This is a genomic window from Alicycliphilus denitrificans, assembly GCF_044792555.1.
GTDB classification, from domain to species: Bacteria; Pseudomonadota; Gammaproteobacteria; order Burkholderiales; family Burkholderiaceae_C; genus Alicycliphilus; species Alicycliphilus denitrificans_A.
The window spans coordinates 2,415,106-2,472,776 of the sequence record NZ_CP126238.1; the positions used below are offsets into that span (position 1 = coordinate 2,415,106).

47 protein-coding genes, 1 tRNA gene and 2 pseudogenes (2 of these 50 only partly in view) are annotated in these 57,671 nt (G+C 67.0%); 23 read left to right on the forward strand and 27 right to left on the reverse strand.

Annotated features, from left to right (window positions below; genetic code table 11):
- Together P7644_RS11485 and P7644_RS11490 are read right to left on the reverse strand one after the other, a co-directional pair.
- A protein-coding gene (locus tag P7644_RS11485) for a 3-oxoacid CoA-transferase subunit B (protein ID WP_404299225.1) crosses the window boundary here: on the reverse strand, positions 1–571 show its 5' portion. It extends 68 nt beyond the left edge of the window; 571 of the gene's 639 nt are visible here — the first part of the coding sequence; its start codon is at positions 569–571; its stop codon lies beyond the left edge, outside the window.
- A 4-nt stretch (positions 572–575) separates the two neighbouring features.
- Positions 576–1,286 carry a CoA transferase subunit A gene (locus P7644_RS11490; RefSeq protein WP_404299227.1) on the reverse strand — a complete coding sequence of 237 codons (711 nt, stop codon included), beginning with the start codon at positions 1,284–1,286 and terminating at the stop codon, positions 576–578.
- A gap of 68 nt (positions 1,287–1,354) precedes the next feature.
- Here P7644_RS11490 and P7644_RS11495 point away from each other — a divergent pair, with 68 nt between their 5' ends.
- The 6 genes and pseudogenes from P7644_RS11495 to P7644_RS11520 all read left to right on the forward strand — a co-directional run.
- A complete protein-coding gene (locus P7644_RS11495; RefSeq protein WP_404299229.1) occupies positions 1,355–1,900 on the forward strand; it encodes a LuxR C-terminal-related transcriptional regulator in 546 nt (181 codons plus the stop codon).
- 155 nt (positions 1,901–2,055) lie between these two features.
- Positions 2,056–3,402: an amino-acid N-acetyltransferase gene (gene argA, locus P7644_RS11500; protein ID WP_404299232.1), complete on the forward strand. Its 1,347-nt coding sequence runs from the start codon at positions 2,056–2,058 to the stop codon at positions 3,400–3,402.
- A 146-nt stretch (positions 3,403–3,548) separates the two neighbouring features.
- Positions 3,549–3,908: a DUF2946 family protein gene (locus tag P7644_RS11505; RefSeq protein ID WP_404299234.1), complete on the forward strand. Its 360-nt coding sequence runs from the start codon at positions 3,549–3,551 to the stop codon at positions 3,906–3,908.
- Between the two features lie 143 nt (positions 3,909–4,051).
- Complete coding sequence (locus P7644_RS11510; protein WP_404299236.1) at positions 4,052–6,280, forward strand: TonB-dependent receptor; 2,229 nt, start codon at positions 4,052–4,054, stop codon at positions 6,278–6,280.
- Positions 6,281–6,296: 16 nt separating this feature from the next.
- A pseudogene (locus P7644_RS11515) lies at positions 6,297–7,517 on the forward strand (PepSY-associated TM helix domain-containing protein); the annotation flags it as partial.
- A 252-nt stretch (positions 7,518–7,769) separates the two neighbouring features.
- Positions 7,770–8,081, forward strand: a pseudogene (locus P7644_RS11520) (PepSY domain-containing protein); the annotation flags it as partial.
- Here P7644_RS11520 and P7644_RS11525 read toward each other — a convergent pair.
- The 7 genes from P7644_RS11525 to P7644_RS11555 all read right to left on the reverse strand — a co-directional run bounded on the left by P7644_RS11525 (position 8,078) and on the right by P7644_RS11555 (position 13,319).
- Positions 8,078–8,533, reverse strand: a complete 456-nt coding sequence (locus P7644_RS11525) for a disulfide bond formation protein B (RefSeq protein ID WP_404303187.1) — start codon at positions 8,531–8,533, stop codon at positions 8,078–8,080. The pseudogene P7644_RS11520 and the gene P7644_RS11525 sit on opposite strands and share 4 nt — an antisense overlap.
- A gap of 94 nt (positions 8,534–8,627) precedes the next feature.
- The gene (locus P7644_RS11530) at positions 8,628–9,755 is read right to left on the reverse strand and encodes a sulfate/molybdate ABC transporter ATP-binding protein (protein WP_404299238.1); all 1,128 of its coding nucleotides are present in this window, start codon (positions 9,753–9,755) and stop codon (positions 8,628–8,630) included.
- Positions 9,756–9,966: 211 nt separating this feature from the next.
- Positions 9,967–10,857, reverse strand: a complete 891-nt coding sequence (cysW, locus tag P7644_RS11535; protein ID WP_404299240.1) for a sulfate ABC transporter permease subunit CysW — start codon at positions 10,855–10,857, stop codon at positions 9,967–9,969.
- On the reverse strand, positions 10,854–11,723 hold the full coding sequence (gene cysT, locus P7644_RS11540; protein WP_404299242.1) for a sulfate ABC transporter permease subunit CysT: 870 nt from the start codon (positions 11,721–11,723) through the stop codon (positions 10,854–10,856). The genes cysW and cysT overlap by 4 nt, the downstream gene beginning before the upstream one ends.
- A 4-nt stretch (positions 11,724–11,727) precedes the next feature.
- The gene (locus P7644_RS11545; protein ID WP_404299245.1) at positions 11,728–12,735 is read right to left on the reverse strand and encodes a sulfate ABC transporter substrate-binding protein; all 1,008 of its coding nucleotides are present in this window, start codon (positions 12,733–12,735) and stop codon (positions 11,728–11,730) included.
- A gap of 104 nt (positions 12,736–12,839) precedes the next feature.
- Complete coding sequence (locus tag P7644_RS11550) at positions 12,840–13,067, reverse strand: hypothetical protein (protein ID WP_404299247.1); 228 nt, start codon at positions 13,065–13,067, stop codon at positions 12,840–12,842.
- Between the two features lie 178 nt (positions 13,068–13,245).
- A tRNA-Gly gene (locus P7644_RS11555) sits at positions 13,246–13,319 on the reverse strand.
- Positions 13,320–13,518: 199 nt separating this feature from the next.
- Here P7644_RS11555 and P7644_RS11560 point away from each other — a divergent pair.
- From P7644_RS11560 to P7644_RS11575, 4 genes are all read left to right on the forward strand, one after another.
- On the forward strand, positions 13,519–14,193 hold the full coding sequence (locus P7644_RS11560; RefSeq protein ID WP_404299250.1) for a TetR/AcrR family transcriptional regulator: 675 nt from the start codon (positions 13,519–13,521) through the stop codon (positions 14,191–14,193).
- Between the two features lie 46 nt (positions 14,194–14,239).
- The gene (locus P7644_RS11565) at positions 14,240–14,950 is read left to right on the forward strand and encodes a protein-L-isoaspartate O-methyltransferase (RefSeq protein ID WP_404299252.1); all 711 of its coding nucleotides are present in this window, start codon (positions 14,240–14,242) and stop codon (positions 14,948–14,950) included.
- A gap of 26 nt (positions 14,951–14,976) precedes the next feature.
- A complete protein-coding gene (locus P7644_RS11570; protein WP_404299255.1) occupies positions 14,977–15,315 on the forward strand; it encodes a rhodanese-like domain-containing protein in 339 nt (112 codons plus the stop codon).
- A gap of 275 nt (positions 15,316–15,590) precedes the next feature.
- Positions 15,591–16,940, forward strand: a complete 1,350-nt coding sequence (locus P7644_RS11575; RefSeq protein WP_404299258.1) for a TolC family outer membrane protein — start codon at positions 15,591–15,593, stop codon at positions 16,938–16,940.
- Between the two features lie 234 nt (positions 16,941–17,174).
- Here the strand turns inward: P7644_RS11575 and P7644_RS11580 are convergent, their stop codons facing one another.
- Genes P7644_RS11580 through P7644_RS11590 form a run of 3 tightly spaced genes read right to left on the reverse strand, consistent with a single transcriptional unit; the run spans position 17,175 to position 22,700 of the window.
- Positions 17,175–19,880 carry a GNAT family N-acetyltransferase gene (locus P7644_RS11580; protein ID WP_404299260.1) on the reverse strand — a complete coding sequence of 902 codons (2,706 nt, stop codon included), beginning with the start codon at positions 19,878–19,880 and terminating at the stop codon, positions 17,175–17,177.
- A gap of 58 nt (positions 19,881–19,938) precedes the next feature.
- Complete coding sequence (locus P7644_RS11585; protein WP_404299263.1) at positions 19,939–21,291, reverse strand: 3-deoxy-D-manno-octulosonic acid transferase; 1,353 nt, start codon at positions 21,289–21,291, stop codon at positions 19,939–19,941.
- Positions 21,292–21,311: 20 nt separating this feature from the next.
- On the reverse strand, positions 21,312–22,700 hold the full coding sequence (locus P7644_RS11590) for a phosphomannomutase/phosphoglucomutase (protein ID WP_404299266.1): 1,389 nt from the start codon (positions 22,698–22,700) through the stop codon (positions 21,312–21,314).
- Positions 22,701–22,830: 130 nt separating this feature from the next.
- Between P7644_RS11590 and P7644_RS11595 the strand changes: the two genes are divergently transcribed.
- From P7644_RS11595 to P7644_RS11610, 4 genes are all read left to right on the forward strand, one after another.
- Positions 22,831–23,526: a hypothetical protein gene (locus P7644_RS11595; protein WP_404299269.1), complete on the forward strand. Its 696-nt coding sequence runs from the start codon at positions 22,831–22,833 to the stop codon at positions 23,524–23,526.
- Positions 23,527–23,599: 73 nt separating this feature from the next.
- A complete protein-coding gene (locus P7644_RS11600; protein ID WP_404299271.1) occupies positions 23,600–25,093 on the forward strand; it encodes a DNA-3-methyladenine glycosylase 2 family protein in 1,494 nt (497 codons plus the stop codon).
- A gap of 61 nt (positions 25,094–25,154) precedes the next feature.
- Positions 25,155–25,700: a methylated-DNA--[protein]-cysteine S-methyltransferase gene (locus P7644_RS11605; protein ID WP_404299273.1), complete on the forward strand. Its 546-nt coding sequence runs from the start codon at positions 25,155–25,157 to the stop codon at positions 25,698–25,700.
- Positions 25,697–26,614, forward strand: a complete 918-nt coding sequence (locus tag P7644_RS11610) for a DMT family transporter (protein WP_404299274.1) — start codon at positions 25,697–25,699, stop codon at positions 26,612–26,614. Before P7644_RS11605 ends, P7644_RS11610 begins: the two co-directional genes overlap by 4 nt.
- A gap of 94 nt (positions 26,615–26,708) precedes the next feature.
- On the opposite strand, the gene P7644_RS11615 is transcribed toward P7644_RS11610, so the two are convergent.
- From P7644_RS11615 to P7644_RS11670, 12 genes are all read right to left on the reverse strand, one after another.
- The gene (locus P7644_RS11615) at positions 26,709–28,604 is read right to left on the reverse strand and encodes a propionate--CoA ligase (RefSeq protein WP_404299276.1); all 1,896 of its coding nucleotides are present in this window, start codon (positions 28,602–28,604) and stop codon (positions 26,709–26,711) included.
- Positions 28,605–28,928: 324 nt separating this feature from the next.
- On the reverse strand, positions 28,929–29,540 hold the full coding sequence (locus P7644_RS11620; RefSeq protein ID WP_404299278.1) for an isochorismatase family protein: 612 nt from the start codon (positions 29,538–29,540) through the stop codon (positions 28,929–28,931).
- Between the two features lie 27 nt (positions 29,541–29,567).
- Positions 29,568–30,680 (reverse strand): PQQ-dependent sugar dehydrogenase, encoded by a 1,113-nt coding sequence (locus tag P7644_RS11625; RefSeq protein ID WP_404299280.1) that lies wholly within the window; start codon positions 30,678–30,680, stop codon positions 29,568–29,570.
- Positions 30,681–30,816: 136 nt separating this feature from the next.
- The gene (locus P7644_RS11630; RefSeq protein WP_404299282.1) at positions 30,817–31,731 is read right to left on the reverse strand and encodes a LysR family transcriptional regulator; all 915 of its coding nucleotides are present in this window, start codon (positions 31,729–31,731) and stop codon (positions 30,817–30,819) included.
- A 95-nt stretch (positions 31,732–31,826) separates the two neighbouring features.
- Positions 31,827–32,996, reverse strand: a complete 1,170-nt coding sequence (locus P7644_RS11635; RefSeq protein ID WP_404299284.1) for an acetyl-CoA C-acyltransferase — start codon at positions 32,994–32,996, stop codon at positions 31,827–31,829.
- Positions 32,997–33,021: 25 nt separating this feature from the next.
- Complete coding sequence (locus tag P7644_RS11640) at positions 33,022–35,118, reverse strand: 3-hydroxyacyl-CoA dehydrogenase NAD-binding domain-containing protein (protein WP_404299285.1); 2,097 nt, start codon at positions 35,116–35,118, stop codon at positions 33,022–33,024.
- 189 nt (positions 35,119–35,307) lie between these two features.
- Positions 35,308–36,003 carry an ABC transporter ATP-binding protein gene (locus P7644_RS11645; protein ID WP_404299287.1) on the reverse strand — a complete coding sequence of 232 codons (696 nt, stop codon included), beginning with the start codon at positions 36,001–36,003 and terminating at the stop codon, positions 35,308–35,310.
- Positions 36,003–36,788 (reverse strand): ABC transporter ATP-binding protein, encoded by a 786-nt coding sequence (locus tag P7644_RS11650; RefSeq protein WP_404299288.1) that lies wholly within the window; start codon positions 36,786–36,788, stop codon positions 36,003–36,005. The genes P7644_RS11645 and P7644_RS11650 overlap by 1 nt, the downstream gene beginning before the upstream one ends.
- On the reverse strand, positions 36,788–38,083 hold the full coding sequence (locus tag P7644_RS11655; protein WP_404299290.1) for a branched-chain amino acid ABC transporter permease: 1,296 nt from the start codon (positions 38,081–38,083) through the stop codon (positions 36,788–36,790). Before P7644_RS11655 ends, P7644_RS11650 begins: the two co-directional genes overlap by 1 nt.
- A gap of 241 nt (positions 38,084–38,324) precedes the next feature.
- A complete protein-coding gene (locus tag P7644_RS11660) occupies positions 38,325–39,278 on the reverse strand; it encodes a branched-chain amino acid ABC transporter permease (protein ID WP_404299292.1) in 954 nt (317 codons plus the stop codon).
- Positions 39,279–39,359: 81 nt separating this feature from the next.
- A complete protein-coding gene (locus P7644_RS11665; RefSeq protein ID WP_404299294.1) occupies positions 39,360–40,595 on the reverse strand; it encodes a branched-chain amino acid ABC transporter substrate-binding protein in 1,236 nt (411 codons plus the stop codon).
- A 138-nt stretch (positions 40,596–40,733) separates the two neighbouring features.
- A complete protein-coding gene (locus P7644_RS11670) occupies positions 40,734–42,371 on the reverse strand; it encodes a 3-(methylthio)propionyl-CoA ligase (protein ID WP_404299295.1) in 1,638 nt (545 codons plus the stop codon).
- Positions 42,372–42,528: 157 nt separating this feature from the next.
- On the opposite strand from P7644_RS11670, the gene P7644_RS11675 reads away from it, so the two are divergent.
- From P7644_RS11675 to P7644_RS11695, 5 genes are all read left to right on the forward strand, one after another.
- Positions 42,529–44,019: a YdiU family protein gene (locus P7644_RS11675; RefSeq protein WP_404299296.1), complete on the forward strand. Its 1,491-nt coding sequence runs from the start codon at positions 42,529–42,531 to the stop codon at positions 44,017–44,019.
- On the forward strand, positions 44,016–44,429 hold the full coding sequence (gene msrB / locus P7644_RS11680; protein WP_404299298.1) for a peptide-methionine (R)-S-oxide reductase MsrB: 414 nt from the start codon (positions 44,016–44,018) through the stop codon (positions 44,427–44,429). The genes P7644_RS11675 and msrB overlap by 4 nt, the downstream gene beginning before the upstream one ends.
- The gene (locus P7644_RS11685; RefSeq protein ID WP_404299300.1) at positions 44,426–44,983 is read left to right on the forward strand and encodes a septation protein A; all 558 of its coding nucleotides are present in this window, start codon (positions 44,426–44,428) and stop codon (positions 44,981–44,983) included. Before msrB ends, P7644_RS11685 begins: the two co-directional genes overlap by 4 nt.
- Positions 44,980–45,255: a BolA family protein gene (locus tag P7644_RS11690; protein WP_404299301.1), complete on the forward strand. Its 276-nt coding sequence runs from the start codon at positions 44,980–44,982 to the stop codon at positions 45,253–45,255. Before P7644_RS11685 ends, P7644_RS11690 begins: the two co-directional genes overlap by 4 nt.
- Positions 45,256–45,319: 64 nt before the next feature.
- On the forward strand, positions 45,320–46,105 hold the full coding sequence (locus P7644_RS11695) for a peptidylprolyl isomerase (RefSeq protein ID WP_404299303.1): 786 nt from the start codon (positions 45,320–45,322) through the stop codon (positions 46,103–46,105).
- Positions 46,106–46,200: 95 nt separating this feature from the next.
- Here P7644_RS11695 and lpdA read toward each other — a convergent pair whose 3' ends face one another.
- The 3 genes from lpdA to aceE are packed head-to-tail and all read right to left on the reverse strand — an operon-like array spanning position 46,201 to position 52,393.
- Positions 46,201–48,021, reverse strand: coding sequence for a dihydrolipoyl dehydrogenase (gene lpdA, locus P7644_RS11700; RefSeq protein ID WP_404299305.1), 1,821 nt, complete (start codon positions 48,019–48,021; stop codon positions 46,201–46,203).
- Positions 48,022–48,034: 13 nt separating this feature from the next.
- Positions 48,035–49,678, reverse strand: a complete 1,644-nt coding sequence (aceF, locus tag P7644_RS11705) for a dihydrolipoyllysine-residue acetyltransferase (protein WP_404299307.1) — start codon at positions 49,676–49,678, stop codon at positions 48,035–48,037.
- Between the two features lie 18 nt (positions 49,679–49,696).
- Positions 49,697–52,393 carry a pyruvate dehydrogenase (acetyl-transferring), homodimeric type gene (gene aceE, locus P7644_RS11710; RefSeq protein WP_404299309.1) on the reverse strand — a complete coding sequence of 899 codons (2,697 nt, stop codon included), beginning with the start codon at positions 52,391–52,393 and terminating at the stop codon, positions 49,697–49,699.
- Positions 52,394–52,563: 170 nt separating this feature from the next.
- Between aceE and P7644_RS11715 the strand changes: the two genes are divergently transcribed.
- The 4 genes from P7644_RS11715 to P7644_RS11730 form a co-directional block, all read left to right on the forward strand.
- Positions 52,564–55,113 carry a PAS domain S-box protein gene (locus tag P7644_RS11715; protein WP_404299310.1) on the forward strand — a complete coding sequence of 850 codons (2,550 nt, stop codon included), beginning with the start codon at positions 52,564–52,566 and terminating at the stop codon, positions 55,111–55,113.
- Entirely contained in the window at positions 55,110–55,736 is a 627-nt protein-coding gene (locus P7644_RS11720) for a response regulator transcription factor (protein WP_404299312.1), read from the forward strand. Before P7644_RS11715 ends, P7644_RS11720 begins: the two co-directional genes overlap by 4 nt.
- Before the next feature lie 82 nt (positions 55,737–55,818).
- On the forward strand, positions 55,819–56,679 hold the full coding sequence (folD, locus tag P7644_RS11725; RefSeq protein WP_404299314.1) for a bifunctional methylenetetrahydrofolate dehydrogenase/methenyltetrahydrofolate cyclohydrolase FolD: 861 nt from the start codon (positions 55,819–55,821) through the stop codon (positions 56,677–56,679).
- A gap of 31 nt (positions 56,680–56,710) precedes the next feature.
- Positions 56,711–57,671 carry the beginning of a M3 family metallopeptidase gene (locus tag P7644_RS11730; RefSeq protein WP_404299316.1) on the forward strand. 1,082 nt of this gene lie beyond the right edge of the window, so 961 of the gene's 2,043 nt are visible here — the first part of the coding sequence; it begins with the start codon at positions 56,711–56,713; its stop codon lies beyond the right edge, outside the window.

Sequence of the window (57,671 nt, forward strand, 5' to 3'; positions counted from 1 at the left end):
CGAGCCTCAGGCCCTGGGGCGTGACGTCCATCACGCCCAGGTCGGTAATGATGCGATCCACCACGCCCACACCCGTGAGCGGCAGCGTGCACTCGGGCAGGATCTTCAGGTCGATCGTGCCGTCCTTTTTCTTGGCCACATGCTCCATGAGCACGATCACGCGCTTGACGCCGGCCACCAGATCCATGGCGCCGCCCATGCCCTTGACCATCTTGCCGGGGATCATCCAGTTGGCCAGGTCGCCCTTTTCGCTGACCTGCATGGCGCCCAGGATGGACAGGTTGATCTTGCCGCCGCGGATCATGGCAAACGACTGGTCGCTGCCGAAGATGGACGAGCCGGCGATGGTGGTCACCGTCTGCTTGCCGGCGTTGATGAGGTCGGCATCCACCTGGTCCTCGGTCGGGAACGGGCCTATGCCCAGCATGCCATTCTCGGACTGCAGCCACACTTCCTTGTCGCCCGTGTGGTTGGCCACCAGGGTGGGAATGCCGATGCCGAGGTTGACGTAGAAGCCGTCTTCGAGTTCTTTGGCCGCGCGTGCGGCCATCTGGTCTTGGGTCCACGGCATGGCTTCAGTCTCCTTTTTTCTCGGTCAGGGTGCGCTTTTCGATGCGCTTTTCGGGATGGGGGTTGTGCACGATGCGGTGCACGTAGATGCCGGGCAGGTGGACTTCATCGGGCACCATGGCGCCGGTCTCCACCACCTCCTCCACCTCGACGATGCAGATCTTGCCGGCCGTGGCGGCCGCGGGGTTGAAGTTGCGCGCCGTCAGGCGGAACTGCAGGTTGCCGCTCTTGTCGGCGCGCCAGGCCTTGACCAGGGACACGTCGGGCACCAGCGAGCGCTCCATCACATAGGTCTCGCCGTCGAACTCGCGCAGCTCCTTGCCCTCGGCCACGATGGTGCCCACGCCGGTCTTGGTGAAGAAGGCCGGGATGCCCGCACCACCGGCGCGCAGCTTCTCGGCCAGCGTACCCTGGGGCGTGAATTCCAGCTCCAGCTCGCCTGCCAGGTACTGGCGCTCGAACTCCTTGTTCTCGCCCACATAGGAGCTGATCATCTTCTTGATCTGGCGCGTCTCCAGCAGCTTGCCCAGGCCAAAGCCGTCCACGCCGGCGTTGTTGGAGATCACGCTAAGGTTTTTCACGCCGCTGTCCTGCAGCGCATCGATCAAGGCCTCGGGGATGCCGCATAGGCCGAAGCCGCCAACGGCCAGCAACTGGCCATCCGCGACGACGCCCTTGAGCGCCTCGGCCGCCGAAGAATAAAGCTTGTTCTTCACTACCGTCTCCTGAAGTACTAAGGGGGATGCGCTACGATACTACGTATCTGATTAAGTAGTATTCCCTAATGGATGTCCTTGACTACCGCCTGGCCTTCGAGATGGCCCCCGTGGGCCTGGTGATTTCACGCAACCGCACCATGGTGGACTGCAATCGCCATGTGTGCGAGATGTTCGGCGCCTCGCGTGAGTTGCTCATCGGCCAGTCCTTCCAGGTGCTCTACCCCAGCGCTGATGAGTACGAGCGCCTGGGCGCGCGCATGGCACCCATTCTCAACGCCCGGGGCTATTACGCCGACAGCCGCATCATGAAGCGCGCCAATGGCGAGGCCTTCTGGTGCCATGTCTCGGGCCGCGCGCTCAACCGCGAAGACCCGCATGCCTCTGGCATCTGGAGCTTCGAAGACCTGAGCGCCCAGCGCCCCGTGAAGGCCGAGCTCACGGCGCGCGAGCGCGAGGTGGCCGCACGCTTGCTGGAGGGCATGACCTCCAAGGAAATCGGTCGGGCGCTGGACATCAGCCACCGCACGGTGGAGATCTACCGCGCACGGCTGATGCGCAAATACGGCGCATCCACGGCGGCCGACCTGGTGCAGAAGCTCCTTACTTGCTGAAACGCTGAAAGTCTTTTGTCCACATTCGAGTCGGCGACATGCGGCCGGCCCGCAGCCGCTACACTGGGCGCTGCGCTTGCAGGCGCCGCTGCCACCACCGGAGTGGCATGGGGCCGCAGGCGTTTTTTCTTCGCTTCTGCCTGCACCGCACACCCATGTCTACGGTCTTCAACTTCACCTTCGTGCCCTGGTTCCGCTCCGTGGCGCCGTACATCCACAAGTTCCGGCACCAGACCTTCGTCGTGGGGCTGACGGGTGAGGCCATCGCCGCGGGCAAGCTGCACAGCATCGTGCAGGACCTGGCCATGATCCAGGCCATGGGCGTGAAGATCGTGCTGGTGCACGGTTTTCGCCCGCAGGTCAACGAGCAGCTGGCCGCCAAGGGGCATGCCGCCAAGTACTCGCACGGCATGCGCATCACCGACCCGGTGGCGCTGGACTGCGCCCAGGAGGCCGCGGGCCAGCTGCGCTACGAGATCGAGGCTGCCTTCAGCCAGGGCCTGCCCAACACCCCCATGGCGGGTGCACGCGTGCGCGTGATCTCGGGCAACTTCCTCACGGCGCGGCCCGTGGGCATCGTCGATGGGGTGGATTTCCAGCACACGGGCCTGGTGCGCAAGGTGGACGTGGCGGGCATACGCCGCTCGCTGGAATCCGAGGCCATGGTGCTGATCTCGCCGTTTGGCTTCTCGCCCACGGGCGAGGCCTTCAACCTGGCCATGGAGGAAGTGGCCACGCGCGTGGCCAGCGAGCTCAAAGCCGACAAGCTCCTGTTCCTGTCGGAGGTGCCAGGCATACGCACGCGCCCCGACGATCCCCCGGGCGAGGACAACCCCATAGACACCGAGCTGCCACTGGCCCATGCGCGCCAGCTGCTCACGCGCATGCCGGCGGCGCAACACCCCACGGACGCGGCCTTCTACCTGCAGCACTGCGTGCGCGCCTGCGAGCACGGCGTGGAGCGCAGCCACATCATCCCCTTTGCCGTGGATGGCGCATTGCTGCTCGAAATCTACGTGCACGACGGCATCGGCACCATGATCGTGGACGAGAAGCTGGAGGAACTGCGCGAGGCCACGGCCGACGACGTGGGCGGCATCATCCAGCTCATCGAGCCGTTCGAGCGCGATGGCACCCTGGTCAAGCGCGACCGCACCGAGATCGAGCGCGACATCGCCGCCTACACCGTGATCGAGCATGACGGCGTGATCTTCGGCTGCGCCGCGCTCTACCCCTACCCCGAGGCCGGCACGGCCGAGATGGCGGCCGTTACCGTTTCGCCCAGCAGCCAGGGCACGGGCGATGGCGAAAAGCTGCTCAAGCGCATAGAGCAGCGCGCGCGCATGCTGGGGCTGTCGAGCATCTTCGTGCTCACCACGCGCACCATGCACTGGTTCATCAAGCGCGGTTTCTCGCCCGTCCCCCCCGACTGGCTTCCCGAGGCACGCAAGCGCAAGTACAACTGGGACCGCAAGAGCCAGGTACTGGTCAAGAAACTTTAATCATTTTGACCTACAAGCCAATACCAGAGCGCGCCAATAACTATTAATAACATAGCAAACAGCCGCCTGTTACCCATCCTTGCCGGGTATGCCGAAGCGGACAAGCATGGGCCGCACCCGGGTCGCTGGCGGGTATGATCACAAACATGAAGATGCCCCGAACCTTTTCCGCTCTGCGCCTGTGGGTGCTGGCATGGTTCATGGCATCGCTGGGCGTGACCAGCGCCGCGCCCATCGTGCATCCACAGTCGATGCAACTGATCTGCTCCAGCACCGGCACCATCATGCTGCTCATGCAGACCGATGACGGCACCGTGGAAAAAATGGGCAGTTCCGGCATGGACTGCCCGCTGTGCTCCCTCGCAGGCGCACCGCCAGCCGCCGCAACCGGCACGGTGATCCCGCCCTTGCCCCTGGCCCACGCGCTGCGGCCCATCGAGGCGGCGCGCATCGCCGCCGCCACCGCCGCGCCGTTGCCGGCGCGCGGCCCCCCCACGCTCTCCTGACCCCCGCCCGTCCGGCCCGACCGCTGCGCCACCTGCGCTGCGGCAGGTCCGCATGGCCATGGCCGCATGCCGCCTTGCCCACCCCGGGCAGGCACTCGCTGCGACATGGCATGCCTTCGCGTTATCCGTCAGAGAGAGTTTTCATGATCCGTTTCACCGCCCCCGCAGGCGTGCCAGCCATGCGCACCCACGCCCCATCGTTCCGCCTGTCTCCGCTATGCGCCAGCCTGCTGGCGGGCCTGACCCTCGCGCCCCTGGGCGCCTTGGCTCAGGGCAAGGTCACCGAGGCACCCGCCCTGCAAGCCATGGAGGTGGTCGATGCCGCCCCCGCCCCCAACGGCCGCATCAACCTCGACACCCCGGTCGAGACCGGCAGCCGCCTGGGGCTGACGCCGCGCGAGACGCCAGCCTCCGTCACCGTGGTGGACCGCGCCACCATCGAGGCGCGCGGCGCCCAGGACACGCAGGAAATCCTGCGCGCCATCCCCGGCGTGACCGCGCACAACGCACCGGGCAGCATAGGCGTGAGCTACCGGGGCTTTGGCAGCGGCTCCATCGGCCAGATGTTCAACGGCATCAGCGTGCAGTATTCGATCGCTGCGCGCCCCGTGGACAGCTGGATCTACGACCGGGTCGAGGCCATCGGCGGCCCGTCGAGCTTCTTGTTCGGCTCGGGCGCCGTGGGCGGTTCGATCAACTACATCACCAAGACGGCCGAGCGGCACGATTTCTCCGAAGGCCAGCTGCGCCTGGGCCAGAACAACCTCAAGGAAGTATCCCTGGGCCTGAACCGGCGCATCGCCGGCAGCGACAACGCGGCCGGCCCGCAGCACTTCGCGCGCATCGACCTGAACCACCGCGATGCCGGCAACTGGGTGGAAGGCATGCACACGCGCTCCACGCAACTGGCCACCTCGCTGCTGTCCGACCTGGGCGGCGGCCTCACCCACACGTTGGCCTACGAGTACCAGAACGAGCATGTCGACCGCCCCTACTGGGGCACCCCGTTGCTCAACCCGATGGCGGGCGAGCTGCGCATCGATCCGCGCACGCGCTTCGCCAACTACAACAGCGCCGATGGCCTGTACGCCCAGCGCGTGCAGTGGCTGCGCTCGGTCACGCAGTGGCGCGCCTCGGACGCCCTGGAGCTGCGCAACACGTTCTATGCCTACGACGCGCTGCGCGACTACCGCAACGTCGAAACCTACCGCTTCAACACCTCCAACACCCAGGTGATCCGCTCTGGCGCCTACCTGCAGCGCCACGACCACGAGGTGGTAGGCGACCGCGTCGAGGGCACCTACAAGGGCAGCATCGCCGGCCGCAAGAGCGACTGGGCCTTTGGCCTGGACGTGAGCGTGAACCGGCAGACGCGCTTCCCCAATAGCTTGGCAGGCACGGTGAGCACGGTCGACCCCTACCGCTTCGCCACGGAGAACTTCTTCGACATTCCCGGCATGGCGCCCGGCTTCAAGCCCGATCGCGACAACAAGGTCACCACCACCGCGCTGTACCTGGAGAACCGCACCGCCGTGGCGCCCCGGTTCAATCTCATCACCGCCCTGCGGCACGAACGCATCGACCTGGACCTGACCAACCGCCGCGCCGTCACGGCCGCCATGCCCGCCACCTACAGCCGGGGCTACAGCCCGACCACGGGCCGCATCGGCGTGGTCTGGGACGTCGCCCCGGGTGCCAACCTCTACGCGCAGTATTCCACCGCCGCCGATCCGCCGTCCGGCATCCTGTCCACGGCCTCGTTCGCCGACGTGATGAACAACAGCGAGCTGACCACCGGCCGCCAGGCCGAGGTGGGCAGCAAGATCGACTTCTGGGGCGGCAAAGGCACGGCCACCCTGGCGCTCTACCAGATCACGCGGCGCAACATCGCCACGCAGGACCCGAACAACCCGGGCATGACCCTCCTGGTGGGTGAGCAATCGTCCCAAGGCGCCGAACTGTCGGTGGGCCTGCGCCCATCGCCGCGCTGGCAGTTGCAGGCCAACCTGACGCATGTGGACGCGCGCTACGAGAACTTCATGCAGGGCGGCGTGTCGCTGGCCGGCAAGGAGCCCACCAACACCCCGGCCACCGTGGCCAATCTGTGGGTGGGCTACGCCATCACGCCCCAGCTCCAGGCCAGCGCAGGTGTGCGCCATGTGGGCAAGGTGTACGCCAACGCGGCCAACACGCAGTGGCAGTCGGCCTACACGCTGCTCGACCTGGGCCTGGCCTGGAAGATCAACAAGACCAGCACGCTGACCGGCCGCCTGCGCAACGCCACCGACCGCGTCTATGCCGCCAACCTGAGCAGCCAGGCCTACCTGGGCGCGCCGCGCACCGCCGACATAACGCTGCACGTCGCCTTCTGAGACACCGGAGGCTCCCATGGTGCATGCCAAACGCTGGCTGTTCCTGCTCCACCGCTGGCTGGGCGTGCTGCTGTGCGCCTTCTTCGCCATGTGGTTCATCTCGGGCGTGGTGATGATGTACGTGGGCTACCCCAAGCTCACGCCGGCCGAGCGGCTGGAACACCTGCCGGCCTTGCGCGCCTCCCCGGTGGCGCTGGAGCCCGCGCAGGCGCTGGCGGCGGCCGGGCTGCGTGGCCCGCTGCAGGACCTGCGCCTGGCCGTGGCCAGCGCCGGCCGCCCCGTCTATCTGGCCACGCCCGCGCACGAGGCACCCGCTGCAGGCGGCAAGAACCGCCGGATGCCGCGCCCAACCGCCATCATGATCGATGCAGAGAGCGGCGCGGTGCTCGCCGGCGTGGACCCGGCCCATGCCCTGGCCAGCGCTGGCGCCTATGCGGGCGCGGGCGTCGCCACCACCCATGAGGGCCAGGTGGACGAGGATGCCTTCACCCACTCGCGCGCGCTCGACGCCCACCGGCCCCTGCACCGCGTGCGGCTGGAAGACGGTGCGGGTACGGTGCTTTATGTCTCCGGCAAGACCGGCGAGGTGGTGCGCGATGCCACGCGCACCGAGCGCATCTGGAACTACGCGGGCGCCTGGATCCACTGGCTCTACCCCTTCCGGGGCAATGTCTTCAACGCCTACTGGGCCGACATCGTGAACTGGCTGTCCATCCTGGGCATCGCGGTGACGGTGCTGGGCACCGTGGTCGGCGTGATGCGCTGGCGCTTTTCCGGCAGCTACAAAAGCGGCAGGCGCTCGCCCTACCCCGGCGCCATGATGCGCTGGCACCACATCGCGGGCCTGCTGTTCGCGGTCATCACCTTCACCTGGATCTTCAGCGGCCTGATGTCGATGAACCCCTGGCGCGTCTTTGACAGCGGCGCCGCGCCGCTGCGGATGGAGGCCATGCACGGCGGCCCGCTCACCCTGCCCGAGCAGCCCGCCAGCGTGCAGGCCCTGCTCGCCGCCGCACCCTTTGAGGTGCGCGAACTGCGCTGGACGCGCACGGCAGGCCACACGCTGGTGCAGGCGCTGGCGCCCGGCCACAGTCCCGTGCTGCTCGACGCGGCCACAGCCAACGCCCATCACTGGAAGCAGGGGGAACTGGAGGCGTCGGTGGCCAGGCTGCTGCCCGCCCCGGTGGAGCGCATCGACACACTGCGGGCCTACGACAGCTACTACTACACACGCGAGGCCCACGCTGCGGATGTTTAGAGGCCATGGGCGGGGGGGCCAGCGTGCAGTCCCTGTGCCGCACCCTTTGAGGTTGCGCGAACTGCGCTGGACGCGCACTGCAGGGCCTCAACCTGGTGCCAGGCGCTGGGGCCCGGGCCCAACAGTCCCGTGCTGCTCGATCGGGCCACATCCAAACGCCCATCACTGAAGGCAGGGGGAAATGGAGGCGTCGGTGGCCAGGCTTGCTGCCCCGCCCCGGGGGAGCGCATCGACACACACACCATGGGCGGCGGCACCGAAAAGCCGCTGCCCGTGCTGCGCGTGGTGTTTGGCGACGCGCAGGCCAGCTGGGTGCATGTGGACCCGCACACCGGCACGGTGCTCGGCCGCATCGACAGCCACCGGCGCATCTACCGCTGGCTGTTCGGCATGCTGCACAGCTGGGACTGGCTGCCACTGCTGGCCCGCCGCCCGCTGTGGGACAGCGTGCTGATCGTGCTGAGCCTGGGCGGCACAGCCATGAGCCTGACGGGTGTGGTGATCGGCTGGCGGCGCCTGCGGCTCAAGTGGGGCAGGCGCTAAACCTGGCCCCTGCGCAGCAGCAGCACCAGCAATACCAGCCCAAACAGCGTGAACCAGAGGAACGACCAGTTGGCGATGGAGCCGCCCAGGAAGGTCCAGTCAATGGCGGTGCAGTCTCCCGAGCCGCGGAAGATCATGGGAATGGCGCGGCTCAGGGAGTAGTTTTCGATCATGCCGTAGAAGTCGCGCCCACAGGTGGCCACCTCGGGCGGGAACCACTGCAGCCAGCTTTGGCGCGCGGCGGTGAAGGCGCCAAAACCGGCCAGCCCCAAGGCCAGCACGCCCCAGCTCATCCACCAGCCTTTTTGGGCTCTAGCACTTGCCAGTCCTGCGCAGACAGCTACACCAATGAGAGCATAGCGCTGCACGATGCACATGGGGCAAGGCTCCAGGCCCACCACATGTTGCAGATACATGCCAAAGGCCAGCATGGCCACACAGACGGCGCTCATCAGCGCCAGGGTACGGCGCGGCGCGCCGGCTATCGCGTTCAACAGCAATTTTTTTCCTTGTAGGGCCGGTCCCGATGCCCAAGGATTGCAGGGCTCAGATGCCGGCGGCTTCGTCCAGAAATACCTTCATGCGGCGCGGTGTCACCACCAGCATCTCGCCCTCGCGCAACCCCATCTCGTGGAATTGCTGGGCCGGGATCTGCGCTTCGATCAAGGCCTCAGGGGCCGCATTGTCCGCCGATTGGGTACTGCCTTCGGGAATTAGTTCCAGCCGCGCGATCGGCCCCACGACGATGGCGCGCTCGAGCTGCACCACGATGCCGCGCGGGCGGCCATGGGCGTCGAGCGCCTGGCCCGGTGCATAGCGCTGCACGTCCAGGTCGTGCGGGCGCACATAGGCAAAGGCCTGGGTGCCATCGGCATGCCGGACCTCTGGGCTGTCGAGCTGCATGCCCTCTTCCAGGTGAATGCGGCCATCGTTGGCACGGCCCTTGAACAGGTTCACATCGCCCAAAAAGCCGTAGACGAAGGCGCTGGCCGGGTTGTCCCACACCTGCTGGGGCGTGCCCTGCTGCTCGATGCGGCCCTGGTTGATGACGACGACGCGGTCGGCCACCTCCAGCGCCTCCTCCTGGTCGTGCGTGACGAAGATGGACGTGACATGCAGCTCGTCGTGCAGGCGGCGCAGCCATCTCCTGAGCTCTTTTCTGACCTTGGCGTCCAGCGCGCCGAAGGGCTCATCGAGCAGCAGCACCTGGGGCTCCACGGCCAGCGCGCGCGCCAGGGCGATGCGCTGGCGCTGGCCGCCCGAGAGCTGCGAGGGGTAGCGCTCGGCGATCCAGTCCAGTTGCACCAGCTTGAGCAGATCCATCACCTTCTGGCGGATCGCGCTTTCCGCGGGCCGCTCCTTGCGCGGCTTCATGCGCAGGCCGAAGGCCACGTTGTCGAACACCGTCATGTGGCGAAACAGCGCGTAGTGCTGGAACACGAAGCCCACGCCGCGCTCGCGCACATGCACATCGGTCTGGTCTTCGCCGGCAAAGTGGATGCTGCCGGTGTCGGGCGTCTCCAGTCCGGCAATGATGCGCAGCAGCGTGGTCTTGCCGCAGCCGGACGGCCCCAGCAGCGCGATCAGCTCGCCCGAGGCGATGTCCAGGCTGACATCGCGCAGGGCCTGGAAGCTGCCGAACTGCTTGCTGACGTTGCGGATTTCAATGCTCATGATTCAATAGCTTTCAGCGCTTGCTGGATAAGGGCTACTATGTGTTTTTTCCTGATTAGCGACATGCCTAAGACAGCACTCGGTCAACAAACGCCACGTCATTCCGGCGAAAGCCGGAATCCAGCGGTTTGAGTGCTGCGAGGCTCCTGGATTCCGGCTTTCGCCGGAATGACGGTGATCTGCGGCATGTGCCTAATCAGGTGTTTTTGCTTCAAACCGGGCGCTCCGGCGGCAAGGCGGCGGCCTGCTGGCGTTGCTGCTCGTTCTTCCACTCGGCCACCGTCTTGATGACCAGCGTGACCAGCGCCAGCAGCGCCAGCAGCGAGGCGGCGGCGAAGGCCGCGACCGACTGGTACTCGTTGTAGAGAATCTCCACATGCAGCGGGATGGTGTTGGTCTGGCCGCGGATATGGCCCGAGACCACCGACACCGCACCAAACTCGCCCATGGCACGCGCATTGCACAGGATCACGCCGTACAGCAGGCCCCACTTGATGTTGGGCAGCGTGACATGCCAGAAGGTCTGCCAGCCGCTGGCGCCGAGCACGATGGCGGCCTGCTCCTCGTCGTTGCCCTGGGCCTGCATCAGCGGGATCAGCTCGCGCGCAATGAAGGGGAAGGTGACGAACACCGTGGCCAGCACGATGCCGGGCACGGCGAAGATGATCTTGATGTCATGCGCCGCCAGCCAGGGGCCGAACCAGCCGTTGGCGCCGAACACCAGCACGTACATCAGGCCCGCCACCACCGGCGAGATGGAGAACGGCAGGTCGATCAGCGTGGTCAGGAAGGCCTTGCCCTTGAATTCGTACTTGGCGATGCACCAGGCCGCCGCCACGCCGAACACCAGGTTCAGCGGCACGGCGATCACGGCCGTGAGCAGCGTGAGCTTGATGGCGGACCAGGCGTCGGGCTCATTCAGGCCCGCCAGATAGGCAGCCACGCCCTTGCGCAGCGCCTCGGTGAACACGGCCGCCAGCGGCAGCACCAGAAACAGCGCCAGGAACACCAGCGCGGCGCCGATGAGCAGCCCGCGTACCCAGGGCGCCTCGGTGGTGCCGGCCAGAGGGCGGCGTGTGGCGGGGGTTGCGCTCGCACTCATGCCGGCATCCCCGCATGGCGCCGCTGCCAGGCCTGCAGCGCGTTGATGACCAGCAGCATGACGAAGGAGAAGAACAGCATCACCACGGCCACGGCGGTGGCGCCGGCCACGTCGTATTGCTCCAGCTTGCCGATGATGATCAGCGGCGTGATCTCCGACATCATGGGCATGTTGCCGGCGATGAAGATCACCGAGCCGTATTCGCCGATGGCGCGCGCAAAGGCCATGGCAAAGCCGGTGAGCAGCGCCGGCATGATGGCCGGCAGGATGACGTGGCGAAAGATTTGCCAGCGCGTGGCGCCCAGGCTGGTCGCCGCCTCTTCCAGCTCCTTCTCGCCGTCCTCCAGCACCGGCTGCACCGTGCGCACCACGAAGGGCAGGCCGATGAAGATCAGCGCGATCACCACGCCGTTGGGGTTGAAGGCCAGCTGGATGCCCAGCGGCTCGAAGTACTGGCCCACCCAGCCATTGCCCGCCAGCAGCGCCGTGAGCGAGATGCCGGCCACGGCCGTGGGCAGGGCGAACGGCAGGTCCACCAGCGCATCCACGATCTTCTTGCCCGGGAACTGGTAGCGCACCAGCACCCAGGCAATCAGCAGCCCGAACACCAGGTTCACGCAGGCGGCGATGAACGAGGCGCCGAAGGTCAGCCGGTAGGACGCCAGCACGCGCGGCGCCGTCACGGCCTCCCAGAACTGCGGCCAGGTCATGGTGAAGGTCTTGAGCAGCAGTGCCAGCAGCGGGATCAGCACGATGATGCTCAGATAGAACAGCGTGTAGCCCAGCGTGAGGCCAAAGCCGGGCAGCACGCGCTTGGGCGCACGCCTGGCGGAAAGCTGGGCGGTGCCCAGCGCAAGCGCGCTCATAGGATTACTTGCCGGGTTGATACAGCTTGTCGAACTGGCCGCCGTCGTTGAAGTGCACCTTCTGCGCCTCGCTCAGGGAGCCGAAATACTTGGCCACGGCGAACTGCTGAATGGGCTTGAATTGGTCGGCGTGCCGCTTCAGCACCGCCTCGGAGCGCGGGCGGATGGCATGCCGGGCGGCGATTTCCTGCGCCTCGTCGGAATACAGGTAGTCCAGATAGGCCTTGGCGAGCTCTGCCGTGCCCTTCTTGGCCACGGTACGCTCGACGATCGCCACCGGGTTCTTGGCCGTGATGCTCACCGAGGGATAGACGGCATCCACCTTGCCCTTGCCAAACTCGCGCTCCACCGACACCACTTCCGATTCAAAGGTGATCAGCACATCGCCGATGTTGCGCTGCAAAAAGGTGGCCGTGGCATCGCGCCCGCCCTTGGCCAGGACCGGCACATTCTTGTACATCTTGGCGACAAACTCCGCCGCCTGGGCGTCGCTGCCGCCCTTCTCGCGCACGCTGCCCCAGGCCGCCAGGTAGGCGTAGCGGCCATTGCCGCCGGTCTTTGGGTTGACGACGATGACCTTGACATCCGGGCGCACCAGGTCGGCCCAGTCCTTGATGTTCTTGGGATTGCCCTGGCGCACCAGGAACAGCATGGTCGAGGTGGTGGGCGAAGCCTCGTGCGGAAATTTTTGCGCCCAGTCCTTGGCCACGACGCCGTTGTCGGCCAGGAACTGCACGTCGGTGGTGGTGTTGAAGGTCACCACGTCGGCGGCCAGGCCGTCGTTCACGGCGCGCGCCTGGGCGCTGGAGCCGCCATGGGCCTGGTCCACCTTCACATCCACGCCCTTGGTCTTCTTGTAGTGGGCGATGAAGGCCTGGTTGTAGTCCTTGTAGAACTCGCGCGCCACGTCGTAGGAGACGTTGAGCAGGGTGTTGGACTGGGCCGATGCCAGGGCGCTGGCGGTCAGGGCCAGGGTGGCGAAAAGGGTCTTGAGCTTGCTTGCCGATGTCATTGGTGCCTCTCCACGATGCGGGAATCGGTGGCATTGTGGAGAGGGCAACTTAAAACTCAAAAGAATATATTTTTTTAAATTTATTCAATTAAAGAATAAAGCTTTCAATCCCCGCGCGGTGCCACCGGGGGGAGGCACAGCAGGAAAAACACTCGCCACTGGGCCGCAAGGAGGGCGCCATAGGGCACGCTCTCCATCCACTCCTCCATCACCAGCGCCTTGGTGCCCAGGCCCGCCGGCGGGGCGTTCCACGCGGCATCTCCCACCGCGCCGCCAGCGCGCGCGAAGCCCCAGGCCCAGACGCCAACGGCGAGCAGCAGCAGGCCGAGCACGGCGCGACGCATCCAGCGATGGGAAGACTCGGCGCTCCCGGCCGAGGAAGTGGCATCACGAGGCATGGTTCTGAACGGCAGGCCCTGCGTGCCGGTAAAGAGTTTGAAGGGGGCGCTGCAGAAAAAGAAACAGCGCGAGGATTGAAGGTAATCCTGAAAGCGTTCCCTGCTGGGAAGCTGGAGCGGGCGATGGGAATCGAACCCACGTCTTGAGCTTGGGAAGCTCAGGTCCTGCCATTGAACGACGCCCGCAAAAGCCGCAGATTCTAGCGCACCCCAGGGCCTCGCCGCAGCGGCGTGAGCCCAAGACATCTGACAAGCAGATAGATCGACGACCTCGAAGGCGCCGATGCGCTGCTGCCGTAAAGTAAAGCAGGGTGCAAAAAGCCGCACCGGTGCAACAGCACCTTGTGGATGATTTGATGACACGCCCTAACTGGTCAGCAAAAAAATGTCTTCCTCCCCTCCCTCTTCCGCCACCCACCCCGATACCCCCGGCGCCCCCCGGCGCGGCCGCCGCAAAGAGGCGCGCCCGGGGGAGCTGCTGGACGCGGCGCTGGATCTGTTCGTCGAAAAAGGCTATGCCGCCACGCGTGTGGAAGAAGTGGCTGCGCGCGCCGGGGTTTCCAAGGGCACGCTGTTCCTGTACTTTCCCAGCAAGCAGGAGCTGTTCAAGGCCGTGGTGCGCAAGAACATCGCTGGGCGCTTTGGCGAGTGGGATCTGGAGCTTGAAGCCTACGAGGGAACGAGCAGCGAGCTGCTGCAGTACTGCTTTCAGACCTGGTGGGAGCGCGTGGGCTCTACCAAGGCCTCGGGCCTGGGCAAGCTCATGCTCCACGAGGCCAACAACTTTCCCGAGATTGCTGATTTTTATCGCCAGGAAGTCGTGGAGCCGGGGCACCGCCTGATCCGCCGCGTACTGGAACGCGGCATGGATCGCGGCGAGCTGCGCCGGCTCGACCTGGATCACGCGGTCTACCTGGTACTGGCGCCGCTGATGTTCCTCATGTTTGCGCAGCCGATCCCATCGCTGTGCATTCCCGATGCCACGCGCTTTTCGGCACCGGAGTACATCCGCCTGCAGGCCGAGAATGTTTTGCAGGGACTGTGCGTGCGCTCGGCCTAAAATCGCAGGTTTATCCGACCACAGTGACCGCCTTCCGGAGTACTCCATGAACATGCCTCTGAACACGTCCGCCGACATCCACGACCCCGTCGAGCAGGCCCGCTACAACATGGTGGAGCAGCAGATCCGTCCGTGGAACGTGCTTGACGCCGGCGTGCTCAGGCTGCTGTCCAGCGTGCGCCGCGAAGACTTCGTTCCGCCCTCCTACCAGGGCCTGGCCTTCATCGACACGGAAATCCCCCTGAATCCCGACGTGGAGCAGGCCGAACGCCTGGGCCAGGTGATGCTGGCGCCGCGCGTGGACGCCCGCATGCTGCAAGACCTGCAAGTCAAGCCCACCGACCGCGTGCTCGAGATCGGCGCCGGCTCGGGTTATATGGCCGCCCTGCTGGCCGCCAGCGCCGAGCGCGTGGTGACGCTGGAGATCGACCCCGACCTGGTCGAGTTTGCGCGCGAGAACCTGCGCAGCGCCGGCGTCGTCAATGCCGAGGTGCGCCAGGGCGACGGTGCGCGCGATCCCATTTCCGACGGTCCCTTTGACGTCATCGTGCTCAGCGGCTCCGTGGCCGAGGTGCCGCAAAGCCTGCTCGCGCTGCTGCGCGACGGCGGTCGCCTGGGCGCCTATGTGGGCCATGCGCCGATGATGCGCGCCACCATCGTGCGTCGCCAGGGCGAGCGCTTTGAGACCAGCCAGCCCTGGGATGTGGTCGTGCCGCGCCTGCGCCACTTCCCCGAGCCCTCGTCCTTCAAGTTCTGACCTCTCCCGCACCTGGAGTCGCCTGCATGATCGACCACGTCCGTCCCGCGCAACTCGCCGACTGGCTCCTGCTCCATGGGGCCGGCCAGCCGCTGGTGCTGGACGTGCGCGAACCCTGGGAGCTGCAGACCGCCAGCGTCACCGCGCACGGTTTCGAGCTCGTCGCCATCCCCATGGGCGAGCTGCCGGCGCGGCTGGGTGAGCTTGACCCCATGCGTCCCACCGCCTGCCTGTGCCACCACGGCGTGCGCAGCCTGCGGGTGGCCGGCTTTTTGCTGCAACGCGGCTTTGACAGCGTGGCCAACATCACGGGCGGCATCGACGCCTGGACGCGCGAACGCGATCCAGCCGTGCCCCTGTATTGAACCCAGAAACAGCAGTTGACCGCTTGCCATCTTCGCGAGAGCCGCATGGACATTGACTTTCACTGCTTCGTTGGCCCTCACCGGTTGGGTGAGCGCGCTACACACTTGCCAGCACCGCGCTCAGGGCGTCATGCAGCATTGCTCCTCCTTGCCTGCCACCCCGATCACGGCACTGGCAAGCGCGTCCAACTGCCGTTTCTAGGTTGAAGTCACATCAAGACCAGCCCGGGCCTGCGGCAGGGATACTCAAGCTACCACAAACCCTCCACAACGCCATGAAAGCATTGCCGCGGCTGTTCTCCTTCACCCTGACCATGAGCGCCCTCTACGCCCTGGTGGCGGCAGGCCCGGCGCAGGCGCAAAGCCTTTCTGCCTTGATGGAGCAGGCCCGCAGCTATGACGCCAGCTGGCAAGCGGCCCAGGCACAACTGCGGGCGGCAGGCAGCCGCGCCGAGCAGGCCCGCGCCGGCCTGTTGCCCAGCGCCGCCCTCACGGGTGGCGTGAACTACACGCGCACCGACATGACGCGCGCACGCCTGCCAGAGGTGAGTGTCGACGGCCCCGCGCAGACCCTGGGCCTGCAGGCCTCGCAGCCCCTGTACCGCCCGGCCAACCGCATCGGCTTCGAGCAGGGGCAGCGCGGCATCGATTTTGCGCAGGCACAGCTTGACGGCGCCGAGCAGGACCTGCTGATCCGCGTGACCCAGGCCTACTTCGACGTGCTGGCCGCGCAAGACACGCTGACCTTTGTGCGAGCGCAAAAGGCCGCCGTGGCCGAACAGCTCGCCGCCGCCCGGCGCAACTTCGAGGTCGGCACCGCCACCATCACCGATGAGCGCGAAGCCCGTGCCCGCCACGACCTGGTCACCGCCCAGGAAATCGCCGCCGAGAACGATCTGCACGTCAAACGCCTGGGGCTCGACCAGGTGGTGGGCCGCGCCGGCATCACCCCCCTGCCCCTGGGGCAGCCCGTGCAACTGCCTGCCGTGCAACCGGCCGAGGTGGAGCACTGGGTGCGCAGCGCCGAACAGCACCAGCCGCAGGTGCGCCAGGCCCAGATTGCACTGGACGTCGCCAGGCTCGAGACCGCCAAGGCCGAAACCGGCCACCTGCCCACCGTGGAGCTGCAGGCCGGCTACAACGTGCAGCGCACGCCCAACGGCAGCGTGCTCATGCCCGGCGTCAATACGCGCACCAACGCCGCCAGCGTGGGCGTGGCGCTCAACCTGCCGCTGTTCGCCGGCTTTGCCGTACAGAACCGCGTGAAGGAAACCCTGTCGCTCGAAGACAAGGCCCGCGCCGACCTCGACAACGCCCGCCGCACCGTGGCCCAGGCCACGCGCAGCGCCTTCTTTGGCGTGCAGTCGGGCCTGAGCCAGGTGTCTGCCCTGCAGGCGGCCGAGACCTCCAGCCAAAGCGCGCTCGACGCCAACCAGCTCGGCTACCAGGTGGGCGTGCGCATCAACATCGACGTGCTCAACGCCCAAAGCCAGCTCTACCAGACCAAGCGCGACCTGGCCGCCGCACGCTACAACGTGCTGCTGGGCACGCTGCGCCTCAAGCAGGCGGCGGGCACGCTCACGGCAGGCGATGTGGCGGCGGTGGATGTGCTGCTGGCTCGGTAATTCTGGTGGCGCCATGGGCCGCCCCCAGTTGGCATAGCACAAGTACGCATCTTTTTTGATAGCGCATTGCGCTTATCTAGCGCGGGCTTTCACTCCCTCCCCCTCTGGGGGAGGGTGGGGGTGGGGGCCAGCGGTGGTTGCCCCATCAGCCTGTGCGCCCACCTCCAGCCGGCCCCCATCCCTACCTTCCCCCAAAGGGGGAAGGAGCAAAACCCGCCCCGACTACCAGGCCTGCTACAGCTGGTGCACCACGAGCTTGAACTCCGGGTCTTCCTCAAACGTCCGCACCTCGAAGCCCAGCCTGCGCATGAGCTTGAGCATGGTGGGGTTGTTGCTCAGTACCAGGCCCTGGATTTCGGCCAGGCCCCGGTCGCGGGCCACCTCCATGATGCTGTGCATGAGACGCGAGCCCAGGCCCTTGCCGGCAAAGTCATCGGCCACCAGCAGGGCGAATTCGCAGCTGCTGTGGTCAGGGTTGGTGACGTAGCGTGACACGCCGACGATGCGCTCCTTGTAGCTGACCTCGCCCTCCTCATCCACCAGGCGCTCGCGGTGCAAGGCCACCAGGGCCATTTCGCGGTCGTAGTCGATGAGGGTGAAGCGAGCGAGCATGGACGGCGGCAGCTCGGCGATTTGCGAGACGAAGCGGAAGTAGCGGCTCTCGGGCGACAGCTCCTTGACCAGGCGCTGCACCATTTGCGCGTCGTCGGGGCGAATGGGGCGCACCAGGCATTCGCCGCCCCCGCGCAGGGGCCAGGTCTGCTCGTAGCGCGCCGGATAGGGGTGGATGGACAGGTGGTTGTAGTGGCCGGGGCCGGCGCTTTCGGTGCGGCCGCTGGCGTGGGCGGTTTCGTGCAGGGCGATGCGCGCGTCCACGGCCACGGCGCCCTGCTCGTCGACGATCAGGGGGTTGATGTCCATCTCGCGCAGCTGGGGCAGCGCGCAGACCATCTCGGAGACGCGCAGCAGCACCTGCTCCAGCGCCAGCATGTCCACGGCGGATGCGCCGCGCCATTCACCCAGGGTCTCGGCCACGCGCGAGCGGTTGATCAGGCTGCGCGCCAGGAACTGGTTCAGCGGCGGCAGCTCCATGGCGCGGTCGTTGATGAGCTCGATCATGGTGCCGCCGGCGCCGAAGGTGATCACCGGGCCAAACGGGTCGTCGCTGACCAGGCCGATGCAGATCTCACGCCCGCGGCGCGCGCGCGCCATTTTTTGCACGGTGACGCCGTCGATGCGCGCACCGGGCTTGAGGCGCGCCACGTGCTGCACCATGTCGGTAAAGGTGTCGCGCACGGCCGCGCCGTTATTGACGTTCAGGGCCACGCCGCCGACGTCGGACTTGTGGGCGATGTCGGGCGAGTGGATTTTCAGCGCCACCGGAAAGCCGAGCTGCGTGGCGATCATCATGGCCTCGTGGGCGTTGCGCGCCAGCAGGGTCTTGGTGACCGGGATGTGGAAGGCCGCCAGCAGGGTCTTGGACTCCATCTCGGTGAGCACGTTGCGGCGCTCGGCGAGCACGCTTTCGATCACCAGGCGCGCGCCCTCGATGTCGGGCTTGGCCAGCGTGGTCAAGGGCGGCGGCGTTTGCTGCAGCAGCTGCTGGTTCTGGTAGAACGAGGCGATGTTGCCAAACGCGCCCACGGCCGCTTCGGGCGTGCGGAAGGTGGGGATCTGCGCCGCGCGCAGTATCTTGCGCGCGGGCACCACGGTGGCGTCTCCCATCCAGCAGGTGAGCAGCGGCTTGGGCGCCAGGCGCTTGGCCTCGGCCAGGGCGCTGGCCACGCCTTCGGCGTCGGCTCCGGGCTTGGGCGAGAAGATGGCCAGCACGCCGTCGACCTGGCGATCCGTGAACGCGGCCTGTAGCGCCTGGGCGTAGTGCTGGGGGGTGGCATCCTCGGACAGGTCCATCAGCCCGCACAGCGATGCCAGCGAGGGCAGCTGCGGGGCCAGCTTGGCGCTGCTCTCTTGCGAGAGCAGGCCCAGATCGAGGCCGATCTCGTTCTCCCAGTCGGCCGCCAGCACGCCGGGGCCGCCGCCGTTGGTGATGATGGCCAGACGCTTGCCCACGGGCCGGTAGCGCGAGGCCAGGCATTTGGCGGCCGAGAACAGCGCCACGAAGGAGCGCACGCGCACCGCGCCGGCGCGGCGCAGCACGGCGTCGAACACATCGTCGCTGCCGACGATGGCGCCGCTATGCGTCTGCGCCGCCCGGTTGCCCGCGGGCTTGCGCCCGGCCTTGAGCACCACCACGGGCTTGGCATAGGCGGCCGAGCGCAGTGCGCTCATGAAGCGGCGCGCATCCTGTATGCCCTCCATGTAGACGACGATGCTTTGCGTGCGCGCGTCATTGGCCAGGAAGTCCAGCGCCTCGCTCAGACCCACGTCGGTGTGCGGGCCCAGCGAGATCACGCTGGAAAAGCCCACGGCATTGTTGGCCGCCCAGTCCAGGGTGGACGAGGTCAGCGCGCCCGACTGGCATACCAGTGCCAGCGAGCCCTCGCGCGCCAGCGGCCCCGCGGCGCTGGCGTTGAGCTGCAGCTGTGGCCGCTGGATGCCCAGCGAGTTGGGGCCCAGCAGATGCATGCCCTCGCGCCGCGCGATCTTGCGCAACTGCTCGGCCAGCTGTGTGTCCACACCGTTGGAGAGCACCAGGGCCGAGCGGCAGTTCATGCGCCCGGCCACCTCCAGCGCGGCGGGCAGGTCTTGGGGCGGCTGGGCGATGATGGCCAGGTCGGCGCGCGCCTGGGCCAGGTCGGCCAGGGTGCCGCTGGTGTGGATGTCGAAGAACTGCAGCTGCCCCGTGAATGGCTGCGCCGTGAGTGCCTCGCGCAGCGCACGTGCCTGGGGAGTTTGTGACTCAGGGGCATCGGGGTTGCCAGCCAGGACGATGATCGAGCTGGGCGCGAAGAGGGAGGTGAGGTAGTGCTTGTCCATCATGGTGGGGTGGATTTTGGGGTATCCACTTATTTTTTGTCACATACCGGTTTGCGCCGCGTCAAGAAGACGGCCCGCCCGATTGCCTGAGCGCCCGGTTCAGCTGCTGCTGCACGGCCAGGGCCGTGGCATGGGCCGCGCCGCGGTGGGCCTGGGTGAAGGCCTGGCAGCGCCCGGCCCGCTCGGCGTGGCGCGGCCCATCCTGCGCCAGTGCGGTGGCGGCAGCCACGCCCGCGGCCATGTCGGCCACGCGCTCGGCGGCGCCGGCGGCTATGGCCAGGCGCGCGGCCTGGTCAAAGTTGAAGGTGTGCGGCCCCATGACCAGGGGGCAGCCGCAGGCCGCGGCCTCGATGAGGTTCTGGCCCCCGAGCGGCGCAAAGCTGCCGCCCAGCAGCGCCACATGGGCCATGCCGTAGTACAGGGGCATCTCGCCCAGCGAATCGCCCAGCCACACGTCGGCCTGCTGCGGGCCATGGTCCCACTGGCTGCGCCGCGACACGCGCAGGCCGGCGGCCTCGCACAGACGCTGCACCTCGTCAAAGCGCTGGGGGTGGCGCGGCACGAGCAGCCATTGCACGGCCGCATTGACTTCATTTTTAATAGCTGTTTGCGTTTTATCAACGGGCGCTGGAGGCCATTTTTGCCTCAAAACTTCCAGCCACATCGCCTCCTCGCCTTCGCGCGTGCTGGCCAGCAGCACCACGGGGCGCCGGCACGCCTCGCGCCAGGCGCGGCCCCGGGCCTGCTGCTCGGGCGAGGGAACGACGTCGAATTTGAGGTTGCCGAACACGCCGGCCACGGGCGCACCCACATCGCGCAGGCGCACGGCGTCCTCCTCGGTCTGGGCCCAGACGGCCGCCAGGCCCGCGTAGGCCGGGCGCGACAGCCAGGCCAGGCGGCGCGCGCCGGCGCGAGATTTTTCATTCAGGCGCGCATTCGCCAGCACCAGCGGCACCTGCTGCGCGCGGCAGCCGGCGACGAGGTTGGGCCAGATCTCGGTCTCCATCAGGATGCCGATGGCCGGACGAAACCGGCGCAGAAAGCGCCGTACGGCACCGGGTGTGTCCCAGGGCTGCCAGACCTGCAGGTCGCCGCTGTGCAAGAGTTTTTCCCCCTCGGCGCGGCCCGTGGCCGTGCCATGCGTGAGCAGCAGGCGCATGCCGGGCAGCTGGGCGCGCAGCTCCTGGAGCAGGATGGCGGCGGCGCGCGTCTCGCCCAGGGACACGGCGTGTATCCACACCAGCGGCCCGCCCTGCCCGTCCATGGCCGGCGGCCCTGGATAGCGGCCGAAGCGCTCGGGCACGGCCTGGGCGTAGCCGGGCTCGGTGCGCGCGCGCCGGCGCAGCTTGCGCAGCAGCAGCGGCTGGGCCAGCCACAGGGCCAGGCTGTAGAGCGCGAGGACGAGCCGCTGCATGGCGCGCTGCGCAGCGCTCGTCAGTGCGCCGCGCCGCCGACCTGGGCGCCGGGCTTGACACGCTCCAGCAAGGCCAGCATGGCGGATTCGATGCGCCGCAGCGCCTCTGGCGTGTGGCCCTCGAAGCGCAGCACCAGCACCGGCGTGGTGTTGCTGGCGCGGATCAGGCCAAAGCCATCGGGCCAGTCCACGCGCAGGCCGTCGATGGTGCTGATGCGGGCGGGCGCGGCAAAGGCGCCAGCGGCCAGCGCCTGCAGCTCGCCGGTCAGGCGATGCGGCTCGCCCTCCTCGCAATGCACGTTGAGCTCGGGCGTGCTGTGGCTGCTCGGGAGCTGGTTCAGCACGGCGCTCGGGTCGGCGGCTCGGCTCAGGATCTCCAGCAGGCGGCAGCCGGCATAGGTGCCGTCGTCGAAGCCGTACCAGCGCTCCTTGAAGAAGATATGGCCGCTCATCTCGCCGCCCAGCGGCGCCTGCAGCTCCTTCATGCGCGCCTTGATGAGCGAATGGCCGGTCTTGTACATCACCGGCTCGCCGCCCGCGGCTTCAATGGCGGGCGCCAGGCGCTGGGTGCACTTCACGTCGAACAATATCGGCGCGCCCGGCACGCGCGACAGCACATCCTGCGCAAACAGCATCATCTGGCGGTCGGGGAAGATGTTCTGGCCGTCCTTGGTGACTATCCCTAAGCGGTCGCCGTCGCCGTCGAAGGCCAGGCCCAGCTCGGCGTCGCTGCTCTGGAGGGCCGCTATCACGTCGCGCAGGTTCTCGGGCTTGCTCGGGTCCGGGTGGTGGTTCGGGAAATTGCCGTCCACCTCGGAAAAGAGTTCCACCACCTCGCAGCCCAGGGCGCGGAAGATGGCGGGCGCAGAGGCCCCGGCAATGCCGTTGCCGCTGTCCACGACGATCTTCATGGGGCGGGCCAGCTTCACATCGCCCACGATGCGCTCGCGGTAGGCGGGCAGCACGTCGGCTTGCCGCACGCTGCCGCCGTCCTGCGGCTGCCAGGCCTGCTGCTCCATGGCCCGGCGCAGGCCCTGGATCTCCTCGCCATGGATGGCGCGGCCGGCCAGCACCATCTTGAAGCCGTTGTAGTCCTTGGGGTTGTGGCTGCCCGTCACCTGGATGCCGCTATGGCACAGCGTGCTGGCGGCAAAGTACAACATGGGCGTGGTAGACATGCCGATGTCGATGACCTCGATGCCCGCGTCCACCAGGCCCTGGATCAGCGCGCCGGCGAGCGCCGGGCCCGACAGCCGCCCGTCGCGCCCCACAGCCACGACGCGCTCGCCCTGCGCCCGCGCCGCCGTGCCAAAGGCCCGGCCCAGGGCTCGGGCCACGTCTTCATTGAGCGTGCTCGGCACGATGCCGCGGATGTCATAGGCCTTGAAGATGGCGGGGGAAAGCTGCACGGTAAACCTGGGGTGGGAACGGAAACCGGCGATTGTAGGCGGCACATTCCTGTCACGGCGGGCCACTAGACTCCACGGTTTGGGTATCGCAGCCGCGCCCCGCAGGCTGCGCCACCACTCCAAGGATTCCATGCATCGCCTGACGCTACCGCTCTTTACAACGGCCGCCCTGCTGACCGGCAACGCCCATGCCGCGCGCCCCATGAACACGGACGACGCCCGCATCGTCGATGCCAAGGCCTGCCAGGTGGAGAGCTGGGTCAAGCGCCCCAAGGGCCATACCGAATTCTGGGCTCTGCCGGCCTGCAACTTCAGCGGCAACCTGGAGCTAACCATGGGCGGCGCACTCACGCACCGGGATGGCGGCACGCACACCAGTGCCCAACTGCTGCAAGGCAAGACCCTGTTCAAGCCACTGCAGGCCAATGGCTGGGGCCTGGGGCTGGCGGCGGGCATGCAGCGCGACCCGGGCACAGAGGCCGGCGGCGGACACGACCTGTATGCCTACGTGCCCGCCAGCTTTTCCTGGAACGACGACGCGGTGGTGCTGCACACCAACACCGGCTGGCTGCGCGAGCAGGGCCAGCGCCGCAACCGCTTCACCTGGGGGCTGGGCACCGAAATCCAGCTGCACGGGCGCACCTGGCTGATGGCGGAGACCTACGGTCAGGGCTCGGACAAGCCCCTGGTGCAGCTGGGCCTGCGCCACTGGCTGGTGCCGGAGCGCGTGCAGATCGACGCCACGTACGGCAACCGCATCGGTGCAGGCAGCCAGCGCTGGTTCTCGCTGGGGCTGCGCCTGCTGACCCCCGCCTTCCTGCCCTGATTGCCCGGGGCTGCGCGCAGGCGCATGTCCGAAAACGGCGAGCCTGCACCCGGGCGCGGCCTATCATGCGGCCATGTCCTCCGATTTCCGCGCCGACGATGACGACGCCCGCTACCTGGCCCTGCAGGCCCGCGATGCGCGCTTCGACGGGCGCTTTTTCACCGGAGTGACCTCCACCGGCATCTACTGCCGCCCGGTCTGCGCCGTACGCACGCCGCGGCGCGAGAACTGCCGCTTCTTTGCCCTGGCCGCCCAGGCCGAGAGCGCCGGCTTTCGCCCCTGCCTGCGCTGCCGGCCCGAGCTGGCGCCGCAGGCCGCGCCCTGGTCGGTACAGGACGCATCCAGCATCCTCGTGCGCCAGGCGCTGCGGCTGCTGGATGCGCCCGAGGCCTGGGGCGAGCCCGAGGGCGGCCCGCTGGTTGCCCAACTGGCGGCGCGCCTGGGCATCAGCGACCGTCACCTGCGCCGCATCTTCGAGGCCGCGCTGGGCATCTCGCCGCTGCAGTACCTGCAGACACGGCGGCTGCTGACGGCCAAGCAGTTGCTGACCGACACGCGCCTGCCCGTCACCCAGGTGGCGCTGGCCAGCGGTTTTGCCAGCGTGCGGCGCTTCAACGCGGCCTTCTGTGCGCATTACGGGCTCAACCCGACGCAGCTGCGCCGCCAGGGCGCATTGCCCGATGCAGGCGAAGGCGGCCACCCGGTGCGCCTGGGCTACCGGCCGCCGCTGGACGCGGCGGCGCTGCTCGGTTTTTTTGCGGCGCGCCGCATCCAGGGCCTGGAAGAAGTCGAAGGCTTGGCGCTGCGCCGCACGGTGCGGCTGGCCCATGCCGGCATGGTCTACACAGGCTGGCTGCAGGCGCGCTTTGACCCGGCCCGCGCGCAGCTGCTGCTGCTGGTGAGCGACGGCCTGCAGCCCGTGCTAGCGCCGCTCATCGCCCGCGTGCGCGCCCTGCTCGACCTGGACGCCGACCCCCAGGCCATCAACGCCGTGCTGCACCCCTTCTTCCCGCGGGGCGACGGCCTGCGCGTGCCCGGCGCGCTCGACGGCTTCGAGCTGGCGGTGCGCGCCGTGCTCGGCCAGCAGGTCACGGTGGCGGCGGCGCGCACGCTGGCCGAGCGGCTGGTGGCGCGCTTCGGCGCGCCCGTGGAGACGCCCTGGCCGGGGCTTCATCGCCTGTTTCCCACGCCCGCGGCGATGGCAGCGGCCGAGGGCGACGCGCTGGGCCGGCTCGGCATCGTGCACCAGCGCCAGGCCGCCATCGTGGCGCTGGCGCGGGCCGTGGACCAGGGCCGCCTACCGCTGCACGCCAGCAGTGACCTGGACACCACCACGGCCGCACTGCGCCAGTTGCCCGGCATCGGCGACTGGACGGCGCAGTACATCGCCATGCGCGCGCTGCGCTGGCCCGACGCCTTTCCCGCCGGCGACGTGGCGCTGCACAAGGCGCTGGGCGTGCAGGGCCTGCGCCAGCCCGCGCGCGCCGCGGCCGAGGCCGCCCAGGCCTGGCGCCCCTGGCGCAGCTATGGCGTCATCCGGGCCTGGGCCGAACTATCAAATAAGTAGCTGCTTGCGCTCGCTCCACCTGCGCAAACACCCCATTTCGCGTTTAATCGAGGAAACCACCATGCAATTCCCCGCCGACACGGTGCAAAGCCGCACCGCCACCCCCCTGGGCGACGTGCGCCTGGCCGCCAGCGCGCGCGGCCTGGTGGGCCTGTGGTTCGACGGCCAGCGCCACCTGCCGGCGCGGCTCGACGGCCCGGACTGCTGGCCCAGCAACGGCAGCCACCCCGTGCTGCGCGCGGCGGCCCAGCAGCTGCGGCAGTACCTGGCCGGCACGCGCGCAGCGTTTGATCTGCCGCTGGATTTATCGGGCGGCACGCCCTTCCAGCAGGCCGTGTGGCAGGCGCTGCGGGCCATCCCGCGCGGCGCCACCACGAGCTACGGCGCGCTCGCGCGCCAGATCGGCAGCCCCAGCGCCGTGCGCGCCGTGGGCGCGGCCGTGGGGCGCAACCCCGTCAGCGTGATCGTGCCCTGCCACCGCGTGCTGGGCAGCGGCGGGGCGCTGACGGGCTACGCCGGCGGCCTGCCGCGCAAGGTGGCGCTGCTGGAACTCGAGGGCGTAGCACCGCCCCACACCACCCCGCAACCCTTGCCCGCCTTTGCATGAGCCACACACACCTATCGGCCAGCGCGGCCGCCCCACATCACGCCTGGGTGGGCGAATTCATCCTGCTGGCCAGCCTGTGGGGCGCCTCGTTCCTGTTCATGCGCCTGGGCGCGGCCGAGTTCGGGCCGCTGCCCACGGCCGGCATGCGCGTGCTGCTGGCCACGCTGTTCCTCTGGCCCATCTTGCTGCACCGCGGCGAATGGCCGGCGCTGCGGCGCCACTGGCGGCCGGCGCTGCTGGCCGGGCTCATCAATTCGGCGATTCCGTTCGCGCTGTTCGCCTGGGCCGTGATGCACATCGCCACCGGGCTGACCTCCATCCTGAACGCCACGGTGCCGCTGTTCGGCGCGCTGGTGGCCTGGCTGTGGCTGGGCGACCGCATCGGCCGGCTGCGCTGGCTGGGCCTGATGTTGGGCTTTGTCGGCGTGGCGCTGCTGGCCTGGCGCGCGCCGGCGGGCGTGGGGCTCAAGAGCGGCCAGGCGGGCTGGGCCATCGCCGCCTGCCTGCTGGCCTCCACCTGCTACGCCGTGGCCGCCAGCTACGCCCGGCGCTATCTTGTCGGCATACCGCCGCTGGCCACGGCCACGGGCAGCCAGCTGGGCGCGGCCCTGGGCCTGGCCCTGCCGATGTGGTGGGCCTGGCCGGCCCAGGCGCCCAGCCTGCGCGCCTGGGCCGCCATCGTGGCGATTGCCGTGCTGTGCACGGGCATTGCCTACATCCTGTACTTCCGCCTGATCGCGCACGCAGGGCCCAGCCGGGCGCTGGCCGTGACCTTTCTGGCGCCGGTGTTTGCGGTGTTCTATGGAGTGGTGTTCCTGAACGAAAGCGTCACGCCCTGGATGCTGGGCTGCGGCGCCGTCATCGTCTGCGGCACGATGCTCTCGACCGGTCTTGTCAAGGGCTGGCGGCGCTGAAAGCCCACCGTTGAGGAATCGGCAATAAAAAAGCCCCCAGCGCCCGTGCAACAAGCGCTGAGAGCTATCAAAACAGAAGCTACCCAGGCGCTGATCAGCCCAGCAGCTCCTTGATCTGTTGCAGTGCCACCGGGTCTTCCATGGTGGTCAGGTCGCCGGTGTCGCGGCGCTCGGCCACGGCCTGCAGGGCGCGGCGCAGCAGCTTGCCGCTGCGCGTCTTGGGCAGCAGGGACACGAAGACCACGCGCGCGGGGCGGGCCACGGCCCCGAGCTGCGCATCCACCTGCTTCATCACCTCGCCCTCCAGCTTCAGGCGCGCCGCGTCGTCCACCAGGCCCGAGGCATCGCGCGCCACGGCAAAGGCCATGGCCACCTGGCCCTTGAGCGGGTCGGCCACGCCGACCACGGCCACCTCGGCGATGTTGGGGTGGCCGGCGATGCATTCCTCGATCTCGCGCGTGCCCAGGCGGTGGCCGGCGACGTTGATCACGTCGTCGGTACGCCCGAGGATGAAGTAGTAGCCATCGGCATCGCGTATGCCCCAGTCGAAGGTGCTGTAGATCAGCCGGCCCGGAATGCTCTTCCAGTAGGTGTTCACGAAGCGCTCGTCGTTGCGCCACACGGTCTGCAGGCAGCCCGGGGGCAGCGGGCCTTCGATGGCCACCACGCCCTTCTGGTTCGGCTCGGTCAGCTCCTGGCCCGTGGCCTCGTCGATGAGCTTGACGTTGTAGCCATACACGGCCTTGCCGGGGCTGCCGAAGCGCGAGGTCTGCTGCTGCACGCCATTGCACAGCGTGAGGATGGGCCAACCGGTCTCGGTCTGCCAGTAGTTGTCGATGATGGGGATATTCAGCGCGCCGCTGATCCACTGGGCGGTGGGCTCGTCCAGCGGCTCGCCGGCCAGCCACAGGGCCTTGAGGCTCTTGATGTCGTACTTCTTCAGGTACTCCGGGTCCTGTTTTTTCAGCACGCGCACGGCCGTGGGGGCCGAGAACATGTGCGTGACCCGGTATTTCTCGACGATGCTCCACCAGATGCCGGCGTCGGGCCGCACGGGCAGGCCTTCGTAGAGGATGGTGGTCATGCCCGCCAGCAGCGGGCCATAGATGATGTAGCTGTGGCCCACCACCCAGCCGATGTCGCTGGTGCAGAAGTAGGTGTCGCCGGGCTTGGCCTGGAAGATGTGGCGCATGCTGGCCGCCAGCGCCACGGCGTAGCCGCCCGTGTCGCGCTGCACGCCCTTGGGTTTGCCCGTGGTGCCGCTGGTGTACAGGGTGTAGCTGGGCTGGGTGGACTCGACCCACGCGCAGGGCACCTGCACGCCCAGGTGCTGCTCGCGCAGCGCGGCCCAGTCGTGGTCGCGCCCGGCACGCATGGCGGCGGGGGCCAGGCCCCGGTCCACCATCAGCACCGCCGCCGGCTTGTGCGCCGACAGCTCGATGGCCTCGTCCAGCAGCGGCTTGTAGGGCACGACCTTGCCGCCGCGCGAACCCGCGTCGGCGCTGACGATGACCACCGGCTCGGCATCCTCGATGCGCGAGGCCAGCGACGAGGAGGCAAAGCCGCCGAACACCACCGAGTGGATGGCGCCGATGCGCGCACAGGCCAGCATGGCGAAGGCAGCCTCGGCGATCATGGGCATGTAGATCAGCACGCGGTCGCCCTGCTTCACGCCCAGCGCCTGCAGCACCGCCGCCATGCGCTGCACCTCGGCGTGCAGCTCGGCGTAGCTGTAGGCGCGCTCGGTGTTGGTTTCGGTGGAGATGGCCACCAGCGCGTTCTGCTGCGCCCGCTCGGCCAGGTGCCGGTCTACCGCGTTGTGGCACAGGTTGGTGGTGCCGCCGACAAACCACTTGGCAAACGGCGGGTTGTCGTACTGGCAGACCTGCTGCGGTGGCTGCTGCCAGTCGATCAGGCGGGCCTGTTCGGCCCAGAAGGCGTCGCGCTCGTCAATGGAGCTGCGGTGGAAATCCGCGTAGTTGGCTGCCATGGTTCAGTCTCCTTGGAGTGCGTCGCGCCAGCATGGCGCAGCAGGGTGGCTCTCTAAAATTCATAATTATTCATGCCGCGCTTGCGGGAAGCTGACGCTGCCGGAGCCTGCAGCTCATTTGAAATTAATAGCTGTCAGCGCTTGCCTATCAAGGGCTAGTGTCGCGTCACTGGTCAGATGTCGAAGGCTGCGCATCGCCATCGGATCGCAGCGCAAGGCGCATTGCGCAGCCAATACCGAGCGTATTGGCAAGCGATGCAACGCAGCGATGCGATTCGAGGGCCAGCGCAGACCGACAGATGACCGGTGACGCGACACTGAAGCTTATTTAACGTAGGCCAGCATATCCTTGAACGCCGGATGCTCGCAGCTGCGCAGCCATTCGAAGGCCACCATCTCGGTGGTCACCAGCTCGGCGCCGGCGCCGGCCAGGCGGTCGAACGCCGCATCGCGGTTGCGCTCGGTGCGCGAGCTGCAGGCGTCCGTCACCACCCAGACCTCGAACTCGTCGGCCAGCAGGTCCAGCGCCGTCTGCAGCAGGCACACATGGGCCTCGCAGCCGGCGATGACGATGGCGGGGCGCTCGTCGGCCTGCTGCTCCTGCTCGCGCGCCTTTTGCAAATGCCGGGGCAGGCTGCGCGCGTTGCCGCCCTGCGGCTTGGCCGGCGGGCGCAGCCATTCGCCCAGGCCTTCCTCCACCGCGCTGAAGTGCATCTTGGACAGGGTGCGGCGGCACAGGGCGCGCAGCGCGGCGTCGTTGGGCCCCAGGCGCGAAGGGTTCTGCTCGGTGCCCCAGACGGGCACCTGGACCAGGCGGGCGATCTGCGCCAGCTTGATGGCGTTGGCCAGCGCGGCCTGGCCTTCAAAAATGGCGGGCATCAGGCGTTCCTGATAGTCCACGAGCACGAGTTGGGATTCGGAGGCGTCAAGCAGCATGTCGGTTGGTGTTCAAAGGTCGGGCGGTCATTGTCGCAGGCGCAGCAGCTGCCCGTCAGGGCTGTCGGTGAGCAGGTAGAGCCAGCCATCGGGCCCCTGGCGCACGTCGCGGATGCGTGCGCCCAGGCCATCGAGCAGGTACTCGTCGCGCACCACGCGGCCCTCGTGCAGCTGCAGCCGGTGCAGGCGCGCGAACTTGAGCGAGCCGAGAAACAAGCTGCCGCGCCACTCCGCGCCGTAGCGGTCGCTGGTGAGAAAGGCCATGCCCGAGGGCGCGATCGACGGCACCCAGTAGTGCAGCGGCTGCTCCATGCCGGCCTTGGCCGTGCCCTCGCCGATCTTGCCGCCGCCATAGTTCTCGCCGTGGGTGATCACCGGCCAGCCATAGTTGCGCCCGGGTTCCGGGCGGTTGATCTCGTCGCCGCCCTGCGGGCCGTGCTCGTGGAGCCACAGCCGGCCGTCCGGCCCCCAGGCGGCACCCTGGGGATTGCGGTGGCCCCAGCTCCAGATCTCGGGCAACGCGCCCGCGCGGCCGGCCAGCGGGTTGCCGGCAGCGGCGCCCCCCGTGGGCGCCAGGCGCACGACCTTGCCCAGGTGGTTGTCCAGCCGCTGGGCGTCGTCCTTGCGTTCGAAACGCTCGCCCAGCGTGAGGAACAGGTTGCCGTCCGGCGCCTGCACGATGCGGCAGCCAAAGTGCAGCCGGCTCGCCACCTTGGGAACCTGGCTGAAAAGCACTCGCACGTCCTGCAGCGCCGGCGCATCGGGCGCCAGCGTGGCGCTGGCCAGGGCCGTGCTGTTGCCGCCGCCCGCCGCCGCGGGTTCGCTGTAGCAGAAAAAGATGCGCCGGTTGCGCGCGAAGTCCGCATCGGTGATCACGTCCAGCAGCCCGCCCTGCCCGCCCGCCGCCACCCGCGGCAGGCCGGCCAGCGGTGGATTCAGGCGCCCGCCGGGCTCGACCACACGCAGGCGGCCGGGCCGCTCGGTGACCAGAAAGCGCCCATCGGGCAGAAAGGCCAGGCCCCAGGGATGGTTCAGGCCCGAGGCCAGGACCTGCACCGACGCCTGGCTGCGCGCCGCCACGGGCGGCACGGGCGCCGCCTCTTGCGCCCGCACGCGGGTGCCGGCAAGCGCCGCAATCACTATGCAAACAGTAGCTATCCGCGCTTGATTAGCGGGCGTTAGAAGCACTTTTGGCAAGTAATTCATGGAGCGACTCCCCAGGCGCCGCCTTCGGTGCCCTGCCCTGGCATTGTGCGCAGGCGGGGCACCCTCCCGCTCATCCGGGTTTATGCGGCGCCTCCGGCACCAGCCGCCCGGCCTCCTTCTGCCCCACTTCCTTCAAAAAGCCCCACACGGCCTGCATGCGCGCCAGGTGCTTGGCCTCGGCCGGCATGCTCATCCAGAAGGTGCGCGTGAACTCGGCCTCCTGCGGCAGTACGCGCGCCAGGATGGGGTCGCGGTCGGCCAGGAAGGCCGGCAGCACGGCCAGGCCGGCGCCGGCACGCACGGCCTCGTACTGGGCGGTGATGCTGGTGCTGCGCAGCGCGAAGCGCTCGGGCGGGTAGAGCTGGTCGATGAACTGCAACTCCTTGGTGAACAGCAGGTCGTCCACGTAGCTGATGAAGTCGTGGTGGCGCAGGTCCTCGCGCCGCGCCACCAGCGGGCGGCGCGCCAGGTATTCGCGCTGGCCGTACAGGTAGAGCCGATAGTCGGCCAGCCGGGTGACGATGACCGAGCCGCGCTTGGGGCGCTCCAGCGAGATCACGATGTCCGCCTCGCGCCGGCTCAGGTGCAGCATGCGCGGCAGCGCCAGCAGGTCGATGGACAGGTGCGGATGCCGCTGCGTGAGCCGTGCCAGCTGCGGCGCCAGCACCACCGTGCCAAAGCCCTCGGACACGCCCACGCGCACTAGGCCCGACGGCCCGCTGCTGGCCGCATTCGCCGGCGAGGCGCGCTCCACGCCCAGCACGGCGGCCTCCATGGCCTCGACGGCGGGCAGCAGCTGGCGGCCGGCCTCGGTCAGGCGGTGGCCCGCGGCCTCGCGCGCAAACAGCGGCGCGCCCATCTGCTTTTCCAGCGCCTGGATGCGCCGCGCCACCGTGGTGTGCTCGACGCCCGTGCGGCGCGCGGCGGCGGCCAGGGTGCCGCAGCGGGCCAGCTCCAGAAAGTAGCGCAAGTTGTCCCAGTCCATGGCGATGTGCAAATTTGCATTCAACAAACCGGGCATTTTCTCTTGTGCATAACCAGAATGCACAGCGCCTGGAGTCTTCGCCGCCGATTCGGTGCCTACAGCACCTCAAACACCCCGGCCGCACCCATGCCGCCGCCGATGCACATGGTCACGCACACCTTCTTTGCCCCGCGGCGCTTGCCTTCGATGAGGGCGTGGCCCGTCAGGCGCTGGCCCGAAACGCCGTAGGGATGGCCCAGGGCGATGGCGCCGCCGTTGACGTTCAGGCGGTCCGCAGGGATGCCCAGCTTGTCGCGGCAGTAGATGACCTGCACGGCAAAGGCCTCGTTCAGTTCCCACAGGTCGATGTCCTGGACGGACAGGCCCAGCTTTTTCAGCACCTTGGGCACGGCGAAGACGGGGCCGATGCCCATTTCGTCGGGCTCGCAGCCGGCCACGGCAAAGCCCAGAAAGCGGCCCAGGGGCTGGAGGTTGTTGCGCGCGGCAAAGTCCTCACTCACCACCACGCAGGCGCCCGCGCCGTCGGAGAACTGGCTGGCGTTGCCCGCGGCCACCACGCCGCCGGGCAGCGCGGGGCGGATGCCGCTGATGCCTTCCTTGGTCGTGCCCTCGCGCGTGCCTTCGTCCTTGCTCACGGTGACCTGCCTGGTGATCAGGCCCAGGGTCTTGTCGGCAATGCCGGCGGTGACGGTGATGGGGGCGATCTCGGCGTCGAACAGGCCGGCGGCCTGGGCGGCGCAGGCCTTTTGCTGGCTGGCGGCGCCGTATTCGTCCATGGCGTCGCGGCCTATACGGTAGCGCCTGGCCACCATCTCGGCGGTTTGCAGCATGGACCAGTAAAGCTCGGGCTTGGTGATCGAGTGGTCCATCAGCATGTGCTGGTTCATCTCCTGCTGCACGCAGGAGATGCTCTCCACGCCGCCGGCGACGTACACCTCGCCCTCGCCGGCGATGATGCGCTGGCTGGCGGTAGCGATGGTCTGCAGGCCCGAGGAGCAGAAGCGGTTGATGGTCATGCCCGAGGTGGTGACGGGCAGGCCGGCCTGCAGCGCAATCTGGCGTGCAATGTTCATGCCGGTAGCGCCTTCGGGGTTGGCGCAGCCCATGATGACGTCGTCAACCGTGGCCGGGTCGATGCCGGCGCGCTGCACGGCATGCCGCACGGCATGGCCGCCCAGGGTGGCGCCATGGGTCATGTTGAAGGAACCCTTCCAGCTCTTGGCAAGCGGGGTGCGGGCGGTGGAGACGATTACTGCGGAGGTCATGTGCTATTCCTTGTGTGCGGTGAGTTCAGAACTGCTTGCCCTCAGCCACCAGGCGCTGCAAGAGCGGCGCGGGTTGCCAGAACGCGGCGTCGTCCAGCGGGTTCTGCCCAAAGCGCTGCATGGCCGCGACCACGTTGAACAGGCCGAATTCGTTGGCATAGTTCAGCGGGCCGCCGCGGTGCACCGGGAAGCCGTAGCCGAAGATGTAGACCACATCGATGTCGCTGGCCTTGTTGGCGATGCCTTCTTCGAGGATGCGCGCGGCCTCGTTCACCAGGCTGAACACCAGGCGCTGCACGATTTCCTCATCGGAAATCTTGCGCGGCGTGATGCCGAGAGAGGCGCGGTAGTCCTCGATCATCTGCACCACCTCGGCGTTCGGGATGGCGTCGCGCTTGCCCGGTCGGTAGTCGTACCAGCCGGCGCCGGTCTTCTGGCCAAAGCGGCCCTGCTCGCACAGCAGGTCTGCGGTCTTGCTGTACTTCATGTCCGGGCGCTCGACCGCACGGCGCTTGCGGATGGCCCAGCCGATGTCGTTGCCGGCCAGGTCGCCCATGCGAAACGGCCCCATGGCAAAGCCGAACTTTTCCGCCGCCTTGTCGACCTGCTCCGGGGTGCAGCCCTCGTCGAGCAAGAAGCCCGCCTGCTGGCTGTAGCGCTCGATCATGCGGTTGCCGATGAAACCGTCGCACACGCCGGAGACCACGGCCGTCTTGCGGATCTTCTTGGCCACGGCCATCACGGTGGCCAGTACATCCTTGGCGGTCTTGTCGCCGCGCACCACTTCCAGCAGCTTCATCACGTTGGCCGGGCTGAAGAAATGCAGGCCCAGCACGTCCTGCGGGCGGGCGGTAAAGGCCGCGATCTTGTTCACGTCCAGCGTCGAGGTGTTGCTCGCCAGGATGGCGCCGGGCTTCATCACGGCGTCCAGCTGCTTGAAGACCGATTCCTTCACGCCCAGGTCCTCGAACACGGCCTCGATCACCAGGTCGGCATCCTTCAGGTCGGCGTAGTCCAGCGTGGTGGACAAGAGCGCCATGCGCTGCTCGTACTTGTCCTGCTTGAGCTTCTTCTTGGCGACCTGGGCCTCGTAGTTCTTGCGCATGGTGGCGATGCCGCGCTCCAGGGCCTCCTGCTTCATCTCCAGCAGCTTCACGGGGATGCCGGCGTTGAGGAAGTTCATGGCAATGCCGCCGCCCATGGTGCCGGCACCGATCACGGCCACGCTGTGGATGGCGCGCTGCGGCGTGTCGGCCGGCACGTCGGGGATCTTGCTGGCGGCGCGTTCGGCAAAGAACAGGTGGCGCAGGGCGCGCGATTCGCTGCTCCACATCAGCTGGATGAACAGCTCGCGCTCGGTGGCCAGGCCAGCCTCAAAGCGCTCCTTGGTGGCAGCCTCGACGGCGTCCACGCATTTGGCCGGCGCCGGGAAGTTCTTCGCCATGCCCTTGACCATGTTGCGCGCGAACTGGAAGTAGGCGTCGCCCTGCGGGTGCCTGCAAGGCAGGTTGCGCACCAGGGGCATGGGACGCACGTCGGCCACGCTGCGCGCAAAGGCCAGGGCCTCCTCGGGCAAGGATTCGGGCGATGCGGCCAGCTTGTCGAACAGCTTCTGGCCGGGCATGGCGGCAATGAACTCGCTTGGCACCGGCTCACCGCTGACGATCATGTTCAGCGCCGCCTCCACGCCCAGCACGCGCGGCAGGCGCTGCGTACCGCCCGCGCCGGGCAAGAGGCCGAGCTTGACCTCGGGCAGGGCCACGCTGCAGCCGGGCGCGGCGATGCGGTAATGGCAGCCCAGGGCCAGCTCCAGGCCGCCGCCCATGCAGACACTGTGGATGGCGGCGACGACGGGCTTGGCGCACTGCTCGACAGCGGCAATCGCGGTGTGCAGATGGGGTTCGGCCAGCGCCTTGTCGGTACCGAACTCGGTGATGTCGGCACCGCCGGAGAACGCCTTCCCGGCGCCGGTGATGACGATGGATCGGACAGCGGCGTCCGCCTGCGCCTGCATGAGGCCGGCCACCAACGCCCGGCGCGTGGCCAGGCCCAGGCCGTTGACGGGCGGGTTGCTCAAGGTGATCACGGCCACGTCGCCGTGGACTTTGTACTCAGCAGTCATGCTGTCGCTCCTGTGATGAATCGAAAGAAAAAGTACGCTCGTACTTTTCTGGGAGTCTAGGGCTATGCGCGCAGACTGCTTGTCCCGGCCGGGACAAGGCGAGACTTTTACCGGCCTGATTTACTATCGAAAAAATAGCTTTACACGCTTATCACACAAGCGCTACAGGCTGATTTTTTATAAAAACCGTTACACCTCCAGCCACTCCTTGCGCACATAGCTGTTGGCGCGCAGCTCGTCGGGCGTGCCCTCAAAGACGATGCTGCCATGGCCCATGACGAGGGCCCGGTCGGAGATGCTCATGGCGATGGTGAGCTTCTGCTCGATGAGCAGCACCGCGACGCCGCGCGCCTTCAGCCGGGTCAGGTACTCGGCGACCAGCTCGACTATTTTGGGCGCCAGGCCCTCGGTGGGCTCGTCGATGATGATCAGCTCGGGGTCGCCCATCAGCGTGCGGCACAGGGTCAGCATCTGCTGTTCGCCGCCGGACAGCACGCCGGCCTCGATGTCGCGCCGCTCCTTCAGGCGCGGGAACATGGCGTACATGTCGTTAAAGCTCCAGCGGCTGTTTTTGCCGCCGCCCTTCTGCCCCAGCAGCAGGTTCTGGTGCACCGTCAGGTGGGGGAACACGTCGCGGCTCTCGGGCACGTAGCCCAGGCCCAGGTGGGCGATTTCATAGGCCTTCTTGCCGGCCAGGCCCTGTCCCTTCCATTGGATGGAGCCCTGCCAGTCCACCATCCCCATGACGGCCTTGGCGGCGGTAGAGCGGCCCGAACCATTGCGCCCCAGCAGCGCGACGATCTCGCCGGGCCGCACCTCGAAGCTGACGCCATGCAGCACATGGCTCTTGCCGTAGTAGGCGTGCAGTTTGGTGATGCTGAGCATCATTGCCCTCCCGTCTGCTGCGCGGCAATCACCGAACCCAGATAGGCCTCCTGCACGCGCGGGTTGGCGCGCACGGCCTCGGGCGTGTCGAAGGCGATGACCTCGCCGTAGACCACCACGGCGATCCGGTCGGCCAGGCCGAAGACCACGCCCATGTCGTGCTCCACGGTGAGCAGGGTGCGCCCCTCGGTCACCTCGCGGATGAGGTGGATGAAGCGCCCGGTCTCGCTCCTGCTCATGCCGGCCGTGGGCTCGTCGAGCAGGATCACGCTGGCGCCGCCGGCGATGGTGATGCCGACCTCCAGGGCGCGCTGCTCGGCGTAGGTCAGGTTCATCGCCAGCGTGTCGCGCTTCTTGTGCAGGCGGATCATCTCCATGAGCCGCTCGGCGCGCTCGTTGGCATCCTGCAGCCGCGACAGAAAACGCCAGAACGCGTAGCCGTAGCCCAGGCTCCAGAGCACGGCGCAGCGCAGGTTCTCAAACACGCTGAGCCTGCCGAAGATGTTGCTGATCTGAAAGCTGCGCGACAGGCCCAGGCGGTTGATCTCGAACGGTCTTTTGCCGTCGATGCGCGCGCCGTGCAGCAGCACCTGGCCGCTCGTGGGCGCAAAGCGCCCGCTGATCAGGTTGAACAGCGTGCTCTTGCCCGCGCCGTTGGGGCCGATGATGGCCACGCGCTCGCCGGCCTGCACGGCCAGGCTGGCGCCGCGGATGATCTCGGTCTTGCCGAAGCTCTTGCGCAAGTCCACCAGCTGCAGCGCATGGCTTGTCCCCTGGTCCGCCATCACAATGCCTCCCCGCGCTTGATCGCCTGCTCTATCTCTTCCTGCACCTCGCTCCATTGCCGCACAAACTGGCGCCGGCACAGCTCGAACAGGCCCAGGCCGGTCAGCAGCACGAAGCCCGCGCCAAACCAGCTGGGCAGCCCCCTGGCATCAAGGCTTGCACCGAGGAACTGCAGCTTGGGGCCGAGCGCCGCATTGAGCTGCAGGTGATAGGTCATCTCCACCATGCAGGCCGCGCCCAGCAGGGCCGTGAGGCCCGTGCCCGCCAGCGCCAGATAGGACACCCACAGCCGGCCCAGCTTGCCGTACCTGGCCAGGCGCAGGTTCATCATGATCAGGCTGGCCACCCCGCCGGGCGCATACATGACCATGAACAGGAACACCAGGCCCAGGTACAGCAGCCAGGCCTTGGAGAGTTCGGACAGCAGCACCGAGGCCAGCACCAGCAGCACGGCGCCGATGATGGGGCCGAAGAAGAACGTCGCCCCGCCCAGGAAGGTGAACAGCAGGTAGCCGCCCGAGCGCAGCATGCTGACGCTGTCGGCGCCCGTGACGATCTCAAAATTAATAGCAGCCAGCGCCCCACCCACGCCCGCAAAGAAGCCTGCGATGCAAAACGCCAGATAGCGCACCTGCTGCGTGTCGTAGCCTATGAACTCGACGCGCTCGGGGTTGTCGCGCACGGCGTTCAGGATGCGCCCCAGGGGCGTGCCGGTGAAGGCGAACATGGCGGCGGTGCAGACAAAGCAGTAGGCGGCGATCAGGTAGTACACCTCGATGGCCGGGCCAAAGGTGATGCCGAGGAACGGCTGGCCATAGACGCGGTCGGTGGTCACGCCGCCCTCGCCGCCAAAGAACTCGGGGAACATCAGCGCCATGGCGGCGATCAGCTCGCCTATGCCCAGGGTGATCATGGCAAAGGTGGTGCCCGATTTCTTCGTCGTCACATAGCCCAGCAGCACGGCAAAGAACAGGCCCGCCAGCCCGCCCACCACGGGCATGAAGACCAGCGGCAGCGGCAGCTCGCCGCGCCCGGCCAGGTTGATGGCGTGGATGGTCAGAAAAGAGCCCAGCCCGGTGTAGACCGCGTGGCCGAAGCTGAGCATGCCGCCCTGGCCCAGCAGCATGTTGTAGGACAGGCAGATGATGACCAGATAGCCCATCTGCGAGAGCATGGTCAGCGCCAGGCTGCTGGAAAACACATGGGGCGCGGCGATGAGCAGCAGCGCGAACAGCGTCCAGACGAGGAAGCGCCCCACGTTCCAGGGTTTGAAGCGGTAATGTGTGGCAGACATGTTTAACCTAAATCCGGCAGTTGGATGCGCTCGTCAGTGCCGTGATCGGCGTGCCAGGCAAGGCGCGAGGACACAGCGCACTCGTGTGCGCCAGGACGAGCAACGCCGCATGGCGCGCCGAGCGTGGTGCTGGCGGGCGCATAGCGCTGTCACCCAATAGGTGAACCGGATCGAAGCAGATAAGTCCAATGCTCATGAGGCCCTACTGAAGGTTACAAGCGGTCAGCTGCCGGATTTTGGTTTAATCCTCGCGCGTGCCCAGAAGCCCTTTGGGGCGCAGGATGAGTATCAAAACCAGGAGCAAGTAAGGCAGTATGGGAGCCACTTGCGAGATGGTGAGCTTCAAAAGCGGCCAGCCCACGCTGCCCTCGCCCACCCGGATGCCGAAATGCGCCAGGGCCCCGGCGAGCGAATAGTCCAGCGCCACGGCAAAGGTCTGCACGATGCCGATGAGCAGCGACGCCAGGAACGCCCCGGCCAGCGAGCCCATGCCGCCGACCACCACCACCACGAAGATGATGGAGCCGACCGATGCCGCCATGGCCGGCTCGGTCACATAGGTGTTGCCGCCTATCACCCCGGCCAGGCCGGCCAGCGCGCAGCCGCCGCCAAACACCAGCATGAACACGCGCGGCACGTTGTGGCCCAGGGCCTCCACCATCTGCGGGTGCTTGAGCGCCGCCTGTATCACCAGGCCGATGCGCGTGCGCTTAAGAACAAGCCACACGGCCAGCAGCATCAGCAGCGCCACCAGCATGATGAAGGAGCGCGAACGCGGAAACTGCGTGCCGTACAGCGTGAACAACGGCCCTTGCAACAGCGGCGGCAGGCCGTAGGGCACGGTGGAGCGCCCCCAGACCAGCTGCACCAGCTCCAGCACCAGATAGGACAGGCCGAAGGTCACCAGCAGCTCTGGCACATGGCCGAACCGGTGCACCCGGCGCAGGCAGTAGCGTTCGAACGCGGCGCCCAGCACGCCCACGACGAGCGGCGCCGCGATGAGCGCAGCCCAGAAACCGATGACGCCCGACAGGCTGTAGGCAAGGTAGGCGCCCAGCATGTAGAAGCTGGTGTGCGCGAAGTTGAGCACGCCCATCATGCTGAAGATCAGCGTCAGCCCCGAGCTCAGCATGAACAGCAGCAGCCCGTAGCTGACGCCGTTGAGCAGCGAGATCACGAAAAACTCAAGGTTCATGGAAACGCCTGGCGACTGTCGAAAAAAGGGCCCGAGCAGGCTCGGGCCCCGAAGCTTGCCCCGCCTGGAGCCATACCAAGATCAGGAAGGCCGCTTCATCTGGCACGAGGTCGGCGTGCTGGCCACGTACGGCTCGTAGTACTTCACGGGCACGAAGGTGTGGCCCGTGTTCTCGGAGTCCAGCGGGTACTTGGCGTCAGTCTTCTCCCAGCGCGTGATGTACAGGCCCTGCTGCAGCTGGTGGTCGGTCTTGCGCATCTCCACCTCGCCGTTGAAGCTCTTGAACTTCATTCCCTCCATCACCGCCGCCACCTTCACCGGGTCGGTGCTTTTGGCGCGCTGGAAGGCCTCGGTCAGCATGGCAAAGCCGTGGTAGATGGAGGCCGTGTACATGTCGTCATTGAACTTGGCCTTGAAGCCCCGGACGATGGCGTTGATGGGCCCCTCGTGGTTCGGGTGGCCATAGCCCACCATATACACCTTGCCCGCCGCCGCGGCGCCAAGAGCCGTGGGCGCGCCCGTGGCGACGGCGTAGTAGGTGTAGAACTTGACGTTCGCCAGGCCCGCGTCATTGGCCGCCTTGATCAGCAGGGCCAGGTCGGAGCCCCAGTTGCCGGTGACCACGCTGTCGGCGCCCGACTGCTTGATCTTGGCGATGTAGGGTGCAAAGTCGCGCACCTGGGCCAGCGGCGCCAGGTCGTCGCCAACGATCTCCACGTCGGCGCGCTTGCGTTTCAGCATCTCCTTGGCGTACTTGCTGACCTGCTGGCCATGCGAGTAGTTCTGGTTGATCAAATAGACCTTCTTGACGTCCGGCAGATCCTTCATGTAGGTGGTCAGCGCCTCCATCTTCATGGAGGTGTCGGCATCCAGGCGGAAATGCCAGTAGCTGCACTTGCCGTTGGTGAGGTCCGGGTCCACGGCCGCGTAGTTCAGGTACAGCACCTCCTTGCCCTTGTTGCGCGCGTTGTGCTTGTCCAGCGCATCCATGATGGCCAGCGCCGGGCCCGAGCCATTGCCCTGCACGACATAGCGCACGCCCTGGTCCATGGCCGAGCGCAGCGCGCTGGTGGTCTCCTGCGGGCTGAGCTTGTTGTCTATGGGAACGATCTCGAACTTCACGCCCGCCGCGTTGTTCTTGCTGAACTCCTCGGCCAGGTACTGCCAGCTTTTCATCTGGTTCGTGCCCAGCGCCGCCATCAGGCCCGACAACGGATCGAGCCAGGCAATCTTGACGGTTTCGCCCTTTTGGGCAAAAGCGGCGCCAGCCATTGCAAACATTGCGCCAGCAGCTATCACTTTAAAAGTACGCCTCATGCCTCGCCTCCTCTATGAGAATGGATAGGCGGCAGCGTAAGCGCTGGCAACAAAAAGTTTCTTCAGGGATAGCCCGTAGCGCCTATCGCGCATGCGACCGGCGCGCCGCCGGGCGGGCCGCACACCGGCCGGTCTGGGTCACAGCCCCGGCAGCCTGTAGCCCGCCAGCTGCTCGCGCAGGCGGGTCTTGAGCATCTTGCCGGTGGCGCCCAGCGGGATCGCATCCACGAACACCACGTCGTCCGGGATCTGCCACTTGGCCGTCTTGCCCTCGTAGAAGGCGAGCAGCTCCTCGCGCGTGACCTCGGCGCCGGGACGCTTGGCCACGGCAATGATGGGGCGCTCGTCCCACTTGGGGTGCGGCATGCCTATGCAGGCGGCCATGGCCACCGCCGGATGCGCCATGGCGATGTTCTCGATGTCGATGGAGCTGATCCACTCGCCGCCGGACTTGATCACGTCCTTGCTGCGGTCGGTGATGTGCATGAAGCCATCGGCGTCGATGGTGGCCACGTCGCCCGTGGGGAACCAGCCCACGCCGTTCTCGTCCTTGACGAGCGGACTCTCGCCCTTGAAGTAGCTGTCCACGACCCACGGGCCGCGCACCAGCAGGTCGCCATAGGCCTTGCCGTCCCATGGCTGCTCCTTGCCATCCGCGCCCACGATCTTCATCTCCACGCCATAGATGGCGCGGCCCTGCTTTTGCAGGATGTGCATCTGCGCCTCCTTGTCCAGCGCCAGGTGCTTGTTCTTGAGCGTGCACAGCGTGCCCAGCGGGCTCATTTCGGTCATGCCCCAGGCGTGCAGCACCGACACGCCGTATTCGTCCTGGAAGGCGGTGATCATGGCCGGCGGGCAGGCCGCGCCGCCGATCACCGTGCGCTTCAAGGTGCTGAACTTCAGGCCCGCCGACTTCACATGGTTGAGCAGCATCTGCCACACCGTGGGTACGCCCGCGGCAAAGGTCACCCCCTCGGCCTCCAGCAGCTCGTACACCGACTTGCCATCGAGCGCCGGGCCGGGAAAGACCAGCTTGCAGCCGGTGAGCGCGGCCGAATACGGAATGCCCCAGGCGTTGACATGGAACATGGGCACCACGGGCAGCACGCTGTCGCGCGCCGACAGGCACATCACATCGGGCAGCGCCGCGGCGTAGGCGTGCAGCGTGGTGGAGCGGTGGCTGTACAGCGCCGCCTTGGGGTGGCCCGTGGTGCCGCTGGTGTAGCACATGCTGGAGGCCGAGTTTTCGTCGAAGCTGGGCCAGCGGTAGTCGCTCGAGGCACCGCCAATCCAGGCCTCGTAGCTCGTCAGGCCGGGAATGCCGGTGTCCGCCGGTAGCTTGTCGGCGTCGCACAGGGCCACCCATTTCTGCACCGCAGGGCATTTGCCATGCACGGCCTGCACGATGGGCAGGAAGCTCATGTCGAAGCACAGCACCTGGTCCTCGGCATGGTTCATGATCCAGGCAATCTGATCCGGGTGCAGGCGCGGGTTGATGGTGTGCAGCACGCGCCCCGAGCCGGAGACGCCGAAGTACATCTCCATGTGCCGATAGCCGTTCCAGGCCAGGGTGGCCACGCGGTCGCTGAACTGCAGGCCCATGGCATCGAGGGCATTGGCCAGCTGGCGCGCGCGCCGCGCCAGGTCGCGGTAGGTGCAGCGGTGGATATCACCCTCCACCCGGCGCGAGACGATCTCGCCATCGCCATGGTTGCGCTCGGCAAAGGTGATCAGCGACGAGATCAGGAGAGGTTGGTTCTGCATCAGGCCCAGCATGGGTACTCCTCGGGGAAGGTGAATGGAAAACCGCACCATCCTAGCGGCGAACCCGGTGCCGTCATCCTCCCGGTCATCAGGAAAAACCCCGCGTGGGCGCGCCAGACGCAAGGCCTTTGTCCACTGCGGGACATCGGCCTGCAAGGACAATCCCCGCATGCCTGCATCCACGGACTGCGCCCCACCCGCAACAACACCTGCCCAACCCCTGCTGGCCGGCTGGCACGACGGCTTTGCCGCGCTGGGGCCGGCCTTTTATACCGAGCTGCGCCCCACGCCCCTGCCCGCCCCGTACTGGGTGGGCACCAGCGCCGACATGGGCACGCTGCTGGGCCTGCCCGCCGGCTGGCAGCAGCGGGGCGATGCCCTGCAGGCCTTCACCGGCAATGCCGTGCCACCCGGCAGCCGGCCGCTGGCCAGCGTTTACAGCGGCCACCAGTTCGGCGTCTGGGCCGGCCAGCTGGGCGACGGGCGCGCCATCCTGCTGGGCGAGACCGCCGCGGGCCAGGAAATCCAGCTCAAGGGCTGCGGACGCACGCCCTACTCGCGCATGGGCGACGGGCGCGCCGTGCTGCGCTCGTCAATCCGCGAGTTTTTGTGCAGCGAGGCCATGGCCGCATTGGGCATACCCACCACGCGCGCGCTGTGCGTCACCGGCTCGCCCCAGCCCGTGCAGCGCGAGGAGCTGGAGAGCGCCGCCGTGGTCACACGCGTGGCGCCGAGCTTCATCCGCTTCGGCCATTTCGAGCATTTCGCCGCGCGCGGCCAGCAGGCCGAGCTGCGCCAGCTGGCCGACTACGTGATCGACCGCTACTACCCCGAGTGCCGCAATGACGCCAACGCCAACCCCTGCGCCGCGCTGCTGCGCGCCGTCAGCGAGCGCACCGCGCGCCTCATCGCCCAATGGCAGGCCGTGGGCTTTTGCCACGGCGTGATGAACACCGACAACATGAGCATCCTGGGCCTGACCATTGACTACGGGCCATTCCAGTTCCTTGACGCCTTCGACCCCGGCCATATCTGCAACCACAGCGACCACCAGGGCCGCTACGCCTTCGACCGCCAGCCCGGTGTGGGCTACTGGAACCTGCTGTGCCTGGCGCGCGCGCTGCTACCGCTGATCCAGGACGTGGAGCAGGCCCAGGCCGCGCTGGACAGCTATGAGCCCGTGTTCATAGCCGCCTTCATGGCGCGCCTGCGCGCCAAGCTGGGCCTGCGCCAGGCGCGCGCGGGCGACGAGGCGCTGGTGGACGGCCTGCAGCGCCTGCTGGCCGCGGGCCGCGTGGACTACCCCATCTTCTGGCGCCGCCTGTCGCACGCCGTGGCGGCAAACCAGTTCGAGCCCGTGCGCGACCTGTTCGCCGACCGCGCGGGTTTTGACGCCTGGTTGCTTCAATATCAAGAGCTACTTGCGCTTGATGATCAAGCGCTGGAGGCCGATTTGATGCTGAAAACCAACCCCTGCTACGTGCTACGCAACCACCTGGGCGAAGAGGCCATACGCGCCGCGAAACTTGGAGACTTCTCCGCACTCCAAACCCTGCAGGGGCTGCTGGCACGCCCGTTTGACGAGCTCCCTGGCCACGAGGCCTATGCCGGCTTCCCGCCCGACTGGGCGTCCACCATTTCCATCAGCTGCTCTTCATGACCTACCCCATCCAGAAAACCGATGCCGAATGGCAGGCGCTGCTCAAGGACAAGGGGGCCGAACCCGCGGCCTTCCAGGTCACGCGCCACGCCGCCACCGAGCGGCCATTCACCGGCAAATACGAGGGCCATTGGGCCGATGGCAGCTACCACTGCGTTTGCTGCGGCGCCAAGCTCTTTGACTCCGGCACCAAGTTCGACGCCGGCTGCGGCTGGCCCAGCTTCTGGCGCGCCGTGCCCGGCGCCATTGCCGAAATCCAGGACCGCAGCCATGGCATGCTGCGCACCGAAACCGTTTGTGCACAATGCGGGGCCCACCTGGGCCATGTCTTCCCCGACGGCCCGGCCCCCACGGGCCTGCGCTACTGCATGAATTCCGCCTCGCTCGCCTTCGAACCCCCGGCGCCATGAAACTGCTCCTCGACTTCTTTCCCATCATCCTGTTCTTCGCCGCCTTCAAGGCCTGGGGCATCTACGTGGCCACCGGCGTGGCCATCGTCGCCACCATCGCGCAGATCGCCTATATCCACTTCAAGCACGGCAAGGTCGAGCCCATGCAGTGGCTGAGCCTGGGGGTGATCGTGGTGTTTGGCGGCGCCACACTGCTGGCGCACAGCGAAACCTTCATCAAGTGGAAGCCGACCGTGCTCTACTGGCTCATGGGCGGGGTGCTGCTCGTCGGCCAGCTGGTGTTTCGCAAAAATTTCATCCAGTCGCTCATGGGCGCGCAGATCGAACTGCCCGCGCCCGTGTGGCTCAGGCTGAACTGGGCCTGGGCGGGCTTTTTTGCTGCCATGGGCGTGCTCAACCTCTGGGTGGCCTACAACTTCGATACCGACACCTGGGTCAACTTCAAGCTGTTTGGCGGCATCGGCCTGATGTTCGGCTTCGTCATCGCCCAGGCCCTGTACCTGAGTCGCCACATGAAGGAGGGCGACATTGCACCCAAGGACGCGCAACCATGAGCACCCCTACCGTCTCCGTCACCGCCGAAGCCATGGCCGAGCGCCTGCGCGAGGTTTTGACGCCCACCCAGCTCGAAGTGCTGGACGAAAGCTGGCAGCACGAAGGGCACGCCGGCGCCAATGGCACGGGCTTTGGCACGCACTTTCGCGTGCGCATTGCCTCCCCCCTGTTTGCCGGCAAACGCAAGGTGGCGCAGCATAGGCTTGTGTATGATGCGCTGCAGATTTTTATTGACCATGGCGCGCATGCCATCGCCATTGAAACTCTCTGACTCCACCCTACTCCAAGTTTTCGCGGAACACGCCCGCAACTCATTTTCTCCCTGTGGATTCCCAATGAAGAAATCGCTCTTGTCCGGCCTCGTGGCCGCAGCCGTGCTGGGCACGTTGGCCTTGCCCGTTGCCGCGCAAAACCTCGCCATCGTGAATGGCAAGGCCGTTCCCAAGGAACGCGTCGAAACTCTGAAGCAGCAGGTGGAGCGCTCGGGCCGTCCCATCACTCCCGAGATGGAAAACCAGATCAAGGAAGAAGTGATCGCCCGCGAGATCTTCATGCAGGAGGCGCAAAAGCGCGGCCTGGAAGCCTCGGCCGACTACAAGGCCCAGATGGAACTGGCGCGCCAGACGATTCTGATCCGCGAGCTGTTCGTGGACTTCCAGAAGAACAACCCCGTCACCGACGCCGAAGTGCAGGCCGAATACGACAAGTTCGTGGCCGCCAACGCCGGCAAGGAATACAAGGCCAGCCACATCCTGGTGGCCAAGGAGGACGAGGCCAAGGCCATCCTCGCCGCGCTGAAGAAGGGCGGCAAGTTCGAAGACATCGCCAAGAAACAGTCCAAGGACCCCGGATCCGGCGCCCGCGGCGGCGACTTGGACTGGGCCAACCCCAGCAGCTACGTGCCCGAGTTCACCGAGGCCCTGGTCAAGCTGGAAAAGGGCAAGCTGACCCAGACCCCCGTGAAGAGCCAGTTCGGCTGGCACATCATCCGCCTGGACGACGTGCGCGACGCCCAGCTGCCCAAGCTCGACGAGGTCAAGCCCCAGATCTCCCAGCAGCTGCAGCAGCAAAAGCTGGTCAAATTCCAGGAAGACCTGCGCACCAAGGCCAAGGTGGAGTGATCCACGGTGCCCGGCAGCTGCCGGGCAGCGCACCCCAAACGCAGCGAGCCCGGGCCAGAATGGCCCGGGCTCTTTTTTTGGTGCGCCGATAAGGCTTATTTGCGCGCCGGCGGCACGTCCGTGCAGCTGCCGTGCGCCACCTCGGCCGCCATGCCGATGCTCTCGCCCAGCGTGGGGTGCGGGTGGATGGTCTTGCCGATATCCACCGCATCGGCGCCCATCTCGATGGCCAGGGCGATCTCGCCGATCATGTCGCCGGCGTGCGTGCCGACGATGCCGCCGCCCAGGATGCGGCCATGGCCGTGCGCCTCGGGCGAATCGTCGAACAGCAGCTTGGTGAAGCCCTCGTCGCGGCCGTTGGCAATCGCCCGGCCCGAGGCGGCCCAGGGGAACAGGCCCTTCCTGACCTTGATGCCTTGGGCCTTGGCCTGATCCTCGGTCAGGCCCACCCAGGCGACCTCGGGGTCGGTGTAGGCGACGCTGGGGATCACGCGGGCGTTGAAGGCGGCAGCTGCCAGCTCCTGGTTGCCCTGCAGCTCCCCGGCGATGACTTCCGCCGCCACATGCCCCTCGTGCACCGCCTTGTGCGCCAGCATCGGCTGGCCGACGATGTCGCCGATGGCGAAGATGTGCGCCACGTTGGTGCGCATCTGGATATCGACGTTGATGAAGCCGCGCTCCGTCACCGCCACACCGGCCTTGTCCGCGCCTATCTTCTTGCCGTTGGGGCTGCGGCCCACGGCCTGCAGCACCAGGTCGTAGGTCTGCGGCTCGGGCACGCTGCCGCCTTCCTCTGCCGGGGCGAACGTGACCTTGATGCCCTCGGCAGTGGCCTCGGCGCCCACGGTCTTGGTCTTGAGCATGATGTTGTCGAAGCGGTGCGCGTTCATCTTCTGCCAGACCTTGACCAGGTCGCGGTCGGCGCCCTGCATCAGGCCGTCGAGCATTTCCACCACGTCCAGGCGCGCGCCCAGCGTGGAGTACACCGTGCCCATTTCCAGGCCGATGATGCCCCCGCCCAGAATCAGCATGCGCTTGGGAACACCCTGCAGCGCCAGCGCGCCGGTGGAGTCCACCACGCGCGGGTCGTCGGGCATGAAGGGCAGGCGCACGGCCTGGCTGCCGGCGGCGATGATGGCGCGCCGGAAGGCGACGACCTTCTTGGCGCCGGTCTTGTCCTGGCCCGCTCCGGTGGTTTCTTCGACCTCCAGGTGGTTGCTGCCCACGAAGCTGCCGTAGCCGCGCACGATGGTGACCTTGCGCATCTTGGCCATCTGCGCCAGGCCGCCGGTGAGCTTGGAGATGACCTTTTCCTTGTGGCCGCGCAAGGTGTCCACGTTGACCTGGGGCGCGCCGAAGTCGATACCGGCGGCGGACAGGTGGGCCACCTCGTCCATCACGGCAGCGACGTGTAGCAATGCCTTGGATGGGATGCAGCCCACGTTCAGGCACACGCCGCCCAGGCTGGCGTAGCGCTCCACGATGACGACCTTGAGGCCCAGGTCGGCCGCGCGAAAGGCTGCCGAGTAGCCGCCGGGGCCGCCACCGAGCACCAGCACATCGCACTCCAGATCGGCCGTGCCGCCGAAGCTGCTTGCTACAGGAGCAGGAGCTGCCGACGCTTGTGCAGCGGGCGCTGGAGCCTGTTTTTGCTCAGATGCGGGCACTGCTGCTGCGTCAGCGCTCTCCAGCGTCAGCACCACCGAGCCTTCGCCCACCTTGTCGCCGAGCCTGACCTTCAGCTCCTTGACCACGCCCGCGTGGCTCGACGGGATCTCCATCGATGCCTTGTCGGACTCGACAGTGATCAGGGACTGGTCTACGGCCACGCTGTCGCCGGGCTGGACCAGCACTTCGATCACGCCGACCTCGGCAATGTCGCCAATGTCGGGCACCTTGATGTCGATGACTGCCATGTCAGTATTCCTTTCAGAGCAGCACGCGGCGGAAGTCCGCCAGGATCTGGCCCAGGTAGGCGTTGAAGCGCGCGGCGGCGGCACCATCGATCACGCGGTGGTCCCAGGTGAGCGACAGCGGCAGCATCAGGCGCGGCTGGAATGCCTTGCCGTCCCACACCGGTTCGATGTTGGAGCGGCACACGCCCAGAATGGCGACCTCGGGCGCGTTGATGATGGGCGTGAAGTAGCGCCCGCCGATGCCGCCCAGGCTGGAGATGGTAAAGGTGGCGCCGCTCATGTCGGCCGGGCCGAGCTTGCCGTCGCGCGCCTTCTTGGCGAGTTCGCCCATTTCCTGGCTGATCTGCAGCACGCCCTTCTTGTCGGCGTCCTTGATGACGGGCACGACTAGGCCATTGGGGGTGTCGGCCGCGAAGCCGATGTGCCAGTACTGCTTGTAGACCAGCGCGTCGCCGTCCAGGCTGCTGTTGAACTCGGGGAATTTTTTCAGCGCGGCCACGCAGGCCTTGATGAGGAAGGCGAGCATGGTGACCTTCACGCCGCTCTTCTCGTTCTCCTTGTTGGTGGCCACGCGGAAGGCTTCGAGGTCGGTGATGTCGGCATCGTCGTGGTTGGTGACGGCCGGAATCACAACGGCGTTGCGCGTGAGATTGGCGCCGCTGATCTTCTTGATGCGGGACAGCTCCTTGCGCTCGATGGGGCCGAATTTGGCGAAGTCCACCTTGGGCCAGGGCAGCAGGTCCAGGCCCACGCCGCTGCCGCCACCGGCCGGGGCCTTGGCGGCCTGGGCCTGGGTCTGCACGGCCCCGGCCATCACGGCGCGGGTGAAGGATTGCACGTCCTCGGCCGTGATGCGGCCCTTGGGGCCCGTACCCTTGAGTTCGGGCAGCGGCACGCCGAGCTCGCGCGCGAACTTGCGCACCGAGGGGCTGGCATGCGGCAGCTGGCCAGACGGGGCCGCAGTCGGGTTATGCGCGGGCACAGCCTGTGCGGGGGCTGCAGCAGGGACCGCTGCAGCAGGGGCGGCGGCAGGCGCTGCAGCTGCTGGCGCTGCCGCCGGGGCCGCCACGGCAGCAGGGGCAGCGCCCTCGATCACGGCCACCAGATCACCGACATTCACCTTGTCGCCAAGCTGGACCTTGAGCTCCTTGAGCACACCAGCCACGGGCGACGGTATCTCCATCGAGGCCTTGTCGGACTCGACGGTGAACAGCGACTGCTCGACACGGATGTTGTCGCCCGGCTTGACCAGCAGCTCGATCACGGCCACATCCTTGAAGTCGCCGATGTCGGGCACGCGCACCTCGATGGGGCCGGCGGCAGCGGGTGCTGCTGCAGGTGCAGTTGCTGCTATTTCTGTAGCTGCAGACGATTTCGCAGCGGGCGCTTGAGTCGTTTTTGGCTCAGATGCTGCCGCATCCGCCGTTTCCAGCTCGACAATCACGCTGCCCTGCTTGACCTTGTCGCCAATCTTTACCGCGAGCGCCTTCACGATGCCAGCGTGGCTGGACGGTATCTCCATCGACGCCTTGTCGGATTCGACGGTGATCAGCGACTGCTCGGCCGCGACGCTGTCGCCGGGCTTGACCAGCAGCTCGATCACGCCCACTTCGTCAAAGTCCCCGATATCGGGCACCTGGATCTGAATCAATGCCATGGTTGGTCTCCCTCGCGATTAGGCGTACAGCGGGTTGATCTTGTCGGCATTGATGCCGTAACGGCGAATAGCCTCGGCCACCTTGGTGGCGGGCAGCCGGCCTTCTTCCGAGAGCGCCTTGAGCGCTGCGATGGTGATGTAGTGGCGGTTGATCTCGAAATGCTCGCGCAGCTTGCTGCGGAAGTCCGAGCGGCCAAAGCCGTCCGTGCCCAGCACCTTGTAAGCGCGTCCGGCGGGGATGAAGGCACGGATCTGCTCGGCGTAGTTCTTCATGTAGTCGGTCGAGGCCACCACCGGGCCGCCGTGGCCGGCCAGCTGCTGGGTGACGAAGGGCTGGCGCGGCGCCTCGGTCGGGTGCAGCAGGTTCCAGCGCTCCACGTCCTGGCCCTCGCGGGTGAGTTCGTTGAAGCTGGTGCAGCTCCACACGTCGGCCTGCACGCCCCAGTCGGCCGCCAGGATTTTTTGCGCCTCCAGCGACTCGCGCAGGATGGAGCCCGAGCCCAGCAACTGCACACGCAAGTCACCTTGGGCCCCCTGCTTGCACAGGTACATGCCCTTCAGGATCTGCTCTTCGGTGCCGGCGACCAGGCCCGGCATGGCGTAGTTCTCGTTGAGCAGCGTGATGTAGTAGTAGACGTTTTCCTGCCTCTCCACCATGCGCTTCAAGCCGTGCTGCATGATCACGCCGACCTCGTGCGCGAAGGTCGGGTCGTAGCTGACGCAGTTGGGGATGGTGCTGGCCAGGATGTGGCTGTGGCCGTCCTCGTGCTGCAGGCCCTCGCCATTGAGCGTGGTGCGCCCGCTGGTGCCGCCCAGGATGAAGCCGCGCGCCTGCATGTCGCCGGCGGCCCAGGCGAAGTCGCCAAAGCGCTGGAAGCCGAACATCGAGTAGTAGACGAAGAACGGGATCATGATGCGGTTGTTCGTCGAGTACGACGTGGCCGCCGCAATCCACGAGCAGATGCCGCCCGCCTCGTTGATGCCTTCCTGCAGGATCTGGCCGGCCTTGTCCTCGCGGTAGTACATCACCTGGTCGCGATCGACCGGGGTGTACTGCTGGCCCAGCGGGTTGTAGATGCCGATCTGGCGGAACAGGCCCTCCATGCCGAAGGTGCGCGCCTCATCCACCAGGATGGGCACGACGCGCGGGCCCAGCGCCTTGTCGCGCAAGAGCTGCGTCAGGAAGCGCACATAGGCCTGGGTGGTGCTGATCTCGCGGCCCTCGGCCGTGGGTTCCAGCACGGCCTTGAAGGTGTCCAGCGAGGGCACGGTGAAATGCTCGTCGGCCTGCTCGCGGCGGTGCGGCAGGTAGCCGCCCAGAGCCTTGCGGCGCTCGTGCAGGTACTTCATTTCCGGCGTGTCGTCGGCCGGCTTGTAGTAGGGCAGCTTGTCAAGCTCGCTGTCGGGAATCGGGATGTTGAAGCGGTCGCGGATGTAGCGGATGTCCTCATCGTCGAGCTTCTTCGTCTGGTGCACGGTGTTCTTGGCCTCGCCGGCCTTGCCCATGCCGTAGCCCTTGACGGTCTTGACCAGCAGCACCGTGGGCTGGCCCTGGTGCGCATTGGCCGCGTGGAAGGCCGCATACACCTTCTCGGGCTCATGGCCGCCGCGGCGCAGCTCCCAGATTTCATCGTCGGTGAGATGCTCGACTAATTTTGCCGTCTCGGGGTACTTGCCGAAGAAATGCTTGCGGATGTAGGCGCCGTCCATGGCGCGGTAGGTTTGGTAGTCGCCGTCCAGCGTCTCCATCATCACCTGCTTGAGCTTGCCGCTCTTGTCGCGCGCCAGCAGATCGTCCCAGCCCTTGCCCCACAGCAGCTTGATGACATGCCAGCCGGCGCCGCGGAAGTCGCCCTCCAGCTCCTGCACGATCTTGCCGTTGCCGCGCACCGGGCCATCGAGGCGCTGCAGGTTGCAGTTGATGACGAAGATCAGGTTGTCTAGGTTCTCGCGCGCGGCCAGGCTGATCGCGCCCTTGCTCTCTGGCTCGTCCATCTCGCCGTCGCCCAGGAACACCCAGACCCGGCGGTTGTCGGTCTTGGCGATGCCGCGTGCGTGCAGGTACTTCAGAAAGCGCGCCTGGTAGATCGCCATCATCGGCCCCAGGCCCATGGAGACGGTGGGGAACTGCCAGAAACCCGGCATCAGCTTGGGGTGGGGGTAGCTTGACAGGCCCTTGCCGTCCACCTCCTGGCGGAAATTCTCCAGCTGCTCTTCGGTGATACGGCCCTCCAGGAAGGCGCGTGCGTAGATGCCCGGTGCGCTGTGGCCCTGGAAGTAAATGCAATCGCCGCCATGGCCTTCGCTCTCGGCATGCCAGAAATGATTGAAGCCCGCCCCCCACATGGAGGCCAACGAGGCAAACGAGCCGATATGCCCGCCCAGATCGCCGCCGTCGGCCGGGTGCAAGCGGTTGGCGCGCACCACCATGGCCATGGCATTCCAGCGCATGTAGGCGCGCAGACGCTTTTCGATCGCGATGTTGCCGGGGCAGCGTGTCTCCTGCTCGGGCTCGATGGTGTTCACATAGCCGGTGTTGGCCGAGAACGGCAGGTCGATGCTGCTCTGGCGCGCCTGCTCCAGGAGCTGCTCCAGCAGGAAGTGGGCGCGCTCGGGCCCCTCCTTTTCGATGACGGCGGACAAGGCCTCCAGCCATTCACGGGTTTCCTCTTGATCGGTATCGACTGCACTCAGCACTTTGGACGGATCGGGCATACCGTGTCTCCTTTTGAAATCAGTGGCAAAGGTGAAATATGGCGCAAGTGTCGCATAATTTTTTTGGTTTTCAAATGGCGCCTATCAATTTCTTATTATGAAATTTTGTTGCGGCTGCACAATATTTCTTCGATCGAAACCAAGCTCGGCCCCGCCTTAAACTCTGCTCCATGGCCTCTCCCCAAGCCCCCTCCGCCCCAGCCGTGTCAGCCGTGAAAACACCGGCGCGCTGGTGGCGCTCGTGGTGGCGCAGCCTCTCACCCGTGCACCAGGACCGCTTTGCCGCCCTGGCCCCCCTGGCAGCGGTGCTGATGTTTCTGGCGGCCATCGCCGCGTCCTTCTGGTACTTGCGCACCGAAGAGGTGGTGCGAGAAAAGGAAGCGCTCAAACGCGACGTTGAATATGCCCAGCAGCGCGTGCGTTTGCGCCTGCTCGAGCGCCAGGATCAGATCATGCGCATTGCGCGCGACCTATCCAACGAAGAATTGGAACGCGCCGACTTCGTGAGCCGCACCGAGTCCCTGATCAGCCAGTACCCCGAGCTGCAATCCGTTACCTGGATCGATGAACGCCGCCGCATTCGCGCCACCCAGGCAGCACCCACGGTGACCAGCAGCCAGTTGTACGTAAACGGCGAGGTGCTGAAAAAAGGTGAAACGGCTGAACTCTTCAAGCTGGCACGCGACCTGCAGCAGCCCGTGTACTCGTTGCCGATGGCCGGCACGGGAGACACCGCTGCGCTGCTGCAGCTGCAGGTGCCGCTGTCACCGCAGGGCAAGTTTGGCGGCGTGGTGCTGGCCGAATACTCCATAGACAGCCTGCTGCGTTACGGCACGCCAACGGAGGTTCTGGCACGCTACGCCATGACCGTGCTCGATGGCAATGGCCAGGTGCTGGCCGGCACGCCACTGCCCCCCAGGCGCAACACCCTGCTGCCCTGGACTACCAAGGCCAACGCGTACGCCATTCCCGTCGCCCCGGTGGGCAATGGCCTGGTGCTGCGCGCCCAGGCCTACCGCACCTCCCTGGGGGTCGTGGGCAGCGGCCTGTTCTGGCTCGTGGGCAGCCTGAGCGTGATGACCTCATGGCTCTTGATTGCCACCTGGCGCCACACACGCCGGCGCCAGCAGGCCCAGCAGGCCTTGGTGGCGGAGACGAACTTCCGCCGCGCGATGGAGAACTCCATCCTCACCGGCATGCGCGCTCTCGACCTGAATGGGCGCATCACCTACGTGAATGCCGCGTTCTGCCAGATGACGGGCTGGACCGAGGCCGAGCTGGTGGGCCAGACCCCGCCCTACAGCTATTGGCCCGAGGGTGAATACGAGAAGCTGCAAGCCAATCTGCGTGACGAGCTCTCGGGCAAGACCATGCCGGGAGGCTTTCAGGTGCGCGTGCGGCGCAAGAGCGGCGCACTGTTCGATGCGCGCCTGTACGTCTCGCCGCTGATCGACGCACGCGGCCAGCAGACGGGCTGGATGACGTCCATGACCGACATCACCGAGCCCAACCGCGTACGCGAACAGCTCACCGCCTCGCACGAACGCTTCACCATCGTGCTGGAGGCCCTGGACGCATCGGTCTCCGTCGCCCCCCTGGGCAGCCAGGAACTGCTGTTTGCCAACCGCCTGTACCGCCAGTGGTTCGGCTCGCAGACCGGCGGCCATCTGGAGATGGTGGCGCAGGCGGGCTTGCCGCCTTCATCGTCGAACGCAAGCGCCATGGATGAAGAGGACGCACTCATGGGCCTGCCCCTGGACCCGTTGACCAGCGCCCACTCGGAGAACGCCGAGATCTACCGCAGCGACCTGGGCAAATGGCTGGAGGTGCGCTCGCGCTACCTGAACTGGGTCGATGGGCGGCTGGCGCAGATGGTGATCGCCACCGACATCACGCCGCGGCGCGTGGCCGAGGAGCTGGCCGCGCGCCAGGCCGAGCGCGCCCAATCGGTGAGCCGGCTCATCACCATGGGCGAGATGGCGTCGAGCGTGGCGCATGAGCTGAACCAGCCGCTCACGGCCATCAGCAACTATTGCAGCGGCATGGTCTCGCGCATCCAGAATGGCCAGATCAGCGAGGAGGCCCTGCTGTCGGCACTGCAGAAGACTGCGCACCAGGCCCAGCGCGCGGGCCAGATCATCCAGCGCATTCGCGCCTTCGTGAAGAAAAGCGAACCCAACCGCACGCTGGCCAATGTGCACGAGATGGTGGGCGAGGCGCTGGAGCTGGCCGAGATCGAGCTGCGCCGCCACAACGTGCGCCTGACCCACTATGTGGCGGCGCGACTGCCCCCGGTGATGGCCGATACCATCCTGATCGAGCAGGTGCTGATCAACCTGATGAAGAACGGCGCAGAATCCATTGCCCAGGCCCAGCGTCCGCCCGCGCAGCGCAGCGTGGAGCTGCGCGTGGTGCCACGCCAGGTGGACGGTGCCGCCGTGATCGAATTCATCGTGCAAGATACCGGCAAGGGCCTGGCGCCCGAGGTGCTGACACATTTGTTCGAGGCCTTCTTCTCTACCAAGAGCGAGGGCATGGGCATTGGCCTGAACCTGTGCCGCAGCATCGTCGAATCGCACCAGGGCAGGATGCACGCAGAGAACCTCTACAATGCCACGGAGGTCACCGGTTGCCGGTTCTCCTTCTGGCTACCACTTGCCAATGCATCGGATGCCACTATCAATTCCGAAGCAACGCCAACCCCAAGGACTATTGCATGAGCTTGATTCCGAAAAAAGGCACCGTCTACGTCGTTGATGACGATGAAGCCGTCCGCGATTCACTTCAATGGCTACTGGAAGGCAAGGATTACCGGGTGCGGTGCTTCGATTCTGCGGAATCATTCCTCACGCGCTACGACCCGCGCGAGGTGGCCTGCCTGATCGTCGACATACGCATGGGCGGCATGACCGGCCTGGAACTGCAGGACCGCCTGCTGGAGCGCAAATCACCCCTGCCCATCGTCTTCATCACCGGCCATGGCGACGTGCCCATGGCCGTGAACACCATGAAAAAGGGCGCGCTGGATTTCATCCAGAAACCCTTTGACGAGCAGGAGCTTCTGGGCCTGGTCGAGCGCATGCTCGATCATGCGCGCGAGGCCTTCGCCGGCTACCAGCAGGCCGCCAGCCGCGACGCGCTGCTGTCCAAGCTCACCAGCCGCGAGGCCCAGGTGCTTGAGCGCATCGTCGCCGGCCGTTTGAACAAGCAGATCGCCGACGACCTGGGCATCAGCATCAAGACCGTGGAGGCGCACCGCGCCAACATCATGGAAAAGCTCAACGCCAACACCGTGGCGGACCTGCTCAAGATCGCCCTGGGGCAGCAAGCAGCCAAGGCCTGATTCACTATATTTTTTGCAGCTGCCGGCGCATACCCAATAAGCGTCAGGCAGCTTTTTCATTTGTATCTCACAGACTTCGAACATGACCGCCCAACTGATTGACGGCAACGCCCTCTCGCGCCAACTGCGCGCGCAAGTCGCCCAGCGCACCCAGGCCCTGAAGACGCGCGGCATCACCCCGGGCCTGGCCGTCGGCCTGGTGGGCGAGAACCCGGCCAGCCAGGTCTACGTGCGCAACAAGGTCAAGGCCTGCGAGGACGTGGGCTTCTCTTCGGTGCTGGAAAAGTACGATGCCAGCCTGACTGAAGAACAGCTGCTGGCGCGCGTAGCGGCGCTGAACAACGACCCGAGCATCCACGGCATCCTGGTGCAGCTGCCGCTGCCCAAGCACATCGACGACCACAAGGTCATCGAGGCCATCTCGCCGCTGAAGGACGTGGACGGCTTCCACGTCGCCAGCGCCGGCGCGCTGATGGTGGGCGAGGTCGGCTTCAAGGCCTGCACGCCCTATGGCTGCATGAAGATGCTGGAATCGATTGGCATGCAGGACCTGCGCGGCAAGCACGCCGTGGTCATAGGCCGCTCCAACATCGTCGGCAAGCCCATGGCCATGATGCTGCTGGCTGCCAATGCCACCGTCACCGTGTGCCACAGCGGCACGGCAGACCTCGCCGCCATGACGCGCCAGGCCGACATCGTGGTCGCCGCCGTGGGCAAGCGCAACGTGCTCACGGCGTCCATGGTCAAGCCCGGCGCCGTGGTCATCGACGTGGGCATGAACCGCAACGACGAAGGCAAGCTCTGCGGCGACGTGGACTTCGAGGGCGTGAAAGAGGTGGCCGGCTGGATCACCCCCGTGCCCGGCGGTGTCGGCCCGATGACCATCACCATGCTGCTGGTCAACACGCTGGAGGCGGCAGAGCGCCTGCAGGTTGCTTCTTGAACCGTCCCCCGGCAACGCCATCTAAACGCGCATGAACAATCCCCTCCTCGACTTCTCCGGCCATATCCCCTTCGATCGCATCACGCCCGCCGACGTGGCCCCGGCCGTGGAGCAACTGCTGGCACGCGCCGACGCCGCACTGGATGCCGTCACCCAGCCGGACTTTCCGGCGCTATGGGATTCCATAGCACGCGTGCTGGACGTGGCCACCGAGGAGCTGGGCCGCGCCTGGGGCGCCGTGAGCCACCTGAACAGCGTGGCCGACACGCCCGAACTGCGCGCCGCCTACAACGCCGCCCTGCCCCGGGTCACCGAGTTCTGGACCCGCCTGGGCGCCGACGAGCGCCTGTACGCCAAGTACAAGGCCATTGATCCGGCCACGCTCAACCCCGAACAGCGCCAGGCGCACAGCAACGCCATGCGCAACTTCCGGCTCTCGGGCGCCGAGCTGCAGGGCGCGGCCAAGGAGCGCTTTGCCGCGATCCAGGAACGCCTGGCCGCACTGCAGCAAAAGTTCAGCGAGAACGTGCTCGACGCCACCGACGCCTTCGCCTATTACGCCAGCGCCGATGAGCTCGATGGCCTACCTGCCGACGTCATCCAGACCGCGCGCGCCGCGGCTGAAGGCGAGGGCCAGGAGGGCTACAAGCTCACGCTGAAAATGCCCTGCTACCTGCCGGTGATGCAGTTCGCCAAAAGCAGCGCGCTGCGCGAGAGGCTCTACCACGCCTACGTCACGCGCGCCTCCGACCAGGCCGCGGGCGAGGCCGCACGCTTTGACAACAGCGCCGTGATGGCCGAAATCCTCGCCCTGCGCCAGGAAGAGGCGCGGCTGCTCGGCTACGACAACTTCGGCCAGGTATCGCTGGTGCCCAAGATGGCGCACACGCCCGAGCAGGTCACGCATTTCCTGCGTGACCTGGGCCATCGCGCCCGCCCCTTCGCCGAGAAGGATGTAGCCGACCTGCGCACCTTCGCCGCCGAGCAACTGG

Coding starts and splice junctions, on each gene's coding strand:
- P7644_RS11495 (WP_404299229.1), top strand. CDS start 1,355: ATGGATGTCCTTGACTACCGCCTGGCCTTCGAGATGGCCCCCGTGGGC.
- argA (WP_404299232.1), top strand. CDS start 2,056: ATGTCTACGGTCTTCAACTTCACCTTCGTGCCCTGGTTCCGCTCCGTG.
- P7644_RS11505 (WP_404299234.1), top strand. CDS start 3,549: ATGAAGATGCCCCGAACCTTTTCCGCTCTGCGCCTGTGGGTGCTGGCA.
- P7644_RS11510 (WP_404299236.1), top strand. CDS start 4,052: ATGATCCGTTTCACCGCCCCCGCAGGCGTGCCAGCCATGCGCACCCAC.
- P7644_RS11525 (WP_404303187.1), bottom strand. CDS start 8,533: ATGAGCGCCGTCTGTGTGGCCATGCTGGCCTTTGGCATGTATCTGCAA.
- P7644_RS11530 (WP_404299238.1), bottom strand. CDS start 9,755: ATGAGCATTGAAATCCGCAACGTCAGCAAGCAGTTCGGCAGCTTCCAG.
- cysW (WP_404299240.1), bottom strand. CDS start 10,857: ATGAGTGCGAGCGCAACCCCCGCCACACGCCGCCCTCTGGCCGGCACC.
- cysT (WP_404299242.1), bottom strand. CDS start 11,723: ATGAGCGCGCTTGCGCTGGGCACCGCCCAGCTTTCCGCCAGGCGTGCG.
- P7644_RS11545 (WP_404299245.1), bottom strand. CDS start 12,735: ATGACATCGGCAAGCAAGCTCAAGACCCTTTTCGCCACCCTGGCCCTG.
- P7644_RS11560 (WP_404299250.1), top strand. CDS start 13,519: ATGTCTTCCTCCCCTCCCTCTTCCGCCACCCACCCCGATACCCCCGGC.
- P7644_RS11565 (WP_404299252.1), top strand. CDS start 14,240: ATGAACATGCCTCTGAACACGTCCGCCGACATCCACGACCCCGTCGAG.
- P7644_RS11570 (WP_404299255.1), top strand. CDS start 14,977: ATGATCGACCACGTCCGTCCCGCGCAACTCGCCGACTGGCTCCTGCTC.
- P7644_RS11575 (WP_404299258.1), top strand. CDS start 15,591: ATGAAAGCATTGCCGCGGCTGTTCTCCTTCACCCTGACCATGAGCGCC.
- P7644_RS11580 (WP_404299260.1), bottom strand. CDS start 19,880: ATGATGGACAAGCACTACCTCACCTCCCTCTTCGCGCCCAGCTCGATC.
- P7644_RS11585 (WP_404299263.1), bottom strand. CDS start 21,291: ATGCAGCGGCTCGTCCTCGCGCTCTACAGCCTGGCCCTGTGGCTGGCC.
- P7644_RS11595 (WP_404299269.1), top strand. CDS start 22,831: ATGCATCGCCTGACGCTACCGCTCTTTACAACGGCCGCCCTGCTGACC.
- P7644_RS11600 (WP_404299271.1), top strand. CDS start 23,600: ATGTCCTCCGATTTCCGCGCCGACGATGACGACGCCCGCTACCTGGCC.
- P7644_RS11605 (WP_404299273.1), top strand. CDS start 25,155: ATGCAATTCCCCGCCGACACGGTGCAAAGCCGCACCGCCACCCCCCTG.
- P7644_RS11610 (WP_404299274.1), top strand. CDS start 25,697: ATGAGCCACACACACCTATCGGCCAGCGCGGCCGCCCCACATCACGCC.
- P7644_RS11615 (WP_404299276.1), bottom strand. CDS start 28,604: ATGGCAGCCAACTACGCGGATTTCCACCGCAGCTCCATTGACGAGCGC.
- P7644_RS11620 (WP_404299278.1), bottom strand. CDS start 29,540: ATGCTGCTTGACGCCTCCGAATCCCAACTCGTGCTCGTGGACTATCAG.
- P7644_RS11630 (WP_404299282.1), bottom strand. CDS start 31,731: ATGGACTGGGACAACTTGCGCTACTTTCTGGAGCTGGCCCGCTGCGGC.
- P7644_RS11635 (WP_404299284.1), bottom strand. CDS start 32,996: ATGACCTCCGCAGTAATCGTCTCCACCGCCCGCACCCCGCTTGCCAAG.
- P7644_RS11640 (WP_404299285.1), bottom strand. CDS start 35,118: ATGACTGCTGAGTACAAAGTCCACGGCGACGTGGCCGTGATCACCTTG.
- P7644_RS11645 (WP_404299287.1), bottom strand. CDS start 36,003: ATGCTCAGCATCACCAAACTGCACGCCTACTACGGCAAGAGCCATGTG.
- P7644_RS11650 (WP_404299288.1), bottom strand. CDS start 36,788: ATGGCGGACCAGGGGACAAGCCATGCGCTGCAGCTGGTGGACTTGCGC.
- P7644_RS11655 (WP_404299290.1), bottom strand. CDS start 38,083: ATGTCTGCCACACATTACCGCTTCAAACCCTGGAACGTGGGGCGCTTC.
- P7644_RS11660 (WP_404299292.1), bottom strand. CDS start 39,278: ATGAACCTTGAGTTTTTCGTGATCTCGCTGCTCAACGGCGTCAGCTAC.
- P7644_RS11665 (WP_404299294.1), bottom strand. CDS start 40,595: ATGAGGCGTACTTTTAAAGTGATAGCTGCTGGCGCAATGTTTGCAATG.
- P7644_RS11670 (WP_404299295.1), bottom strand. CDS start 42,371: ATGCTGGGCCTGATGCAGAACCAACCTCTCCTGATCTCGTCGCTGATC.
- P7644_RS11675 (WP_404299296.1), top strand. CDS start 42,529: ATGCCTGCATCCACGGACTGCGCCCCACCCGCAACAACACCTGCCCAA.
- msrB (WP_404299298.1), top strand. CDS start 44,016: ATGACCTACCCCATCCAGAAAACCGATGCCGAATGGCAGGCGCTGCTC.
- P7644_RS11685 (WP_404299300.1), top strand. CDS start 44,426: ATGAAACTGCTCCTCGACTTCTTTCCCATCATCCTGTTCTTCGCCGCC.
- P7644_RS11690 (WP_404299301.1), top strand. CDS start 44,980: ATGAGCACCCCTACCGTCTCCGTCACCGCCGAAGCCATGGCCGAGCGC.
- P7644_RS11695 (WP_404299303.1), top strand. CDS start 45,320: ATGAAGAAATCGCTCTTGTCCGGCCTCGTGGCCGCAGCCGTGCTGGGC.
- lpdA (WP_404299305.1), bottom strand. CDS start 48,021: ATGGCAGTCATCGACATCAAGGTGCCCGACATTGGCGACATTGCCGAG.
- aceF (WP_404299307.1), bottom strand. CDS start 49,678: ATGGCATTGATTCAGATCCAGGTGCCCGATATCGGGGACTTTGACGAA.
- aceE (WP_404299309.1), bottom strand. CDS start 52,393: ATGCCCGATCCGTCCAAAGTGCTGAGTGCAGTCGATACCGATCAAGAG.
- P7644_RS11715 (WP_404299310.1), top strand. CDS start 52,564: ATGGCCTCTCCCCAAGCCCCCTCCGCCCCAGCCGTGTCAGCCGTGAAA.
- P7644_RS11720 (WP_404299312.1), top strand. CDS start 55,110: ATGAGCTTGATTCCGAAAAAAGGCACCGTCTACGTCGTTGATGACGAT.
- folD (WP_404299314.1), top strand. CDS start 55,819: ATGACCGCCCAACTGATTGACGGCAACGCCCTCTCGCGCCAACTGCGC.